The organism is Ruegeria sp. YTSC325 (genome assembly GCF_059609525.1).
Genome location: NZ_JBXWLY010000015.1, coordinates 1 through 57,671 on the forward strand (window position 1 = coordinate 1; position 57,671 = coordinate 57,671).

General features: G+C 55.7%; 48 protein-coding genes, 1 tRNA gene and 1 pseudogene. 21 read left to right on the forward strand and 29 right to left on the reverse strand.

Annotation, left to right across the window (positions count from 1 at the left end; translation table 11 throughout):
- Nucleotides 1-61: 61 nt before the first annotated feature.
- The 4 genes from AC2FF7_RS18080 to AC2FF7_RS18095 form a co-directional block, all read right to left on the reverse strand.
- On the reverse strand, nt 62-466 hold the full coding sequence (locus tag AC2FF7_RS18080; protein WP_496906092.1) for an aspartate-alanine antiporter-like transporter: 405 nt from the start codon (nt 464-466) through the stop codon (nt 62-64).
- A 76-nt stretch (nt 467-542) separates the two neighbouring features.
- Complete coding sequence (locus AC2FF7_RS18085) at nt 543-3,665, reverse strand: efflux RND transporter permease subunit (protein WP_170571351.1); 3,123 nt, start codon at nt 3,663-3,665, stop codon at nt 543-545.
- A gap of 15 nt (nt 3,666-3,680) precedes the next feature.
- Nucleotides 3,681-4,802, reverse strand: coding sequence for an efflux RND transporter periplasmic adaptor subunit (locus AC2FF7_RS18090; RefSeq protein WP_170486623.1), 1,122 nt, complete (start codon nt 4,800-4,802; stop codon nt 3,681-3,683).
- Nucleotides 4,803-5,130: 328 nt separating this feature from the next.
- Nucleotides 5,131-5,949 carry a hypothetical protein gene (locus AC2FF7_RS18095; RefSeq protein WP_496906093.1) on the reverse strand — a complete coding sequence of 273 codons (819 nt, stop codon included), beginning with the start codon at nt 5,947-5,949 and terminating at the stop codon, nt 5,131-5,133.
- Nucleotides 5,950-6,254: 305 nt separating this feature from the next.
- Here AC2FF7_RS18095 and AC2FF7_RS18100 point away from each other — a divergent pair, with 305 nt between their 5' ends.
- Nucleotides 6,255-7,100: a helix-turn-helix domain-containing protein gene (locus tag AC2FF7_RS18100; RefSeq protein ID WP_496906094.1), complete on the forward strand. Its 846-nt coding sequence runs from the start codon at nt 6,255-6,257 to the stop codon at nt 7,098-7,100.
- 82 nt (nt 7,101-7,182) lie between these two features.
- On the opposite strand, the gene AC2FF7_RS18105 is transcribed toward AC2FF7_RS18100, so the two are convergent.
- The 7 genes and pseudogenes from AC2FF7_RS18105 to AC2FF7_RS18135 form a co-directional block, all read right to left on the reverse strand.
- A complete protein-coding gene (locus AC2FF7_RS18105; RefSeq protein ID WP_170486626.1) occupies nt 7,183-8,352 on the reverse strand; it encodes an alpha/beta hydrolase in 1,170 nt (389 codons plus the stop codon).
- A gap of 180 nt (nt 8,353-8,532) precedes the next feature.
- Entirely contained in the window at nt 8,533-9,531 is a 999-nt protein-coding gene (locus tag AC2FF7_RS18110; protein WP_496906095.1) for an Lnb N-terminal periplasmic domain-containing protein, read from the reverse strand.
- A gap of 224 nt (nt 9,532-9,755) precedes the next feature.
- Nucleotides 9,756-10,616 (reverse strand): serine hydrolase domain-containing protein, encoded by an 861-nt coding sequence (locus tag AC2FF7_RS18115; RefSeq protein ID WP_496906096.1) that lies wholly within the window; start codon nt 10,614-10,616, stop codon nt 9,756-9,758.
- A gap of 93 nt (nt 10,617-10,709) precedes the next feature.
- Nucleotides 10,710-11,168 (reverse strand): GFA family protein, encoded by a 459-nt coding sequence (locus AC2FF7_RS18120; RefSeq protein WP_496906097.1) that lies wholly within the window; start codon nt 11,166-11,168, stop codon nt 10,710-10,712.
- A 42-nt stretch (nt 11,169-11,210) separates the two neighbouring features.
- Nucleotides 11,211-11,504: pseudogene (locus AC2FF7_RS18125) on the reverse strand (hypothetical protein).
- 246 nt (nt 11,505-11,750) lie between these two features.
- Nucleotides 11,751-11,827: transfer RNA gene (locus tag AC2FF7_RS18130), tRNA-Pro, on the reverse strand.
- Between the two features lie 92 nt (nt 11,828-11,919).
- On the reverse strand, nt 11,920-13,035 hold the full coding sequence (locus tag AC2FF7_RS18135) for a THUMP domain-containing class I SAM-dependent RNA methyltransferase (protein WP_480868199.1): 1,116 nt from the start codon (nt 13,033-13,035) through the stop codon (nt 11,920-11,922).
- A 278-nt stretch (nt 13,036-13,313) separates the two neighbouring features.
- On the opposite strand from AC2FF7_RS18135, the gene AC2FF7_RS18140 reads away from it, so the two are divergent.
- The 6 genes from AC2FF7_RS18140 to nqrF are packed head-to-tail and all read left to right on the forward strand — an operon-like array spanning nt 13,314 to nt 19,174.
- Nucleotides 13,314-14,657 carry a Na(+)-translocating NADH-quinone reductase subunit A gene (locus tag AC2FF7_RS18140; protein WP_496906098.1) on the forward strand — a complete coding sequence of 448 codons (1,344 nt, stop codon included), beginning with the start codon at nt 13,314-13,316 and terminating at the stop codon, nt 14,655-14,657.
- Between the two features lie 5 nt (nt 14,658-14,662).
- On the forward strand, nt 14,663-15,871 hold the full coding sequence (locus AC2FF7_RS18145) for an NADH:ubiquinone reductase (Na(+)-transporting) subunit B (protein ID WP_170356560.1): 1,209 nt from the start codon (nt 14,663-14,665) through the stop codon (nt 15,869-15,871).
- Entirely contained in the window at nt 15,864-16,679 is an 816-nt protein-coding gene (locus tag AC2FF7_RS18150; RefSeq protein ID WP_480868202.1) for a Na(+)-translocating NADH-quinone reductase subunit C, read from the forward strand. Before AC2FF7_RS18145 ends, AC2FF7_RS18150 begins: the two co-directional genes overlap by 8 nt.
- Nucleotides 16,679-17,332, forward strand: a complete 654-nt coding sequence (locus AC2FF7_RS18155; RefSeq protein ID WP_117873115.1) for an NADH:ubiquinone reductase (Na(+)-transporting) subunit D — start codon at nt 16,679-16,681, stop codon at nt 17,330-17,332. Before AC2FF7_RS18150 ends, AC2FF7_RS18155 begins: the two co-directional genes overlap by 1 nt.
- Complete coding sequence (nqrE, locus tag AC2FF7_RS18160) at nt 17,332-17,940, forward strand: NADH:ubiquinone reductase (Na(+)-transporting) subunit E (protein ID WP_480868203.1); 609 nt, start codon at nt 17,332-17,334, stop codon at nt 17,938-17,940. The genes AC2FF7_RS18155 and nqrE overlap by 1 nt, the downstream gene beginning before the upstream one ends.
- Nucleotides 17,941-17,950: 10 nt before the next feature.
- Nucleotides 17,951-19,174 carry an NADH:ubiquinone reductase (Na(+)-transporting) subunit F gene (nqrF, locus tag AC2FF7_RS18165; protein ID WP_170356557.1) on the forward strand — a complete coding sequence of 408 codons (1,224 nt, stop codon included), beginning with the start codon at nt 17,951-17,953 and terminating at the stop codon, nt 19,172-19,174.
- Nucleotides 19,175-19,210: 36 nt separating this feature from the next.
- Here nqrF and tviB read toward each other — a convergent pair whose 3' ends face one another.
- The 3 genes from tviB to AC2FF7_RS18180 form a co-directional block, all read right to left on the reverse strand.
- A complete protein-coding gene (gene tviB / locus AC2FF7_RS18170) occupies nt 19,211-20,494 on the reverse strand; it encodes a Vi polysaccharide biosynthesis UDP-N-acetylglucosamine C-6 dehydrogenase TviB (RefSeq protein WP_480868272.1) in 1,284 nt (427 codons plus the stop codon).
- Between the two features lie 5 nt (nt 20,495-20,499).
- The gene (locus AC2FF7_RS18175) at nt 20,500-21,513 is read right to left on the reverse strand and encodes a GDP-mannose 4,6-dehydratase (RefSeq protein WP_480868206.1); all 1,014 of its coding nucleotides are present in this window, start codon (nt 21,511-21,513) and stop codon (nt 20,500-20,502) included.
- An 85-nt stretch (nt 21,514-21,598) separates the two neighbouring features.
- Complete coding sequence (locus tag AC2FF7_RS18180; RefSeq protein ID WP_480868207.1) at nt 21,599-22,123, reverse strand: CBS domain-containing protein; 525 nt, start codon at nt 22,121-22,123, stop codon at nt 21,599-21,601.
- Between the two features lie 110 nt (nt 22,124-22,233).
- Between AC2FF7_RS18180 and AC2FF7_RS18185 the strand changes: the two genes are divergently transcribed.
- From AC2FF7_RS18185 to AC2FF7_RS18215, 7 genes are all read left to right on the forward strand, one after another.
- Nucleotides 22,234-22,419, forward strand: coding sequence for a hypothetical protein (locus AC2FF7_RS18185; RefSeq protein WP_170755743.1), 186 nt, complete (start codon nt 22,234-22,236; stop codon nt 22,417-22,419).
- 66 nt (nt 22,420-22,485) lie between these two features.
- Nucleotides 22,486-23,511, forward strand: coding sequence for an FAD:protein FMN transferase (locus tag AC2FF7_RS18190; RefSeq protein ID WP_496906099.1), 1,026 nt, complete (start codon nt 22,486-22,488; stop codon nt 23,509-23,511).
- A 12-nt stretch (nt 23,512-23,523) separates the two neighbouring features.
- Nucleotides 23,524-23,766, forward strand: a complete 243-nt coding sequence (gene nqrM, locus AC2FF7_RS18195) for a (Na+)-NQR maturation NqrM (protein ID WP_480577330.1) — start codon at nt 23,524-23,526, stop codon at nt 23,764-23,766.
- A 65-nt stretch (nt 23,767-23,831) separates the two neighbouring features.
- On the forward strand, nt 23,832-25,505 hold the full coding sequence (locus AC2FF7_RS18200) for a sulfatase-like hydrolase/transferase (protein ID WP_480868210.1): 1,674 nt from the start codon (nt 23,832-23,834) through the stop codon (nt 25,503-25,505).
- Between the two features lie 89 nt (nt 25,506-25,594).
- On the forward strand, nt 25,595-27,112 hold the full coding sequence (gpmI, locus tag AC2FF7_RS18205; RefSeq protein WP_480868212.1) for a 2,3-bisphosphoglycerate-independent phosphoglycerate mutase: 1,518 nt from the start codon (nt 25,595-25,597) through the stop codon (nt 27,110-27,112).
- Nucleotides 27,109-28,239 carry a murein hydrolase activator EnvC family protein gene (locus AC2FF7_RS18210; protein WP_480868214.1) on the forward strand — a complete coding sequence of 377 codons (1,131 nt, stop codon included), beginning with the start codon at nt 27,109-27,111 and terminating at the stop codon, nt 28,237-28,239. Before gpmI ends, AC2FF7_RS18210 begins: the two co-directional genes overlap by 4 nt.
- 6 nt (nt 28,240-28,245) lie before the next feature.
- Nucleotides 28,246-29,586, forward strand: a complete 1,341-nt coding sequence (locus tag AC2FF7_RS18215) for a S41 family peptidase (RefSeq protein WP_480868216.1) — start codon at nt 28,246-28,248, stop codon at nt 29,584-29,586.
- A 32-nt stretch (nt 29,587-29,618) separates the two neighbouring features.
- On the opposite strand, the gene AC2FF7_RS18220 is transcribed toward AC2FF7_RS18215, so the two are convergent.
- From AC2FF7_RS18220 to AC2FF7_RS18235, 4 genes are all read right to left on the reverse strand, one after another.
- Nucleotides 29,619-31,145 (reverse strand): MFS transporter, encoded by a 1,527-nt coding sequence (locus tag AC2FF7_RS18220; RefSeq protein WP_496906100.1) that lies wholly within the window; start codon nt 31,143-31,145, stop codon nt 29,619-29,621.
- An 88-nt stretch (nt 31,146-31,233) separates the two neighbouring features.
- On the reverse strand, nt 31,234-31,593 hold the full coding sequence (locus AC2FF7_RS18225; RefSeq protein ID WP_170755750.1) for a hypothetical protein: 360 nt from the start codon (nt 31,591-31,593) through the stop codon (nt 31,234-31,236).
- A gap of 10 nt (nt 31,594-31,603) precedes the next feature.
- A complete protein-coding gene (locus AC2FF7_RS18230; RefSeq protein ID WP_480868220.1) occupies nt 31,604-32,365 on the reverse strand; it encodes a DUF6478 family protein in 762 nt (253 codons plus the stop codon).
- Nucleotides 32,366-32,458: 93 nt separating this feature from the next.
- The gene (locus AC2FF7_RS18235; RefSeq protein ID WP_480868222.1) at nt 32,459-32,608 is read right to left on the reverse strand and encodes a hypothetical protein; all 150 of its coding nucleotides are present in this window, start codon (nt 32,606-32,608) and stop codon (nt 32,459-32,461) included.
- Between AC2FF7_RS18235 and AC2FF7_RS18240 the strand changes: the two genes are divergently transcribed.
- The 4 genes from AC2FF7_RS18240 to AC2FF7_RS18255 are packed head-to-tail and all read left to right on the forward strand — an operon-like array spanning nt 32,607 to nt 38,846.
- Nucleotides 32,607-35,693 (forward strand): ABC transporter transmembrane domain-containing protein, encoded by a 3,087-nt coding sequence (locus tag AC2FF7_RS18240; protein WP_496906101.1) that lies wholly within the window; start codon nt 32,607-32,609, stop codon nt 35,691-35,693. The genes AC2FF7_RS18235 and AC2FF7_RS18240 overlap by 2 nt on opposite strands.
- A 2-nt stretch (nt 35,694-35,695) precedes the next feature.
- The gene (locus tag AC2FF7_RS18245; protein WP_480868225.1) at nt 35,696-36,592 is read left to right on the forward strand and encodes a CPBP family intramembrane glutamic endopeptidase; all 897 of its coding nucleotides are present in this window, start codon (nt 35,696-35,698) and stop codon (nt 36,590-36,592) included.
- Between the two features lie 59 nt (nt 36,593-36,651).
- The gene (accD, locus tag AC2FF7_RS18250) at nt 36,652-37,575 is read left to right on the forward strand and encodes an acetyl-CoA carboxylase, carboxyltransferase subunit beta (RefSeq protein WP_480868227.1); all 924 of its coding nucleotides are present in this window, start codon (nt 36,652-36,654) and stop codon (nt 37,573-37,575) included.
- Nucleotides 37,572-38,846 (forward strand): bifunctional folylpolyglutamate synthase/dihydrofolate synthase, encoded by a 1,275-nt coding sequence (locus AC2FF7_RS18255; RefSeq protein ID WP_496906102.1) that lies wholly within the window; start codon nt 37,572-37,574, stop codon nt 38,844-38,846. Before accD ends, AC2FF7_RS18255 begins: the two co-directional genes overlap by 4 nt.
- A gap of 74 nt (nt 38,847-38,920) precedes the next feature.
- On the opposite strand, the gene zapE is transcribed toward AC2FF7_RS18255, so the two are convergent.
- On the reverse strand, nt 38,921-39,979 hold the full coding sequence (zapE, locus tag AC2FF7_RS18260; protein ID WP_496906103.1) for a cell division protein ZapE: 1,059 nt from the start codon (nt 39,977-39,979) through the stop codon (nt 38,921-38,923).
- A gap of 148 nt (nt 39,980-40,127) precedes the next feature.
- On the opposite strand from zapE, the gene AC2FF7_RS18265 reads away from it, so the two are divergent.
- Complete coding sequence (locus AC2FF7_RS18265) at nt 40,128-41,363, forward strand: MFS transporter (RefSeq protein ID WP_480868231.1); 1,236 nt, start codon at nt 40,128-40,130, stop codon at nt 41,361-41,363.
- A 1-nt stretch (nt 41,364) separates the two neighbouring features.
- Here AC2FF7_RS18265 and AC2FF7_RS18270 read toward each other — a convergent pair whose 3' ends face one another.
- From AC2FF7_RS18270 to AC2FF7_RS18290, 5 genes are all read right to left on the reverse strand, one after another.
- Nucleotides 41,365-41,985, reverse strand: a complete 621-nt coding sequence (locus AC2FF7_RS18270) for an HAD family hydrolase (RefSeq protein ID WP_170755757.1) — start codon at nt 41,983-41,985, stop codon at nt 41,365-41,367.
- Between the two features lie 146 nt (nt 41,986-42,131).
- Nucleotides 42,132-42,587 carry a YaiI/YqxD family protein gene (locus AC2FF7_RS18275; protein ID WP_480868233.1) on the reverse strand — a complete coding sequence of 152 codons (456 nt, stop codon included), beginning with the start codon at nt 42,585-42,587 and terminating at the stop codon, nt 42,132-42,134.
- Nucleotides 42,584-44,032 carry a Si-specific NAD(P)(+) transhydrogenase gene (gene sthA / locus AC2FF7_RS18280; protein ID WP_480868235.1) on the reverse strand — a complete coding sequence of 483 codons (1,449 nt, stop codon included), beginning with the start codon at nt 44,030-44,032 and terminating at the stop codon, nt 42,584-42,586. The genes AC2FF7_RS18275 and sthA overlap by 4 nt, the downstream gene beginning before the upstream one ends.
- 3 nt (nt 44,033-44,035) lie before the next feature.
- Entirely contained in the window at nt 44,036-44,869 is an 834-nt protein-coding gene (gene fghA / locus AC2FF7_RS18285) for an S-formylglutathione hydrolase (RefSeq protein WP_480868237.1), read from the reverse strand.
- Between the two features lie 104 nt (nt 44,870-44,973).
- Nucleotides 44,974-45,903 carry an AEC family transporter gene (locus AC2FF7_RS18290; protein ID WP_170755761.1) on the reverse strand — a complete coding sequence of 310 codons (930 nt, stop codon included), beginning with the start codon at nt 45,901-45,903 and terminating at the stop codon, nt 44,974-44,976.
- Nucleotides 45,904-46,080: 177 nt separating this feature from the next.
- On the opposite strand from AC2FF7_RS18290, the gene AC2FF7_RS18295 reads away from it, so the two are divergent.
- Both AC2FF7_RS18295 and AC2FF7_RS18300 read left to right on the forward strand, forming a co-directional pair.
- The gene (locus AC2FF7_RS18295) at nt 46,081-46,716 is read left to right on the forward strand and encodes a TetR/AcrR family transcriptional regulator (protein WP_480868239.1); all 636 of its coding nucleotides are present in this window, start codon (nt 46,081-46,083) and stop codon (nt 46,714-46,716) included.
- A gap of 114 nt (nt 46,717-46,830) precedes the next feature.
- Complete coding sequence (locus tag AC2FF7_RS18300; protein ID WP_496906104.1) at nt 46,831-48,576, forward strand: sugar phosphorylase; 1,746 nt, start codon at nt 46,831-46,833, stop codon at nt 48,574-48,576.
- On the opposite strand, the gene AC2FF7_RS18305 is transcribed toward AC2FF7_RS18300, so the two are convergent.
- The 5 genes from AC2FF7_RS18305 to AC2FF7_RS18325 form a co-directional block, all read right to left on the reverse strand.
- Nucleotides 48,560-49,789: a glycosyltransferase family protein gene (locus tag AC2FF7_RS18305; protein WP_496906105.1), complete on the reverse strand. Its 1,230-nt coding sequence runs from the start codon at nt 49,787-49,789 to the stop codon at nt 48,560-48,562. The two genes, AC2FF7_RS18300 and AC2FF7_RS18305, sit on opposite strands and share 17 nt — an antisense overlap.
- 16 nt (nt 49,790-49,805) lie before the next feature.
- Nucleotides 49,806-50,570: an HAD-IIB family hydrolase gene (locus tag AC2FF7_RS18310; protein WP_480868244.1), complete on the reverse strand. Its 765-nt coding sequence runs from the start codon at nt 50,568-50,570 to the stop codon at nt 49,806-49,808.
- Between the two features lie 134 nt (nt 50,571-50,704).
- Nucleotides 50,705-52,075 (reverse strand): HlyD family type I secretion periplasmic adaptor subunit, encoded by a 1,371-nt coding sequence (locus AC2FF7_RS18315; protein WP_496906106.1) that lies wholly within the window; start codon nt 52,073-52,075, stop codon nt 50,705-50,707.
- Complete coding sequence (locus tag AC2FF7_RS18320) at nt 52,072-53,829, reverse strand: type I secretion system permease/ATPase (RefSeq protein ID WP_496906107.1); 1,758 nt, start codon at nt 53,827-53,829, stop codon at nt 52,072-52,074. The genes AC2FF7_RS18315 and AC2FF7_RS18320 overlap by 4 nt, the downstream gene beginning before the upstream one ends.
- Nucleotides 53,830-53,890: 61 nt before the next feature.
- On the reverse strand, nt 53,891-57,544 hold the full coding sequence (locus AC2FF7_RS18325; protein WP_496906108.1) for a beta strand repeat-containing protein: 3,654 nt from the start codon (nt 57,542-57,544) through the stop codon (nt 53,891-53,893).
- Nucleotides 57,545-57,671 lie beyond the last annotated feature (127 nt).

The window sequence follows — 57,671 nt, forward strand, 5'->3', positions numbered from 1 at the left end:
CGACGATGAATTCATCGATGTCACCTATGTCCAAATCCAAGCATGAGCAACCGAACGACGGTTAACGTGACAACACCGTCAATGCCCCTGCCATCAAACCAGCGGCAAGCGCGTTTTCCAAATCAACCACAAGCGCCAGTCCAACCACTAATGCAAAAGAGCCCAGTGACATAAATAGCGCAATGGTCAAATAGCTTAGGCCATCTTGGCGTAACACGTTGATAATTTGAGGACCCGCTTGCCATCCAACTGAGTAGATGAACAAAGTAAATCCGATTGACTGGACGATCGGATCAATTTGAAAACCAAAATGGCCGAAAACCAGAGCGCACAACAATACGCCGCCGGTGATCCCTATCTCGAATTGACCAATTTTGACGTTGCCTATCACGTAACCGATGGCAATGATCGTAAAAACGACCAACACCGAGTTGGCTGAGAAAAGCTGAAAGAAATCGATAGTCATCTTCTGCCCCGCTGTAGAGGGTATTGTTGTTCTCGCCTTTGGTCGCTTTACCGGCTGAAAAGATAACCCCAATTGGTTACGTTGCTGGCTCCTTCACACGATAGTAAATCGAATAGAAGACCGGAATCATTATCATCGTGAACACCGTCCCAAAGGCCAATCCGACGGCCATCGTCGTTGCCATGGCGACCCAGAAGATATCCTGCATCAATGGAAGAACACCAAGAATCGTTGTACCTGCGCCAAGCAAAACGGGACTTAGTCGAGAAACAGCAGCGTTCATTACCGAGTCATACTGTTTCATACCCTGCGATTGATTCAGATTGATTTCGTCCAATAACACAATCGCATTTTTTATCATCAACCCGATGAGGCTCATGGCCCCAAGCAACGCCATAAAAGAAAAGGGTTGCAGGAATGTTAGCAAGCCAACGGTAATGCCGATTATCGCCAGCGGGACGACCGAGAAGATCACAAAAACTGGTCGAATAGCGTTGAAAAGCACCACAATCAAAAACACGATAATTATGATAGCGGGCGCCGCACCGGGCTGAAGCGAAGTTTGACTGTCCACTGTCCCGAAGTATTCCCCCCGCCATTCCAACTGATAACCGGGAGGCAAGGGTATAGCCTCGAACTCCTCACGGACACTTTCGAACAACGTTGGAAATGTAACTTCGTTAGGGCTGGCCTGAATCGTTACAGCGCGCTTGCGATTCCAGCGCACAATGATTGGGTCTTCCAGCTCAACTTTGATATCTTCTGTTACCGCAGAGAGCGGCAAGTTTTTTACAGACAGGGCAGGAACGACCTGCAGAAGCTCAAAGTCTTCGGCAGTTTGTTGCCTTTCATCATCGACACGTCGGACAATAATTGGCAAAAGATCTTCGTTTTGGCGATAGAGACCGACGGGCAAACCGTCAAATGCCGCGCGAGACGCATTCGCGATATCCGCTCTGGAAGTTGCTGTCCAAACACCCGTAACCTGATCAAACTCAGGGACGATCTTTGGGACTCGATTGCGCATGTCGGTCCGGATGTCTTTGGCGTAGGGCGACTTTTGAATTATCTCTACCCCCTGCCGCGCAAGATCCCTCAACACTTCCGGGTCTGCATTTGCCGGGCCCGAGAATCTTGCTTCGAACGGCCAGGTAAAACCGGGACCTGCTGTGAACTTTCGAACTCGGACCATTGCCTCAGGCAGGTTATCCACAACCCAAGGCTCTAGTTCTTCGACAAGGCTATAAACACTGTCTAGATCGGTCGTGTTAATAATGACTTGCGCATAGCTTTCGTAAGGAAACTCTGGATCAACGGGCAGATAGAATCTAGGGCCTCCGGAGCCTACAAACGTGGAAACACCGGAAACACGCTCATCTCCGTCCAGGTGATTTTCCACCCTTTTCGCCAGAGCCGAAGTTTGTTGAATGCGCGTACCTTCGGGTGCCCAGATATCGACCATAAACTGCTGCCGCGTCGCATCAGTGAAGAAGAGTCGATCTACGAATTGGAAGCCGTAAAGCGCGGATCCAAACACTGCCAGCATAACGAGGACGGTAAGCCAGCGCACTCTGATGCACGTAGACAAGACCGCGCGGAACATCGTGAAAACAACGCCTGTATATGGATCTCTTGATGAGTCGCGATCGGCTTCCGAGATCTTGATAAGATCAACACACATCAATGGTGTGATTGTCATGGCAATAAGCCAACTTAGTAGCAGCGAAACCCCTACCACCACAAATAGTGAACCAGCATACTCACCTGCATCTGCGGTTGCTGCGAAGATTGGGTAGAAAGCCATCATTGCGATAACTGTCGCTCCCAGAAGAGCCCAACTCGGTTGGGCAGCGGCTTCAATAGCAGCCGCCTTGCGATCCATTCCCTTCTTCAAACGGACAGCCATACCATCTGCGACCACAATGGCGTTATCGACCATCATTCCCAGAGCAATAACCAGCGCGCCTAGAGAAACCCTTTGAAGATCAATTTGCAGTATAGACATAACAATGAAAGTGCCGAGGATCGTCAGGATAAGCGCACCGCCGATTACCAGCCCCATACGCCAACCCATGGCCAGAGCAACTACGACCAGGACGATAAGGACTGCTTCGCCCAAGTTTATCATGAAGGCGTTTATGGCTTCCGTTACGAGATCGCTCTGCCAAGCGATTTTGTGCATTTCAATTCCCAAGGGAAGGTTGGCTTCGACAACGGCCAAAGCCGCATCCAAATTTTGTCCTGTGTCTACAATATTGCCGCCAGTTACATTGGCGATTGATATCCCAATTGCGGGTTGACCATTGAAACGCATGACATTGATAGGCGGTTCCAGGTAACCTTGTCTGACATCTACAACGTCCTTGATTGCGATTGTTTCAGCACTGCGGTCTCTGGGGCGAGTCGCGTCATCAGCAAAATCTGCGGGAATATCCAGAGCTTTATCCAGCAAGCTTGTACGGACCCGTAAATTCCCGATATCTTCCGGGCTTTTGAATTCTCCAGTCGGCGCAATTCGAAGGCGCATATCGCCAAGCTCTAGTTGCCCCGCATTAACGACCTGGTTTTGCAGTGCCAGCGTTGCAACAAAGTCTTCCGTCGTTACGCCGAGATCCAGAAGCTTTTGTTCCGAAGCGTCAAGGTAAATAACCTTTGGCTGCACTCCCCAAGTTTCGACTCGTGCAACTCCTTGAACAAGCGCCAGTTCTTTGCGGATCGCCTTTACGTATTCTTCCAGTTGCGCGTAGGTAAAACCGTCGCCCGTTATCGCAAGAACAAACCCATACACAAAACTGAAGTCGTCGATAACGCTTGGGGTCATGGCTCCTGGCGGAAGCTGACCATGGACATCCCGGACCTTGCTACGCATCTTGTCCCAAACTTGGGGCAAGCGGTCCGCCCAGTACTCCTGTTTGATTTCGACCTTTACAATTGAAAGTCCGGCTTTTGAGTAGGACGTAAGAAAACGGAGTTCTGGAAGTTCTTGAATTGCAGATTCTATAAGGTCAGTAACCTCTAGCTCTACTTCTTCAGGGCTTGCACCAGGATATTGAGTAATCACGATCGCGGTTTTGACCGTAAAGTCAGGATCTTCGAGTTGGCCAAGGCGGAAATAACTGAAGGTCCCGATAACCAAAATAAGGAACAGCGTAAAATACGTTACAACTCGGTTTTCAATAGATATCTGCGGAAGTGACATGGCTGCCTCCAGAATTTAAGGCGCTTCGACCCGGACCTTTTGGCCCTCGGTTATGACATTGACACCTGCAGTGACGATACGATCCCCCGCATCAAGCCCTTGAACAACTAATCCTCTCCCCCCAATGGAGATTACCTCAACAGGTTTTGGGGAAACTGTGTTTGCAGCTTCATCAATAAGCCAAACGAAAGTGCTTCCCGCGTTTTCCCCGTCAGGTGAAAACACAGCTGTGCTGGGAATCTCAACACCGGTCTTCGCCCAGTTTTCAGGCAGTCGAACACGAGCAGTCGCTTTACCAGCCATCCCAGGTTGGATTTTGGCCTCGTCAGGTTGAACCATAACAATTGTAACTGGGTATGTACGAGTGCTGAGAGACGCCTCAGAACCTATCCTGGAAATCTCCGCAGGAACTTCTAAATTCGGTAGGCTCGAAAAGGTGACGCTGATTTCTTCCACGAAAGGAGCCAGCCCTATAAGAGCTTCTGGAACGCCGATTTCCATTTCAATCTGGGAAGTATCTAGGATGCGCACTATCGGTTGTTTCGCCACAACGTTCTGAAAGTTGTCCGCAAAAACCTCCGACACGATCCCATCGAAAGGTGCTTTCAGTTCCGTATAGTTTAGGTTTAGACGAGCAGCGTCCAGTAAACCCTCAGTCGCTTCAATTTTTGCCTTAGCTGCATCGACTACCATAATTTGGTCGTCGACGTTGGCCTGAGAAACAAAATCATTTTCGAGCAGTTTTTCTCTGCGTTCCAACTCTGTGATAGCGTTGGACAATGCCGCTTGAAGAGAAGCTTGTTCGCCTTCAATCGTGCGAATCCGAGCGATATAAGGCTCAGGGTCCAAAGAACCGAGAATTTCCCCTGATCCGACAATCGATCCCACATCGACTGGTCTGGTAATCATTCGCCCGGATACTTCAAAAGACAGGTTCACTTCCCGTACAGCTTCCGCACGTCCGGGATAGCTGTCAGTCCGAAACCTTTCCGTGTCACCGACGATCATCGACAGAACCGGTCGTGCAGGTTTTTCTGTTGCTTCTGCGCTCTCTTCTTCAAAGCACCCAGCAAGTGCACCTAAAAAACAAATCGTCATCCAAAACTTGGCGTGGTGTTTAAAGCAAGTTTTTTCCATTTGTTTTACTCTCACTGAAATGAACAGGTTGGATAACTGCGCAGTTTAGCTTTCCGCTTGTTACTCTGACTTCATCGTAGGCGTTTCACTTTGCTACTCAAAATACCCATTCAAACCTCTGAATAAAAAGTGCTTTTAGTGAAGGCCCTACCGAATCGGTCATCTAACAGCGAGCTTCGTGGCTAGTGTCGACCATCTCATTTTTAATTCGGCGCAGAAGAACTTTCCTGAACACTCGACGGAACAGGGAGGCGGATTCTAAGGTTTTTCAATTGGGCCCTCTCTTTTTTGCGTTGTATTAAGTCCTTTTTTCAGACGCTCGTTTCAATTATTGGAACTGCATATTTAGTGCAAAAAACACTTGTCGTTTCGGTTGTCCCAGCCCGCTATCGGCAACTGACCATTGAGGTTCAACGAACACATTGAATACAGTTTTTCCGTTTACCCAGACCTTTCCGACACGGAGGCCTAACGGTACAGAATAATCACCGTTTTCCAGATTTGCTGTCCAAATCGGAGCGCCGCCCGTGTACCAGCCGTCGCCAAGTTGGCGGAACAGAATAGGTTGCAATGCGGCGGTGTTTACGCGCTCCCGGTCGTTCGTGCTACCCACGCCGCTTCGCCAAATTAGCAAGTACCCATACTGCCAAAGTGTCGATTTCGCGTTGAAGTAAACATTAGCCAAACCCAACTGCCATTGGTCGCTACCCAAACGGTCATCAGAAGCGGTTGGAGCCACAATAGAAGGGCCAATTGCAAAGCTTATTCCCGGTTTTTGTAAGTCGATCTGATATGCGGCGAAGATGTCAAAATCCCCCACCCCATCTACCGATGACCCACCGTCGCCGACAGGAAAGCTGTTATACGGCAAAGACGCGCGGATCAGCCAGTTTGTTTCCCCCAGCTGAATCGGTTGGGCGTAGCGAAGAATGAACGAATTTGCATCGTTGTCGCCAGGTCCAGTCAGCTCATCAACATAGTAGTTCTGCAAGTTGAAAGCCGTGAAATTTGCCAGAGGGTTATTGGCCTGCGCCGCAGCGTCTGCGCTGTCTTGTGCATAAACTCGGCTACTGAAAAGAGTAACGGTAGTCGCCAATATTGCTAAGACACCAAGCACACGCCGTAATCTCCCCTCGCCAATTTGCATTCGGTCCGCCTACTAAGCTCCGTGTTTAGGAAAACATGCTTGCATAGAAAGGCGATCGTTGGGGAGAATTTCGACATCCCAAAAATGCAAAATGAGTGTCGCAGACCAAAAATTTTGCCTCAATAACTGACTGTTACGTGCCAACGAAATATTATTATGTAAAATTTCTTGAATGTGATACCCCCATATAGATGGGGTGCAAAGAACAATACAGAAACTTGTCGGTTGAAAGGACATTCACAACCACGTCTGACGTCGGGCAGTTGCAGGACGCTTCCGTTGGTTGGGATCAAGAGTACTACCAAATGACTGCTGGTCCTTTGGAGAGCAGTCTTGACTTACTTCAAGTTGGTCAAAAACAGATTGCTCGGGAGAAATGGAATCGAAAAATAGTGTACCGCGGCACAGGTATGCCCGATTGTTTCTCGGCAGCGCTCGTTTTGGAACAAGCTGAACCCGCAGTTCTTTTTGGTGAAAAAATCGAAACAGGTTCGATTGTTGTTCAACCTCCCAGTCGAGAAGCCGAGCTAATTGGCAGTACAAACTGGGATGGTGTAAATCTGGCCGTTCCCTTTTCGGAAGCGCGGTCTCTGGCGCTTAAACTCGCTTGGGATGAGCTCGACTTTGAAGACATACCTCCAGTCAGTAGTCTAACTCAGCAGGCGAGCAAAAGACTGGGACTCGCGGCACTAGATTTGTTGCATCGTTCGAAACAAGAAAATGAATTTGAGACCGAACACCTGCTTGACCAATTTACGAAGTTATTCCTGTGGGAATTGATTAGCTCGCGGGCTTCGAAATCTGCTTCCTTACAATCTTGCCGCTCCGCGGCAATCGTTAGTCGCGCGTGCGATATCGCCTATTCGGACTATGTCGGCTCCGTGGGTCTGGTCGAGTTATGCAGTGAAATCGGAGTAAGCCTTCGGACTTTACACTACGCGTTCCGAGACTGCATCGGTATATCCGCCGCAACCTGGTTGCGACGCATACGCCTGAACAAAGTCCACAAAACACTTAGTGCTTCCAGTGTTGGGGAAGTTCAAATCAAAGGTGTTGCGATTGAAAACGGTTTTTTTCATCAAGGTCATTTTGCTCAACAATACAAACGGGTGTTCGGATGTCTGCCGGAAGAAACACTTGGCCGACACTAACATTTTTCGTGGCGCAAAGCTCGCAGCCCAAGGATAGAGATCGGTGGCTCTAGCCGGCCGAAAGCGCGTCACGGTCCCAAATTCAGTTGGATATCGCCTCGTCAACGACAGCGATGGTACCACTTGCCGTAATAACCACGGCTTCGGCACGACCTGAAACCTTAGCGCCTTTATCGCCTGCTAGTATTCTGTCCCCTATCAGCCGAACAACCTCGGGAGCGTCAGCAAACTTTGAATGGTGTACAGTGGTCGTGTCTTGTACCTGGGACAGGTCGATCACGTTCAAACCAAGCTCGGAAATCAGTGTAGCATCTAGCTGTCCAACTCGCGGGTTTCTTGCAATCAAGCTTGAAACCGCAAGAGCTTGGTCATTTTCGGATGTCAGCACATAGAACCTCCGTTTGTCCTTGGGGATCGCTGATAGCTGAGCAATGAACAGGTCTATGTCGATGTCGGGCGACGCAAGAATAACACTTCTGAGTTTACCGCTGACATTGAAAAGCCCGCGATTTGCGATTCCGCGAGCGGCTTCCATCGCTACAAGGTTTCCCATCGAGTGGGCTACGATATCTATTGTTTCAACGGGACTGTCTTTGAGTATCCCAGGAACCTCCTCAAGCTGATCCCGTGCGATAAGCGCACTGTTGATGTCGTAGACGTAGGCACCCAATCGAGCCTGAGAAGCCCAAGAATATAGAATGGGCACCCCGCTATACCCAGTGTCTTCCAGAAACTGAGCGAACCGCAATACTGCATCAGTCAGATTTGTGTTATAACCGTGTATCCATAGCAGAGATGATCGTTCTCCCTTTGGCAAAGCTAAAACACTGTTTTCTACCGTGCCTACAAACGCGCGATCGTTGTCAAATACCTGCGGGTTCGTGATAACGAAATGCTTGTCGGGATCTGGCGAGCTGCCTCTCGGCCTTTCGATCTTGCCCGTTTTGTGTTTTAGCGGGATTACAACATCTACAGCCGCAAAACTGAGACGATTGGCGCGACGACCCGAAAAAAACTCAATCGCCACCGTCGAGGGTTCGCGAACAGTTGCGATAAAGATTCTATGACCTCTTTCATCGATTTCTGCTTTGGATAAAGCTCTCGTTGGTTCAAGACCGACTAAGTTCCTTTTGGAACTGCACCCAGTCACGACAAAAGCGCTCCCTGATAATACAAAGTGCCGTCGCGACTGATCTATGGTCTTTTTGAAGCTCAACTTCACAAACCCTTTTTCTACGAATATCGCCGTCAAGGGCATCGTAGCCAGAGCACATTACAACATAAGTGGAATATAAACATCGGACAAATAAGCGGGCCACAATTATCGTTATATCTCAAGGCTTCCACCGCAAAAGCCAAAAAGTCATTTCTGCTCTAGCAGCACTATCCACTCACTATCTCAAAGATAAAATGACTTCTCCAAGACAAAGGGCTAAGGAACCGGAACATCTTTGCGGATTGCTGCCGAGTAACCCTCGTCCAGTCCGTTTGCCAGTGCGTTAGCTGTGATATCTCCAAGACTATACAACTGCTGAATATCAATCTCAGTATTAGTTAGTCCTTGCCCATACAGGTAATCAGGAAAATATCCATTAATTACAACGCGGTAGTCGACAGGAATCCTAATACCAACGTGCCGTGCGATTAAAATTGCTGATCGGGAACAATTGGTAAAAACTGAGTTAAACCAGCGGGGTCGCACGGCGATTTCATTTGCAGCTTCTACATAGGCGCTGATCAGTTTGATACGCTCCTCTAGTTCACCACGCAGCCTGAACAGATGTACTTTTTCTTTTCGAACATTAGAGCGAAGCCCGACGACATCACGCTCCTCCGCCGCTATCATTACAATCGGATGTGCTTTGAAAAAGTCGGCCACAGGAGAAAAAGACTCTCCGATCTGTCGACGTACTTCGATCGACCACGTCAAATACCGGCCATCAGAAAAGCCGAAGCTTAGCATAAGGTGCGCCATTTCCGGTCCACTCCAATACGACATGAAGAGGTCCACACTTTCAATTTGAGACAGATCGTATTCTCTAGTAACCCACTTCTCTTCGAAAGTATCAGCCGACTGCCATTCAAATGCACGAACGTCTCTCAGTGTTAGTGTGTCGCCGCTTATTTCACCTGTGACTGTCCGCACAACATCAGGCGACCAATTTCCGTCCGAAGGTGGGGTCAGTGAGTTCCACCATATTAGTATCGCTGCGAAAAATACTGCGAATCCAGACAACCATCGCCATCTACTTCTTAGAAAAATTGAAACTAGTGTTCCGAGGCCAACGACGAAAAAGGAAACGATCGCAGTTAACCGGATCAATTCTGGGCCTGAGAATTTGAACCATAGGGCCAAAGTGCCCCATACTGTTGAGTAAGCGACGACTAACAACAATAAAAGACAGCAAAGAGCATTCAGCACTGTACGCATGGTTGGCCCGATTTGACTGGTCAGGATTGATTGTTATTGCATGACTGGTCTCTGGTCCATCGGAACAATGGTTTCTGATGCCGGCGGGCGTTAACCTACACCTATTTTCAGACCACAAAACCTTTGGAAGGAAGGATAACCGTTTACACTGGTTTTACGTGACAAGACCCCTGCAGTACACCCGGTACGACGGGTAAGTTAGATTTTTGGAGTCCCCCGTACATTTATTCTGGCAGGGCGCCTGCTTTGCGAAGGGCATCTGAAATCAACAACGCACCAAATCCGAGGGCATTACTCGAAGACGTAGCCCAGGCCACAATCGACATGTCTCGGTCCGCGAATGCGGCCACCTCAGACTCAAAACCAAGGGTTTGACCGCCGTGGCCCCAAAGATTGTCCCCTTTCATCGCCAGCCCCAGCCCGTATCCGGCTAGCGCCGGATGTGTGGTTTGAATGGTATTCATCATTTCTGACAGCGTTTCCGGTTGCTGGAAGAGTTCACCTGCGACAAGCGCTTCAATGAAGGTATGCATATCGTCGACGGTTGAAATCAAAGCGCCAGCAGCCCACCCCTGAGTCATGTTCCAGTCGGTCGTTTCGTAGTGGTCGCCTTCAAGGAATGACCGTGGCAATCCAAACTCAGGCCTCGGAATACCGTTCCATATATAGGTCTTGTTCATGCCAAGAGGTCCGAAGATCCGCGTTTCGAACGACTTTCCAATCGGCTTTTTCTCCAGTTTCTCGATGACCATCCCGAGAAGCACGTATCCTGTATTGCTGTAACTCCAGGAACCTTCCGCACCAGGCGGAAAATTCGGCTCCCCATGTTCTATGACAAAATCAACCATCTCTTGTGGTTCAAGCGGACGCACAAGAGCGTCACGGCTTGTGGTGGCGCCCTCCATCAGACCTGGCGTGCTGAGCCTCCCCAACGGTAATTGCCCTTTTCGATTTTGCTTCGGATGCGCAATTTTGGCTGTTCCTTCTGCACGGCAGCCAAAGAATTTGCGCAATTGCGGCGAAATTTGTGCTGTGTGGCGCGCAGCGAGAAAATCAAATTCACAAGTTGGGTTCGGAGCGGCCATTTGAAAGATTTGGTCGAGTTAGTTGGCCTGTCAAACCCACCAACGACGCTCAAACGGGACGGAACTGCCATCTTGCCTTGACGACTAGTCCGGTCAGGCCAGCGCAGTCTCCAGGCGGTCAAGCGATGCCTGCGGCCACACCTCATCGAACTTGTAGAACTCCTCGAAGATGGGAATGTCCTTGCTTAGTGGCACCCAGGCTTGCTTGCTGGTTGTGAATACCTGCACGTCGGGAGGGCAATGATCCGGTTCGTCCAGAGTTCCGACTCGCACGTACCTTAGCTTGCCGAGGCGGATCATATAGCTACTGAACACGGCGACACCGCAATCGCGGCAACGAGTGATAATCTGACCTTTTCCACTCGGAGTAGGAAGCTCATGTTCTGTGGTGGGTCCCTCGAATTTTACCCGATCGGCCTCGATTATTGCGTTCAATACATAGGCTGCTCCGGTCTGTCGCTGGCATTCGTTGCAGTGGCAGCAGTGCACGAACATTGGTGGTGTCGTCATTTGATATGTTACGGCGCCGCAGCCGCATTTCCCCTTAAGCATCTCATCCTCCAAACGGCTGATTCAAACTGCGATCAACGACTTCTATTCGACTAGGTCGTAGTGCTTGATCGACCGTGACTCGACCAACTCTGCCTCTGCAGGATCGATGTGTGGGCTCTGGTAGTCCTCGCCGACAAATGCCTTCAGTGACTCCAGGCTGTCCTACACCATGACAAAGCTGAATTCCCTTGGTGTATCGGTGCGCGGGGCTCCAGGAAGCACATTAACGATGCCCTTGGTGCCCTTCATCAAGGGCATCGCAGTTTCATGAAAGAACTTTCCGAACTCTTCCTCTTTGCCTGGCCTGGTTACGACTTGAAATATGCGCATGATCATTCATCCGTCCTCCGTAAGGTGCGGTTCTTGGATGCATGAGCGCCTCTATTTTTACACTATACCACTTCACGACAAGTTTGTCCGCTTCGGGCTCGCAGCGGTCCTTCGCTGCACCAAAATCGAACGTCTGATAATTGGCGCCAATTTTCGAACTTCTCAATCTGAGCACAAAAGGAAAGAGGCTGAACTCTCAGCCTCTCTCAACATTTATCTATAGGGCCTTGGCCCTAGGGCGCCTTGTTTTATTGGTCGGAGTGAGAGGATTCGAACCTCCGACCCCTGCCTCCCGAAGACAGTGCTCTACCAGGCTGAGCTACACTCCGACCGTGGCGCGTGATCTATACCTCGGCTTTTGGATGTGCAAGAGGTATTCGAACACACGGATCATATAGTACCAGTCCCCGAGCCAAGGCTCTCAGCGCAACGTCTCTGTTCTATATAAACGGATTTTGGTACCGCCATGATCGACAACAGGCCCTGCAGGCAGCAAGGGCAGGCGGGTCGCGCGTGCGAGGGACGGAGAGCTGGTGATGATCCCTGCACGCCACCCCCTGAATCTGGACATCATGACCTTGCCAAATGAACCATAGAGCGACCTGAGACGTTTCTCGTCCCCGATTCGAGCGCCATAGGGCGGATTAACGATCACCAATCCACCTGTTTCGTGACCTGGTTTGATATCGCCCACAGCCCGAGCTTGGAAATCCGTAACGGTCGACACACCGGCACGGTCCGCATTGGTGCTGGCCGCTTGAACCGCGCCGCTGTTGCGGTCCGAGCCTCGGAACACCACTTGGGTCTCTTTGACGGAAGTGACGTTCCGCATCTCGTTCCAGCTATCTTGATCAAAGTTTTTCAAGTCTTCGAAAGCGAACTTTCGCGAGCGACCCGGGTGAAGGCCCAAAGCGATCTCAGCTGCTTCGATGACGAATGTTCCGGAACCGCACATCGGGTCCAAAACAGGCTCGGACCCATCAAATCCACATTCACGCAAGAACATTGCGGCCATCGTTTCCCGCATTGGCGCCTTGGCAACGGCAGGTTTGTGGCCGCGTTTGTGCAAAGGATCACCGGAGGTGTCTACAGACAAAGTGCAGATGTCCTTTTCAATACGCAACAGCACACGCAAACCAGCATCCGCCGAGATCTCGACACCCAAGGTTTCCGCAATCGCGCGTTCGATCCTCTGCCGAGCAGCACCTGCGTGGTAAATCCGGGACTTCCGGCTGGTCGCCTCGACTTTGACGGCAACATCGGGCCGCAGAACTTCGGACCACGGAAATTTTCGCGCACGCTTGTCCAGTTGCGCCAGATGCACAGCTGGGAAACTGCCCAGACGAACCAGAACCTTATTCGCGCCGCGCAAACACAGATTGGCGCGCCAGACTTCGGACCATGACCCAAGGCAGCTCACACCGCCGGGAACGATTTTGGAGTTTTGAAACCGATTTTCAACAGCCTCAGCATGCAGGGGTGCTTCTAGGCCGGGTGTTGCGACCAGAAAAATCTCAAGATCATTTGTGTGTTCCATAAAGCGTGCTTACAACGGTCACGCACAGGGTGCGATATGCATTTTATTAGGCTCTCTCAAACGAAAGTGACATTCTCGGGTCACTTTGGGCGGTAACGGGTTTGCGTTTGATCGTTTCCCCGCGTAAAGGGACCGTGATTATGACATAGTCACGCATCATAGGCAGTCTTAGCTTATGTATTGCCGGGTGCTGGCGTTTATCTCTGCAGTGATTTTTGGCGGACACCCGGCAAAAAGACACGGCAGAACGGGAAAGAGGCTTGGAAGACCGTAGCGACATGCAAACTTTCAAACTGAAAAAAGGGTTCGAGCTGCCGGTGCAGGGTGCGCCGGATCAGACGATTCATCCGGGGCCTGAATTTTCGACCGTCGGGGTTCTGGGCGGCGACTATATTGGCCTGAAACCCAAGATGCTGGTGCAAGAGGGTGACGATGTTCAGCGCGGCACGCCGCTGTTTAGTCACAAGGACGCGCCCGAGGCGATGATGGTCGCACCGATGACCGGCAAGGTCGTCGCGGTCAATCGCGGTGCGCGGCGTGTGCTGCAAAGCGTCGTGATCGAGGTGTCAGACCCTAATAACTCCGGCGTTGATTTCTCGGACACCGGGAATGCCGATAGTGCCGAGGGCGTGACGGCCAAGCTATGTGCTGCGGGTTTTTGGACGGCTTTCCGCACGCGGCCGTATTCCAAAATGCCGACACCCGGCACCACACCAGCCGCGATTTTCGTGACTGCGATGGACAGTGAGCCTCTGGCGGGTGATGCAGCAGTGATCATCGCTGATGCAGGGGATGCGTTCGCTGCGGGTCTGGCGGCGATCGCGTACCTGACCGAAGGTAAGACCTATCTGTGCCACAAAGAGGGTGACTCGATACCGGGTGCCGATGTGCCGGGAGTTGAAGCCGCCGCATTTGCAGGTCCGCACCCGTCGGGGCTGGCGGGGACGCATATCCATTTCCTCGAGCCGCTGGCGGAGGACAAGCAGGTTTGGACCATCGGGTATCAGGACGTCATCGCCATTGGTCGCCTGATGCAGACTGGCCATCTGGACCCCAATATCGTGATCGCTCTGACCGGTCCGGGCGCGCGTCAACCGCGCTTGATCCGCACGGTCATGGGCGCATCGACCGACGATCTAACCCGTGACGAGGTCGATGTGGACGGGACGCCCCGGATTATCTCGGGCTCGATCCTGTCGGGCGCGCAGGCCGAAGGTCCAACCGCCTATCTGGGGCGCTTTGCGCGGCAGATTTCGATCATCCGTGAAGATCACGATCAACACACGATGGGCTGGATTCTTCCAATGCCATCGAAATTCGCCGTACAGCCGGTGTTGGGCTCGGCCTTTGCGAAAAAGCTGTATGCGTTCACTTCAAACCTGAACGGCGGGCGTCGTGCGATGGTGCCGACGGGCGTGTTCGAAGAGCTGATGCCGCAGGACTACCTGCCGACGCAATTGCTGCGCGCTTTGTTGGTTATGGACACGGACACTGCCCAGGCATTGGGCGCGCTGGAGCTGGACGAAGAAGATCTGGGCCTTGTGGGCTTTGCCTGTCCGGCAAAATATGAATACGGGCTGGCGCTGCGCGACTGCCTGACCAAGATTGAAAAGGAGGGCTGATCCACATGGGTTTGCGCAGCTTCTTCGATCGGATTGAGCCGAACTTTACCAAGGGCGGCAAGTACGAGAAGTATTTCCCTATCTACGAGATGGTCGAAAGCTTCATCTACACTCCGAAAACCGTCACCACCGTAGCCCCACACGCACGGTCCTACGTGGATATGAAGCGGATCATGACCTATGTCGTGATCGCCACGATCCCGTGCATCCTGTGGGGGATGTGGAATACGGGTTATCAGGCGAATTCAGCTATTGCGACGCTTGGTCCGGATGCGGCTACCGGCTGGCGGATTGCTTTGCTGCAGATGTTCGGTATCTCGCTGGATCCGTCCAGCCTGTTTGCCAATGTGTTGCACGGGTTGCTTTATTTCCTGCCGATCTACATCACGACGCTGGTCGCGGGTGGTATTTTCGAGGTGATCTTTGCCACCGTGCGCGGGCATGAGGTGAACGAGGGCTTCCTTGTCACATCTATGCTCTACACGCTGATCTTGCCCGCATCGACACCGCTGTGGCAGGTCGCTTTGGGCATAATCTTCGGTGTTGTCATCGGCAAAGAGGTGTTTGGCGGCACCGGTAAGAACTTTCTCAACCCCGCACTGGTCGGGCGGGCGTTCTTGTATTTCGCTTATCCTGCGCAAATGTCGGGGGATTCGGTTTGGACTCCGGTGGATGGTTTCTCGGGCGCGACCGCGTTGGGGATCACCGCAGCCGAGGGCGTTCAGGCGCTGGCAGCTGACGGGATCACCTGGGCCAATGCGTTCTTCGGCACCATTCAGGGCAGTTTCGGTGAGACATCGACGCTGGCCTGTATGATCGGCCTGGCCTTCCTGCTGACAACAAAAATCGCCAACTATCGCCTGATCCTCGGCTGTTTGGCGGGAACCATCGGCTTCTCGCTCTTGCTGAACCTGATCGGGTCAGACACCAACCCGATGTTTGCGATGCCTTGGTACTGGCACATCGTTCTGGGCGGCTACGCCTTTGGTCTGGCTTTCATGGTGACCGAGCCGGTTTCGGCCAGCCACACCAACATGGGCCGCTATATCTACGGTGCGCTGATTGGTGTCATGGTTGTGATGATCCGCGTCATTAACCCTGCTTTCCCCGAAGGCATGATGCTGGCTATCCTCTTCGGAAACGTCTTTGCGCCGCTGATCGACTATTTCGTCGTGCAGGCCAACATTAAACGGAGGGCGCGTCGCCATGTCTGATACGCAGTCCCAAGAACCCAAGGGCGCGATTGCCAAATTTCTGGCCGCCTCGCCGGATTCTGTGAGCAAGACGATCATCGTTGCGGTCGCTGTCTGCCTTGTGGCCTCGATGGTCGTGTCCGCCGCAGCGGTCAGCCTGCGCCCGGTGCAAGAAGCCAACGCGCTGAAGGACAAGCAGGTCAACGTTCTGCAAGTCGCCGGTGTCTATGAGCCGGGCGTCGATGTCTCCGAAGCGTTCGCTGCGTTCGAACCGCATGTACTTGAACTGTCGACGGGCGCTTTCGTCGACGATCAGTTCGACGCTGCCACGTTTGATGACATCGCTGCGGCCAGCGATCCCGACCTGAGCGTTGCGCTGGACAATGACCCAGCAGGTATTGGGCGTCAGTCTAAGTACCGTGTCATCTACCTGTTGCGCGATGATGCGGGCGAGTTAGACAAGGTGATCCTACCGCTGCATGGCTATGGCCTGTGGTCCACGCTCTATGGCTTTATCGCGCTGGAGAACAACGGCAACGATATCTTCGGCCTGCAATTCTATCAGCATGGTGAGACGCCGGGCCTTGGGGCCGAGGTGGACAACCCGCGCTGGAAGGCACTGTGGAATGGCAAACGTCTGCGCGATGACGCGGGTGAGTTGCAGATCACCGTTGCCAAATCGCAGCCCGCCGCTGGCCCCGACTTTTACGTCGACGCGCTGGCCGGGGCGACGCTGACCTCGGTGGGTGTCGATAACCTTGTACGGTTCTGGATGGGGGATGCGGGCTACGCTCCGTTTCTGGCCAAACTGCAAGCAGGAGAATTCTGATGTCTCAGACTAAGAAAGAGATGCTGGTCGACCCGCTTGTCGACAATAACCCGATCACTCTGCAGGTGCTGGGCATCTGTTCGGCGCTGGCGGTGACCTCGTCGCTGCAAGTGTCGATGGTGATGGCGCTGGCGGTGATCTTCGTGACCTCGTTCTCGTCCTTCTTCATCTCATGCCTGCGCAACCAGATTCCCGGCTCGATCCGGATCATCGTGCAGATGGTGATCATCGCCTCGCTAGTGATCCTGGTGGACCAGATCCTTAAGGCCTATGCGTTTGAGATCTCGAAAACCCTGTCGGTTTTTGTCGGCCTGATCATCACCAACTGTATCGTGATGGGCCGGGCTGAGGCGTTTGCGATGAAGAACCCGCCCGTCGCGTCGTTCATCGACGGCATGGGCAACGGTATGGGCTACGGCCTGATCCTGCTGCTGGTGGGCTTCATCCGCGAGCTGTTCGGGGCCGGGTCGCTGTTTGGCATCACCATTCTGGAGACCGTCAACAACGGTGGCTGGTACGTGCCCAACGGGATGCTGCTGCTACCTCCGTCAGCGTTCTTCATCATCGGTCTGATCATCTGGGCCTTCCGCACATGGAAGCCGAACCAGGTGGAAGAGCGTGAATACAAAATTCAGCAGGTAGAGGCCCACTGATGGAAGGTCTGATTTCACTGGCCGTAAAGGCCATCTTTGTCGAAAACCTTGCGCTCAGCTTCTTTCTGGGGATGTGTACCTTCATCGCCGTGTCCAAGAAGATTTCGACCGCGCTGGGACTGGGCATCTCGGTCATGGTGGTGCAGGCCATCACTGTGCCTGCCAACAACCTGTTGCTGAACTATCTTCTGAAACCGGGCGCGCTGACTTGGGCGGGCTTCCCGGATGTGGACCTGACCTTCCTTGGCCTGATCTCATATATTGGTGTGATTGCAGCCATGGTTCAGATCCTCGAGATGGTGTTGGATAAGTATTTCCCGCCGCTTTACAACGCGCTGGGGATATTCCTACCGCTGATCACGGTGAACTGCGCCATTCTGGGTGGCTCGCTGTTCATGGTGGAACGCGACTATAACTTTGTCGAGGCGACGACTTATGGTCTGTCTTCGGGCTTTGGCTGGGCGCTGGCGATCACTGCGATGGCGGGTGTGCGCGAAAAGCTGAAATACTCGGACATTCCCGACGGCCTGCAAGGGCTTGGGATCACCTTCATCACCGCGGGTCTGATGGCGATGGCCTTCATGTCCTTCTCGGGCGTGAAACTGTAAGGAGGGACGCATGGAAACCTTTAGCTTAGGCGTCGTTCTTTTCACCCTGATCGTGTTGGGGCTGGTGGCCATCATCATGGCTGCGCGGTCCAAGCTGGTGTCGACCGGGAACGTGAACATCACCATCAACGGTGAGAAAACCATCTCGGTCCCTGCCGGGGGCAAGCTGCTGCAAACCCTGGCGGCCGAGAAGCTGTTCGTACCTTCTGCCTGTGGCGGCGGTGGCACCTGTGCGCAGTGTCGGGTGCGGGTGCATTCTGGCGGCGGCTCGATCCTGCCGACCGAGGAAAGCCACATCACCAAGCGTGAGGCTTCGTGCGGTGACCGTCTGTCCTGTCAGGTCGCAGTCAAGCAGGACATGGACATCGAAGTCCCCGAAGAGGTCTTTGGCGTCAAGAAATGGGAATGTACCGTTCGCTCGAATGAAAACGTGGCGACCTTCATCAAGGCCCTGACGCTGGACCTGCCGGAAGGCGAGGATGTGAACTTCCGCGCCGGTGGTTACATCCAGATTGAAGCCCCTGCGCACCAGTTGAAATACACCGATTTCGACGTGGAAGAGGAATATCGCGAAGATTGGGACAAGTTCAATCTGTGGCAATACGAATCCGTCGTGGCCGAACCGATTGAGCGGGCTTATTCCATGGCCAACTATCCGGATGAAAAGGGCATGATCATGCTGAACGTCCGCGTGGCCTCGCCGCCTCCGGGGTCGGAAGGTATCCCAGCGGGTCAGATGTCGTCGTATATCTTCAACCTGAAACCAGGTGACAAGGTCACCATCTCGGGTCCGTTTGGTGAATTCTTCGCCCGCGATACCCAAAAAGAGATGGTATTCATCGGCGGTGGCGCAGGCATGGCCCCTATGCGCAGCCATATCTTCGATCAGCTCAAGCGGTTGCAGAACCGCGATCGCAAGATCAGCTTCTGGTATGGTGCCCGGTCGAAGAAAGAGATGTTCTTTGTCGAGGATTTCGACCAACTGGCCGAAGAGTTTGACAATTTCGAATGGCATGTCGCTCTGTCGGATGCGCAGCCCGAGGACGATTGGAAAGGCTATACCGGCTTCATCCACAACGTTCTGTTCGAGGAATACCTCAAGAACCACCCTGCGCCCGAGGATTGCGAGTTCTACATGTGTGGACCGCCCATCATGAACCAGTCGGTCATCAACATGCTGCTGGATCTGGGCGTGGACCGCGAAGACATCATGCTTGACGATTTCGGCGGATAAGACAGGAAAAACCGGCGCAGGACAGCGCCGGTTTTTTTATAGCCGCAGGTCGCTGGCCTCCGGCGGCAGGCAGGATTTGACGTCGAACAACACGTTTTGATCCTTGCCAAGGGCGCGTATCTCGGCTGGGTCGAGCGCCAGAAATTCCTGATGCGCAACTGCCAGAACGATACCGTCATAGGCACCGGTTTCAGGCTGCGAAGTCAATGAAATCCCGTATTCCTTCTGCGCGGCAACTGCATCCGCATGGGGGTCGTGGACATCGACTGTGACGCCATAGTCTTGCAACTCGTCAATGATATCGACAACGCGCGTGTTACGCAGGTCGGGACAGTTTTCCTTGAAGGTCAGCCCCATTACCAGCACGCGGGCGGCGGCCACATTGATCCCCTCGCGCATCATCCGCTTGACCAGTTGCGAGACCACATAGCCTCCCATACTGTCATTCAACCGACGCCCGGCGAGAATGATCTGCGGGTGATGGCCCACGGCTTCAGCCTTATGGGTCAGGTAATAGGGGTCTACGCCGATGCAATGCCCGCCCACCAGACCGGGGCGGAAGGGTAGAAAGTTCCACTTGGTTCCCGCCGCGCGCAAAACCGCGTCGGTGTCGATATCCATCCGGCCAAAGATCATCGCCAGCTCGTTCACCAATGCGATGTTCAGGTCGCGTTGGGTGTTCTCGATCACCTTTGCGGCCTCGGCCACACGGATGCTTTCCGCCTTGTGGGTGCCTACCGTGATGATCCGCGCGTAAAGCGCATCCACCAGATCGGCCACCTCGGGGGTGGAGCCAGACGTAACCTTGCAGATATCCGCGATCCGATGCGTCTTGTCACCGGGGTTGATCCGCTCGGGGCTGTAGCCTGCAAAGAAATCGCGGTTGAACACCAGGCCCGAGGCGCGTTCCAACACTGGCACACAGTCTTCCTCGGTCGCGCCGGGGTAGACGGTGGATTCGTAAATAACCAGATCACCAGGTTTCAGCACGCGTCCAACCGTTTCAGACGCGCTGAGCAGCGGTTTTAAGTCAGGCTGCTTGCCCGCTGTGATCGGGGTGGGGACGGTGACAATATAGGTGTCGCATCCGGCGATATCTGCCGGATCGGAGGTGAAGGACAGGCCGGTTGCGGCGCGCAGATCCTCGGGCTCGACCTCATGGGTTGCGTCCTGACCGGCGCGCAGGGCGGTTATCCGGGCTGTGTTGATGTCAAAGCCGATCACAGGGCCTATTTTGCCGAAGGCAACAGCCAGCGGCAGGCCGACATAGCCCAGTCCGATCACGGCGATCTTGCGCGCGTTGGGGTCTGTTTCAAACATCGTCGTCATTTACCATGATAGTCGCGGAACCACGCGACGAACCGGGCAATGCCCTCTTTGAAATCGGTTTGCGGGCGGTACCCTGTCAGGGATTGGAGCAGATCATTATCGGCCCATGTCGCAGGCACATCGCCCATCTGCATAGGCATGTAGTTTCGGATAGCCTTTTTGCCCAAGGCATCCTCAATGGCCTCGATGAAGTCCATCAGCCGCACCTTGTCGCCATTGCCGATATTCACCACCCGCCAAGGCGCTGCCGGAGACAGGCTGTCGCCCTCGGCAATCTGGTCCGCACTGTCCGGGCGCTCGGGCGGCACGTCGATCAGCAGGCGGATACCCCGCACCAGATCCTCGACATAGGTGAAGTCGCGGTACATGTCGCCGTGGTTGTAGATGTCGATCGGGCGGTCATCCAGAATGGCGTCCACAAATTTATAAAGCGCCAGATCGGGACGGCCCCAACTGCCATAAACAGTGAAAAAACGGAACATCGTCGTCGGCAGGTTCCACAGATGAGCGTAGGAATGTCCCATCGCCTCATTCGCTTTCTTGGTAGCTGCGTAGATGGTCAGGGGGGTGTCGGCTTTTTCGACCTCGGTAAAGGGCATCTCTTCATTGGCACCGTAAACGGATGAGGTCGAGGCCATCAGCAGATGCGCAACTTTGTGTTCGCGGGCGACCTCCATGACGTTGAACGTGCCCACGACGTTCGAGTTGATATAGCTACGCGGGTCTTCCAGGCTGTAGCGAACCCCGGCTTGTGCGGCGAGGTGGACGATGACCTCGGGCTTGAAGTTATCGGCGATCTGTTTCAGGCGGTCGTGATTTTCCAGCAGGTCCTCGGTTGCAGAAAAGCCCGGATTTTGCAGAAGCATCTGGTGGCGGCGCTGTTTGAGTGTGACGTCGTAATAGTCGGTCATCCCGTCATAGCCGTGCACACGAAAGCCTTCGGCCAGCAAGAGCTTGGCCAGATGGAACCCGATGAACCCGGCCGTTCCGGTGACAAGAACCCGTTTCATGCAACCCTCTGTTTCATCGCCGTTTGATGCTGCATCAGGGATACTGTCACGGGGCCGAGGTCAAGGGGATTTTCGCCGCATTCGATCAGCCAACAATCATCTGTTTCATGCGAAGGGCTTCGTATTCTAGCTCTTTCAGGCGGAAATGAACGACGTCGCCAATGGTAATCACGCCGCGCAGGGCACCACCGGCGAGAACCGGCATATGGCGGAACCGCCCCTCGGTCATGGTTTTAAGAACTTGGTTCAGCGGGTCATCAGGTGCGCAGGTTTTGACCTCACGCGTCATCAGGTCCTCGACCGATTGAGGAAGCGTCTGACCGGGGGTGTCGGCCATGCGGCGCACGATATCGCGTTCCGACAGAATGCCTTGTAGTGCGCCGTTTTGGTCTGTCACCAGAACCGCCCCGATCTTCTTTTCCTTCAGCGTGTTCACCACCGAGTGAATCGTATCGTTCGGACGCACCGAGAAGACCGCGTCGCCCTTGCCCTCAAGCAGTTTCGCCACGGTCGTCTGCGAGTGTGACAGGTTCGAGTCGACCGACTGGCTGCGAGTGCTGGTATCGGCTTTATCGCCGCGGGTCGGTGGCTGGTAAGAGCTTGGGGCCATGGGCAATCTCCTTCTGCTTTGTTATTTACCTTAGCGCAGCCGAGCGACCTGTATAGGGTGCAATTGCCCTATCCGGGGAAAACTGCCAAAAACCAAGGATATCTGATCTTTTGTCCGACCTCTATTTGACACCGCCCATCGCGGCATTGATCTTTTTTGCAGTGGTGGTCTGCGGGCACAACTTTCGCATGACATGGAAACAGCAAGCGCCGGGTTGGCAGAAGAAAGCCTGGCTGTTCGGTTTGCCTGCCGGCATTGGCCTTTTGGTTTTAGGCTTCATGCCGCTTAAACTCTGACGTTGGTTTGACTCTGATCAGAGGCGCTGGCATATGCCGGGCACGTTTTCTTAAAAGGGTGCTGTGATGCGTCTTGTCCCCGTTTTGGCTGTTGCTGCGCTGGTGTCTGGCTGTTTGTTCGACAAAGAACCAGAGGTCGTGCGCCTGTCTGGCGAAACCATGGGAACGACCTTCAACATCACCGCCATCGGCGTGGACGTGGACGAAGAAGCCTTGGCAGACGCGGTCGATGAGACTCTGGCCGAGGTCAACGCCAAGATGTCCAACTGGGATCCGACTTCCGAGGTGTCCACCTTTTCTGCGTCGGAAAGCACCGATGCCGTGGCAGTATCTGACGAATTTGCGTTGGTGATTGATGCGGCAAATGACGTGCACGAGAAATCGGGCGGCACGTTTGACGTCACCCTTGGCCCGCTGATCGAGCTGTGGGGCTTTGGCCCGCGCAAACCCGAAGATCCAGTGCCATCGGATGTCGAAATTCAGGCCGCGTTAGACAGCGTCGGTCAGTCCCGCCTGTTGACGCTGGACCGCGAGGCTGGGACGCTGGCCAAATCGGATGCGGGTGTAGGCATCAACTTGTCGGCCATCGCCAAAGGCTATGGCATTGATGCGGTGGCCGAAACGCTGCGCGACGCCGGGATCGAGAATTACATGGTCGAGATCGGCGGCGATCTGGTTACTATGGGTCAGAATGACAAGAACGAGGCCTGGCGGATCGGGATCGAAAAACCTGAAACCAGCGTGCAGGCCATTCAGTTGATCGTTCAGCTTGACGATCTGGGGATGGCGACCTCGGGCGATTACAAGAACTTCTTCGAACAGGACGGCGTGCGCTATTCGCATATCATCGATCCAGTGACAGGCCGCCCGATCACGCACCGGACCACCTCGGTCACGGTGCTGGCGCAAAACGCGATGATGGCCGATGCCTGGGCCACGGCCATGTTGGCGCTGGGGCAGGAAAAAGGGCTGGAACTGGCCGAAAAGCATAAACTTGCCGTGTATTTCATCTCGCGGGATGTGACAGGGGGCGAAGATGCCTATATCACGGTCCATAGCAGCGCGTTCAAAGACGCGTTGGGCAGCAACTGACGGATACGGATCATGAGCACCTTTATTCTGGCTTTCATACTGTTGGCTCTTGTGATGGTCGGCATGTCGCTGGGTGTGATGCTGATGGGCAAGACCATCAAGGGCAGCTGCGGCGGTCTGAACGCGATCTCGGGTGCGGATAAATGCGTGGTCTGTCAGAAAGATGTCGACCCAAACAGCCCGCTGCGTGATCAGTTGCAGTGCAAGCGCGCCAAGAAGATGCTGGAACAGATGGAACGCGAAGCGCAGGCGTAAATTCCGCTTCGCCGCTGACGCGGAATTGGTTAGCCTCAGCCCCGGACGATCAAAGGGGCGCATCCGTGGCCAAAGCCAAAAACATCCTGTTCATCATGTTCGACCAGCTGCGCTGGGATTACCTGAGCTGCTACGGCCACCCGCACCTGCATACTCCGAATATCGACCGGTTGGCCGCGAAGGGTGTGCGATTTGACGGGGCTTATATCCAATCACCCATTTGCGGCAGCTCACGCATGTCGACCTATACCGGGCGCTATGTGCATTCGCACGGTGCCTCGTGGAACGGCATCCCGCTAAAGGTCGGCGAAATGACGATGGGCGATCATCTGCGCAAGGCCGGAATGGAGTGCTGGCTGGTCGGCAAAACCCATATGCGCGCGGATGCCGAGGGGATGGCCCGGCTGGGTCTGGAGCCTGACAGCCTGATCGGGGCCCGTGTGGCGGAATGCGGTTTTGACGTGTTCGAACGCGATGACGGGATGTTGCCCGAGGGGCCGGATGGCTATTATGATCCGGACGGCGCGAAAGAGTACAACAAGTACCTCACTGCCAAAGGGTATGAGAGTGACAACCCGTGGCACGACTTTGCCAATTCCGGTCTGGACGCAGATGGCAACGTACTGTCTGGCTGGTTCCTGAAGCACTCGACCGAGGCGGCAAATATCGCCGAGGAAGACAGCGAAACCCCATACCTGACCGGGCGCGGGATCGAGTTCATGGATACTCATGACGGCCCCTGGTGTTGCCATCTGAGCTTCATCAAGCCCCATTGGCCTTATATCGTGCCCGAACCCTATGCCTCGATATACGGCCCCGATGACGTGCTGCCGGTGAACCGGTCCAAGGCTGAGCGTGACAACGCACATCCCGTTCTGCGCGCTTTCATGGACACAAAGATTGGCCAGACATTCTCGCGGCAGGATGTGCGCGAGGCGGTGATCCCCGCCTACATGGGTCTGATCAAACAGGCCGACGATCAGATGGGCCGCCTGTTCGACTGGATGGAAAAAACCGGCCAGATGGAGGACACGATGATCGTGCTGACCTCGGATCACGGCGATTTTCTGGGCGATCACTGGATGGGGGAGAAGACATTCTTCCACGACGCTTCGACCAAAGTGCCGCTGATCATCTATGATCCATCGTCCGCCGCTGACGCCACGCGCGGCACGGCCAGCGATGCGCTGGTGGAATCCATCGATCTGGCCCCGACCTTTCTGGATGTGGCCGGTGGCGCAGATGCCTCGCATATCCTCGAAGGACATTCCCTGTTGCCGATCCTGCATGGGACACAGGCGGAAACTCCGCGGGATGTGGTGATTTGCGAATATGATTATTCGGCCTCGCCACTGGCGGAGAAACTGAATGCCTCGGTCCGCGATGCGGTGATGTTCATGGTCGCCGACAGGAAGTGGAAGCTGATCCATTGCGAGGGTGGCCATCGTCCTTTGCTGTTTGATCTGGAAAACGATCCACAGGAATTGACCGATCTGGGCGACAGCGCCGACCACGCCGACATCATCGCGCAAATGTATGAGCATCTGTTTGCGTGGACCCGCAGGCAGTCTCAGCGCACCACGCGGTCCGAGGCGCAATTGATCGAGATGCGGACCAAAAGCCGGGGCCGGGGGGTTGTTGTCGGCATCTATGATGAAAACGACATGCCGTTGGAGTTGACGGTGAAATACCGAGGCCGCAAAGCGCGCCCGTATCGGGAGATTGTCGGCAAGGATTAAATTCACCGCGTCTACGCCAAAAGGCGGTTCACCCGGCGTCGGCCAAGGGGTAAAAGGTCAGGCAAGAGCAGCAATCCCGGAGAGTCCGAATGACCGCCCCCAAACCTGTCGTCCTGTGCATTCTTGATGGTTGGGGTCTGTCCGAGGACACCAAGGCCAACGCCCCCTATCTGGCGCACACTCCAACATTTGATGCGATCATGGCGCGGGGGCCGCACGCGCGGCTGATTACACACGGCCCTGACGTGGGTCTTCCCAGCGGTCAGATGGGCAATTCCGAGGTTGGCCATACCAATATTGGCGCAGGCCGCGTGGTGGCGATGGATCTGGGCCAGATTGATCTGGCAATCGAGGATGGGTCATTTTTTGAAAACGCGGCCCTTCAGGATTTCATCGCCAACGTTAAGGCGGTGGGCGGCACGGCGCATCTGATGGGTCTGGTCTCGGACGGGGGGGTGCATGGGCACCTAAACCACATCGTCGCGGCGGCCAAGGCGATCACAGATGCGGGCGTGCCCGTGGCGCTTCACGCGGTGACCGATGGCAGGGACGTGGCGCCCAAATCGGCTTTCACATATATCGCCGAGCTGGAAGAGCGTCTACCCAAAGGCGCACGCATCGTCACCGTCAGCGGGCGCTATTTTGCGATGGACCGCGACAATCGATGGGAGCGTGTCAGCGAAGCCTATGCTGCCATGATCAACGGGCAGGGGCGGGCGGCGAGCACGGCGCATGGGGCCATCGACCACGCCTACAATCAGTCGGAAACCGATGAATTCATCGTTCCCACGGTGCTGGACGGGTTCGACAGGGTGAGGGATGGCGACGGTTTCTTCTGCCTGAACTTCCGCGCCGACCGCGCCCGCGAAATTCTGCGCGCGATTGGCGAGCCGGGTTTTGCCGATTTCGACACCGGGCCGCGTCCGCATCTGTCGGCCTTGCTGGGGATGGTGGAATATTCAGACGGCCACAACGCCTATATGACCACTGTATTCCCCAAGCGAGACATCGTGAACACCCTCGGTGAATGGGTGGCCAAACAAGGTCTGCGTCAGTTCCGTTTGGCCGAGACCGAGAAATACCCCCATGTCACCTTCTTCCTGAACGGCGGCAAAGAAACCCCTGAAGTGGGCGAGGACCGCTTCATGCCTAAATCGCCCAAAGTCGCTACTTATGATTTGCAGCCCGAGATGTCCTCGGCCGAGGTGACAGCGAAATTTGTTGAGGCGATTGAGGCCGGGTATGACCTGATCGTCACCAACTATGCCAACCCGGATATGGTCGGCCATACCGGCGATCTGCAGGCGGCGATCAAGGCGTGTGAGGCGGTGGATCAGGGGCTGGCACAGGTGATTGAGGCGCTGAACAAGGCAGGGGGTGCGATGATCGTGACCGCCGACCACGGCAACTGTGAAATGATGTTCGACCCCGAAACCGGCGGACCGCACACGGCGCATACGCTGAATCCGGTGCCAGTGGCCCTGGTTGGCGGCCCTGAGGCCGCAACTTTGCGCGACGGACGCCTGTCCGATTTGGCCCCCACTTTACTAGACCTGATGGGGTTGGACCAACCGCCGGAAATGACTGGGCAGAGCCTGCTGTCATGAGGCTACGTGCGGCTCTTGCTTTTGTTATTCTTGGATCACCCGTTTACGCGCAGACAGATCCTGCTACGGCGGCATTGAATGCAGCCCGGCAACTGGAGCAAGCGTCAATCACCCTGACCGAGGCAGACAGCGCCCGCGACAGGGTTCGCGCCCTGACAGCAACTATTCAGGCCTATGAGGCTGGATTGACGGCCATGCGCGACGGGCTTCGACAAGCGGCCACACGCGAAGCGCAACTGTCCGCCGAGCTGCGGGCACGCGAAAAGGACGTCGCGCAGCTGCTTGGTGTTTTACAAACCATAGAAACAACAAGCCCGCCTGTTTTGATGCTGCACCCGTCCGGCCCGCTCGGGTCGGCGCGCGCCGGGATGATGCTGTCCGAGGTCACACCCGGCCTGAACGCCCGCGCGCAGTCGCTTGCGAGAGACCTGCAAGAAGTACAAACACTACGTTTGCTGCAGCAAAATGCATCCGAGACACTGGTCGAGGGGTTGGCTGGAGTACAAACCGCGCGCACCCGTTTAAGCGAAGCCATCGCCGACCGCACCGACTTGCCTCGCCGCTTTGTCGAAGATCCGATCCGCACAGCGATCCTGATCTCGTCCACCGAAACTCTGGACGGGTTCGCCAGCGGGTTGTCTCAGATTTCCGAGGGTGAGATTGCAGCCACAAACGCGGATGTCTCTGGTAAGAAAGGGCAGATACAGCTGCCAACTCAGGGTGTCATTCTGCATCACGCGGACGAAACAGATGCTGCGGGCGTAACACGTCCCGGTATTGTGCTTGCAACGCGGCCTCGGGCAATTGTTACATCCCCGACTGCGGCAACGATCCGATACCGCGGACCACTGCTGGATTTAGGGAATCTGGTAATTCTCGAACCTCAACCTGGGCTTTTGTTCGTGTTTTCGGGCCTGCAGGAGGTTTACGGTGAGACCGGACAGGTCATCCCCGAAGGCTCTCCGGTTGGCTTGATGCCCGGTGAGACACCCGAAATAGGCGCTATTTTGTCAACAAGCGGTGATGGCACTGGAACTGACCGGTCAGAAACGCTCTATATAGAGGTAAGACAGGATAATAGCCCCGTGGACCCGGAATCTTGGTTTCGGACCGACAAGGATGGATAAACGAGTATGAAGAAATTTGTGATGGCCGGTCTGGCCGGAACCCTGGCAGGCGTAATTGCAACAACTCAGATTGCTGGGCCGTTGCTGGCGCAAGAGGCCGAAAGCAAGGCCAGTGTCTACGAACAGCTCGATCTGTTTGGCGACATTTTTGAACGCATTCGCGCACAGTACGTGGAAGAGGTCGACTCGGAAGATTTGATCGAAGCTGCAATTGACGGGATGCTGACATCGTTGGACCCGCATTCCAGTTACCTGTCCCCGAATGACGCGGAACAGATGCGCGTGCAGACCCGAGGCGAATTTGGCGGGTTGGGAATCGAAGTCACACAAGAAGAAGGGTTTGTGAAAGTCGTCTCGCCTATAGATGGCACTCCGGCGGACGAAGCTGGAATCGAAGCGGGCGATTTCATCACGCATGTCGATGGTGAAAGCATTCTGGGTCTAACGCTAGACAAGGCCGTTGATCTGATGCGTGGCCCGGTTGGGTCCGAGATCGTGATCACCGTGGTGCGCGAAGGCGAGCAGGAACCATTCGACGTTACAATTGTTCGCGATACTATCAAACTGACCGCCGTACGCGCGCGGACTGAGGGCACCAGCGTTGTATTGCGAGTGACCACGTTTAATGATCAGACCTTCCCGAACCTGCAGGCCGGTCTGGACGAACAGATCAAAGAAATCGGTGGAATCGACAAAGTTAACGGCGTCGTACTGGACCTTCGAAACAACCCTGGTGGATTGCTGACACAAGCCATCAAGGTTTCGGACGCCTTCCTGAACGAAGGCGAAATCGTCTCGACCCGTGGTCGCGATCCGGGTGAGGGCGAACGGTTCAACGCTACCGCCGGCGATCTGGCTGAAGGCAAGCCGATCGTGGTTCTGATCAACGGCGGTTCTGCCTCGGCCTCCGAGATTGTGGCCGGCGCACTGCAGGATCACCGCCGCGCTATCGTTGTCGGCACCAAGAGCTTTGGCAAAGGCTCGGTCCAAACGGTCATGCCGTTGCGTGGCGATGGAGCGATGCGTCTGACCACATCGCGCTACTACACTCCTTCAGGACGTTCGATTCAGGCACTTGGGGTCAGCCCGGATATCATCGTGGAACAGCCACGCCCTGCGCCAGCGACCGAAGAAGAGGAAGACAACCGTCCCTCACGCTCCGAAGCTGACCTGCGTGGAAGCCTCAACAATGACAGCCTCAGCGAAGATGAAATCCGGCAAATCGAAGAAGATCGCGCGAAAGCCGAAGCAACAGCGGAGTTGCGCGAAGAGGATTATCAGTTGGCTTACGCAATAGATATCCTCAAGGGTTTGTCAGCCTTCAACCCGAACGGCCCATCCCAATAACAAGAAAGGGCCGCTCAAAAGGCGGCCCTTTTCTACTCCTCGATCTTTCGTAATTTTTCTTCGTTCAACCGTAGGGCAAGGATTACTCCGACCGAGACGGAGAGAGCGGCAAAAACAAACGCCATATTCATTCCAGCATCAAACGCCGAAGCGATCGCGGCTTCAACCTTTTCACCTTCGGCCGAGCTGAGTTTAGCCATGACAGCTTTTGCAGAGTCCGTGGTGAGCGTGCCACCGTTTATGGCCCTCTGATCGGTCTCAGACATCTGAATTCCGTCCGCGCCGAGCTGTCTGGCAAGGCTGGACAAGCTAGTGACGTACATAATGGCCGTGGCAATCGCGACCGAGATCGCCCCGTACACGAGATGGGTCATAAAGCTCAACCCGCCTACAAGTCCGGCGCGTTCAGGCTTGACTGCGCTGACGGCGGCTGTACCCGAAGGCCCGACCGTTAATGTTGCACCAAGCCCGATCATGGCCATGCCTGGCAATATCTGGAAATATCCAAGCCCAGTTGGCATCGCCACGATGCTGATTGCTCCAAACGTGGCGAACAGATACCCCCATAGCAACAGGCGTTTGGGACCGAAGTCGTTGTACAGAGTACCGGAAACAATGGATCCGACTGCCAGCAACATGGTGAGGGGCGCCAATCCCAGCGCCGAGTGAAAGACGGACCAGCCCAGAACCTTTTGCATGTATTGAGGGAAATAAAGTAACCCTACAAAAACCGCCGACACATTGAACATATTCAGGCCCAACGTGATCCGAAACTCGCGATTTTGCATCATTTGAGGCAACAGCAACGGTTCTTTCACGCGCTTTTCGACCTTTGGAAAGGCAACGAACAAAGCAGCGCTAACGAAGAACAGCATCAGAAGCGGCGGCGACACCCATCCCCAATCCGCACCAACGTCCAGCCCGTAAAGTAAAAGCAAAACGGCAAAAGACACAACGGCCATCCCGGCAAAATCCAAATGTTCGCCCTGTTTGTGTTGGGTTTCCCGCTCCATCAGCACCAGCGCGGTGACCATTGAAATGGTTGAGAACACCACGTTAGCCAGGAAAAACAAACGCCAGTCACCAAAACTGACCGCCGCGCCACTGATCAGCGGTCCGATGACGTTCCCGGTCGTGACGCCAGCGAGGATCATCCCCATAATCATCGCGCGATGTTCAGGCTTCGATATTTTGGTCGCACCAAAGGCCAATGTACACGGCCAGACACAGCCCGCACCGATGCCCTGTAACGCCCGAGACACGATCAGAAAATCCAAACTGGGCGCAAAAAAGCACATAAGGGACGCGAACAGAAAAATAACAAGGCCGTTCAGCATCATACGACGATGGCCAAACATATCTCCCATCCGCCCGCCGGCGACCATCGTCATCGCAAAGAACAGAGCATAGATGTTCAAAACCCATTGAGTACTGGTGATATCCGCGTCAAAGCTGTTTTCGATCGCCGGTACCAGGATCAATGCACCGGTAAAATCTATTCCGATGCCAAACCCAGTCACCATCAACGCGATGACTTTGATTATGCTGGTGCGATCCATGTAAACATCCTGAGTCTAAAAAATGGAACCAGTGATGCATGAAATTGGTTTTTAAGATAGAAAAAAGAGGGAACGTATTCGCAGAAGGTTAGTCCGAAGCGCTGTGTGACCTGCGGAACGCTTGCTTCAACATATCCAACTCGGCACGCAACAGCTCAACCTCGACCCGCAGATCATTTTCAACCGGTGAGCCTGCAATGATCGAGAAATCGCCTAGCTTTTCCGAGGTCGCTTCATCGACAACTAAAAATGTGTGCACCCCATCCGATAAAGCTGAATTGGGGACCGGCACAGTTAAACGCCATCCGTCATCCATCTCTGTCAGTTCGGTGTCCACGATTTCCTGATCACGGTATCTGACCTTGACGCAAGGTTCTTCGTCTGCGGTCAGATGAGCTTGCCAAATGCCGTTTTCAAGAAATAGAGGCGTGAGAGAAAGCTGTTTCATTGACGGGGCCTCACAAATCGGCTCGGTGGTGTCGGCAGAAAGTCAGATCGTGCAGCACAACGCTGTTCATAGAAGGACGGTCAAAAATCACGTCCAACCAGACCTTCTGAATCCGCTGTTCATTCAAAGGCAGATGCGCCAGGTCAAAATCGATCACGTGGGACATATCACATCGCTCTAACCCGCGCAGCACCTGATCTGTGTTCGGTCCGTGCTGTATGTTCAGCCGGGCCATGGCGCTTATCTCGCGTTCCGTCTGCAAACCGAGATCGACCCGGAAAAAATGCTCTTTGGTCAGATTCCGGGTCGCTTCAGATGGAAGTTCCACTGATACCGATAGGAACGACCCGCTGAACGCAAATACCTCTGTGCTTAGGCCGAACGGAGCGAGGTCTTTATCCCTGGTATTCCTGATTTGTCGCGCGGCTATCTCACACAGGGCGCAGTCATGGAACAATGTCACCTGGCCGTCCAACTCTGCTTTGCGCGGGGCCGACGCAACACCTCGGCGGGGCAAGGGCCGACGCCACAAATCCGGACGCCAGGACCAATCCGTTCCAAGAGGTTTGGGAAACTGCTCGGACCCGACCGACGGCCACCTTAACCTACTGTCGGCTTGAGAAATCAAACTGTCCAGATGAGAGCGCAGTTTGCGGGCTTCATCACGTTGTTTTCTCAACTCCAGCGTTTTTGTAGCCGACGCATCCTGCGCAGCTTGGCGCCAACGGGCAAGAACCCGTTGGTGTATATAGCGATCCAGAAGTTTGCCCATGGTCCCATCGCCTGAAATTGCCCTTCTTTAATCAAAGACCGGGTCAAAGATAAGGCTCAAACGGTGTAACGGGGATTAAATTTTGATTTTTAGCTAACGCTTTCTAGTGGGCAGGCGGTTTGTTGTCTGATAGGCGGTCCACCGTTCTTGCAATCGGTCGGGCCAATGCGTACCGTCCGGCACCTGATTGCCGTGGATCATCCGAACACTACGTACCACAACCTTGAGGCAGGGCCGGGGCATGGAACCCACTCTTTTTTCATTCATTTGGAAATATTCCAAGAAACAGCAGCTAATTCTGTTGGTTCTCACCGTCTTGTCTTTTCCGTTTCTCTACGCCTCATTGGAGTTGCCGAAACAGATCATCAATGACGCGATTGGCGCGCCGGCAGATACCGTCACAGTGTTCGGAATAACGGTCACACAAGTTCAGTACCTGCTGATCTTGTGTGTGGCATTTCTGGCCACGGTCATCGCCAGCGGGTTGATGAAGATGCGCATCAACACCATGAAGGGCGTGCTGGCCGAGCGGATGCTGCGGCGTCTGCGGTTCACCTTGATCCACCGCACCATGCGGTTCCCCAAATCGTACTTTGCCACCACCAGTCAGGGTGAGTTGGTGTCGATGATCACGTCTGAGGCCGAACCGATGGGCGGGCTGATGGGTGACGCCATCGCACAGCCAGTGTTCCAATTCGGCCAGATGATGACCATCGTGACCTTTTTGTTCATGCAAAGTGTGTGGTTCGGCCTTGCCAGTATCGCCCTGATCCCATTGCAGGCGTGGCTGATCCCAAAACTGCAGCGCCAGATTAACCTGTTGAACAAGGATCGTATTCAGCAGGTGCGACAGCTGAGCTCGGAGATTGGCGAAAGTGCAGCTGGCATCAGTGATCTGCGCGCGAACGGTGGATGGCGTTATCGCCTGGCGCAGTTCAGTTACCGACTTGGGACTTTGTTCGAGATTCGCTTCAAGATTTACAACAAAAAGTTCTTCATGAAGTTCCTCAACAATCTAATCACTCAGATGACGCCCTTTCTGTTTTATTCGGTCGGCGGTTATCTTGCGATCACCGGAGAGGTCACGGTCGGCGCGCTTGTTGCGGCTCTGGGCGCGTATAAAGATCTGAGTGGCCCTTGGAAGGATCTTCTGACCTACTACAATCAGGTTCAGGACATGTCATTGCGCTGGGAAATCGTGACCGAGCGTTTTGCGCCGGACAACATGATCCCGGAAGAGCTGTTCGTAGGTGAGCCTGAAACGATCCCGCGCCTTACAGGCGACATCGAGTTGCACAATGTGACTGTCCGCGACGATGACGGCAAAACGATCCTCGAAGACATCGACCTGACGATACCAAGTGGCGCTCGGGTCGCCATCAAGTCGTCGAGCGCAGCAGAACGAAGTGCTCTGGCACAGGTGCTGACACGCGAGTTGTTACCAGTTCAGGGCGATATCAAGATCGCAGGCCATAACCTTGCGAGCCTGCATCAAGCCGTCATTGCCGCCCGTATCGGATACGCCTATTCGCGCCCGTACTTGTTTGACGGGACATTGGGCGACAACCTCTTAATGCCGCTGCGCACCCATCCGCAACAATCAGATGAAGAAGCGAATACCCCAACACGGTGGAAGATAGAAGCCGAGCGATCCGGGAACCCAACCGACTCACTTTCCGCGGAATGGATTGATCCGGGCCTTGCGGGGCTGGAAAACGCTGACCAGATTCGCGACTGGTGGTTCGAGCTGGTCGAAGCGATGGGGATCGACGAGTTCATGTTCCGCCGCACTTTGCGTACACAGTTTGATCCAGCGCAACATCCGGCGCTGGCGCGCGACGTTGTAGCGCTTCGCGAGAGCGTCGCGCAGCGGCTGCGCGAAAAGAACCTGGACCGATATGTGTACCGGTTCGATCCCGACCGGTTTAACCCGGCTGTGCCGTTGGGCGGCAACCTGCTGTACGCAGCCCCGTCCCGCGATATTTCTCCGGACATTCTGGCCGGTGACGGGCGGTTTCTGGCAATGCTGCGGGCACATGATCTGGATGACGAAGCAATGGCTATAGCCCGGGCCGTTCTGCACACGCTGAACCAGACTTTCGGGCGCGATGGAACAGATCACCCTCTGTTTCTGCGGCTGGGCATGACAAAGGACATGTACTACCGTCTGCTGGACATCGAAGATCGCCGTAAGGCCAAAGGCGACGATACCATCAACGAACGTGAGCGTGCATTGCTGCTAACCGTTCCGTTTTTGTTGACTGCCGAGCAAATTGGCCCCGACTTTCCCGATGAATATAAGGAAAAGATTCTTTCCATCCGCAGCGGTCAGGCCGAAAGGTTGCGCGCCTCAATGAATGGCATGTTCATTCCTGTCGCCCCAGACACCTATATCGACCGCATGACCGTTATGGAAAACGCACTGTTCGGACGGATTTCTCTTACAGCGGGTGCCCACGCCGAAGACATCGAAGATGTAGTCGCCGAAGCGATGAACGAAGCGGGTTTGCGCCGCCGCGCAGCGGCCATCATCTATGACCTACCATCGGGTCTGGGCGGGAACAATCTCCCGACAGTATTCCAGGAACGTGCGGCCTTTTCCCGTGCAGGGATCAAGCGGCCCGACGTTCTGATTCTGGACACAGCGTTGGCAAGCCACGATTCGGAAAGCCGTTTGCGTACACGTCTTAAGCTGCGTGAATTGCTGCCCGACTCAATCATGATTTTCATGGAAAACCGGTTTGACCATCCCGAAGCCTATGACCTTTTTGTGGAAATCAAGGACGGTCGGATTGACGGCGTATCTAAAGCTCGCGTTGAAGACGAGCCGGATGCCACGGCCGATTTGAGCCGCAAGCTCAAGATCATTTCCTCGACCGAGCTGTTTTCGGGCGTCGATGGACGCAACCAAAGACTGCTGGCCTTTTCTGCCCAATGGTATGACGCAACCGCCGGTCAGGTGATCTTTTCACGCGGACAGGCTCCAGATGCCGCCTATTTGTGTATTTCTGGTCAAGCGAGGCTGGAATGGCCCGAAGAAGGCGGAGAAGCGCGGCCGATCTCAGATGTCGAACCTGGTCGACTGATTGGGGATCTGTCCGTCATCACAGGCGATCCGCGCCAATTGGACCTCGTGGCTGTTAGCGATTGTTCTTTTTTACGGATAGGAGCCGAAGAACTACGCGCTGTTGTTGATAGCGACGCAAAAGTCGCAACGCAGCTGTTGCAAACAGTGGCCGGGTACCTGACATCACTCGCCGTCCGTGTAAACGAAAAGGACTCGACCATCTTCTTTGAAGGCACCGACGCTGCAGGTCCGGAAACTTGAACATGGGCAAGCGAACACGTCCGACTTATGCGGCCCATGAAGTGCTGGTGGCACAGGCCAGATCAAACCCTGAATTGTGGAGGCTTTTTGCGGGTCTAGGATTGATCGTCGCGGTCGTTATCGCATTGAACCTTGCGATTTTCGCTTTCGCGGCTTGGGTGGGATCCTCCGCTTGGGCCGCTGGGCTTTTGACCGGATCGACACCATTCGCGCTGCTTGTGTTGCTGGCCAGCTTTGCATTCGTGACTGTCGGAGTAAGATTGGCCGTACGGCAAGTACACCACAGAAACTTGCGATCGGTCTTGGGCCCGTTTCCGGAAACCCTTGTCCAATTCTGGCGCGTTTTCAGAACATTGCTCTTGCTTGGAGCGGTCGTTGCCGTTTTGCCACCTTACGACATGGGCACCGAGTTGATCTCCAATACACCACTTGCGACATGGCTGATGTTTTTACCTTTGTCGCTTGCAGCTGTCCTGATTCAAACAAGCGCCGAAGAGATCCTGTTCCGCGGCTATATACAACAGTCTTTGGCGGCGCGATTCCGGTCGCCATTTATTTGGATCGGTGTGCCGTCCATTTTATTTGCAGCTGGTCACTACGCACCCGGAACCGCCGGTTCCAATGCTGGTCTTATTGCGCTGTGGTCCTGCATGTTTGGCGTTTTGGCTGCGGACCTAACGGCCCGAGCAGGCACATTGGGACCCGCAATCGCGCTACACTTCTTTAATAACATCATTGCGTTATTGTTTATCTCGCTGCCTGATAGCCTCAGCAGCCTTGCGCTTTACGTGCTACCATACGACATGTCGGATACCGATGTTCTGCGGCAGTGGCTACTTGTCGATTTCGCTGTGATGATTGTCGGATGGCTCGCTGCACGACTTGCACTCAGGCGTTGATTGCATTTCTTTCCGTAGCGTCTTATTTGACGTCAAAGCCGCATCAGCAAGGTTCCGATATGAACTGGATCACAAACTACGTCCGCCCCCGGATCAACTCGATTTTCTCTCGCCGGGAAGTGCCAGAAAATCTCTGGCACAAGTGCGACGAATGCGGAACCATGTTGTTTCACCGCGAATTGGCAGAAAACCAGAATGTCTGCACCCAGTGCGACCATCACATGGCAATCACCCCGCGCGACCGCTTTGCGCATCTCTTTGATGGCGGCATTTTCACCGAAGTCGACGTACCCGCCCCCCAGGATGATCCGCTGCAGTTCCGCGATCAGAAAAAATACCCCGACCGCATGAAGGCGGCGCAGAAAAAGACCGGCGAAAAAGAGGCGATGCTGGTCGCCGCTGGCGAAATTGGCCGCACCCCGATCATTGCCGCTGCTCAGGACTTCTCGTTCATGGGCGGTTCCATGGGCATGTACGTAGGCAATGCCATCATCGCTGCCGCGCAAGAGGCGGTAAAGCTGAAACGCCCGCTAATCCTGTTTTCTGCTGCCGGTGGAGCGCGGATGCAGGAAGGCATCCTGAGCCTGATGCAGATGCCCCGCACCACGGTCGCGGTTGAGATGCTAAAAGAAGCGAACCTGCCTTATATCGTCGTCCTTACCCACCCGACTACCGGGGGTGTGACCGCGTCTTATGCGATGCTGGGCGACGTGCATATTTCCGAGCCCAACGCACTGATCTGTTTCGCCGGCCCCCGCGTGATCGAGCAGACTATTCGTGAAAAACTGCCCGAAGGGTTCCAGCGGGCCGAATACCTTCTGGATCACGGAATGCTGGACCGTGTGACCAAACGGACCGAAATGCGCGACGAACTGATCACCATCACCCGTATGCTGATGAACCAGCCGCCCGCGGTCAAAGGCGATCTGCCTGCACCCACACCCCAAGAGGCCGAAGCGGCCGCACCCTCGGCTGAAAAATGATATCCTCCTCTTCTGACGTCATCCTTGACCGGATGATGGCGCTGCACCCCAAGATCATAGACCTGACCTTGGACCGCGTCTGGCGTTTGCTGGCCGCACTGGACAATCCGCAGACCAAACTGCCACCGGTGATCCATGTCGCGGGCACCAATGGCAAGGGCTCGACACAGGCCATGATCCGAGCCGGTCTTGAAGGGGCAGGGCTATCGGCTCATGCCTATACCTCACCGCATTTGGCTCGTTTTCATGAACGCATCCGTCTTGCCGGACAGTTGATTTCGGAACCCGCTCTGACCGAGGTACTGGACGAATGCTACGCCTCAAATAATGGCGAAAACATCACCTATTTCGAAATCACGACCTGCGCTGCCCTGCTGGCTTTTGCCAGAACGCAAGCGGACTACACATTGCTCGAGGTGGGCTTGGGTGGCCGTCTGGACGCCACCAACGTGATACATGAGCCCGCTGTGACGGTGATCACGCCCGTGTCCATTGACCACGAACAGTTCCTTGGCAACACGCTTGGCAAGATTGCCGCAGAAAAGGCAGGCATCATCAAACCCGGCGTGCCCTGTATCGTCGGGCCGCAGCAGGATGAGGCGCTCGAGGTTATCGAATACACCGCCGCTCGTCTGGGCGCTCCGCTGTTGATCCACGGCCAACACTGGCATGTCCATGAGGAAAACGGACGCCTGATCTATCAGGACGAAACCGGGTTGCGCGACTTGCCGCTGCCGAACCTGTTGGGCGCACACCAGATTCAGAATGCAGGCGCTGCAGTCGCAGTTCTGCGCCACCTGAATATGGGCGATGACGCCTATGAGGCTGCCGTGACCCGTGCCGAATGGCCCGCACGAATGCAGCGCCTGAAAACAGGTCCGCTGGTCGAGGCCGCCGCCCAGGCCGAACTGTGGTTGGACGGAGGGCACAACGCCGCCGCCGGGATTGCTCTGGCCGATGTGCTGGCGAAACTGCCGCAACGCCCCACGCATATGATCTGCGGGATGCTCAACACCAAAGACGTCACCGGCTATCTGGCCCCGCTGGCGAAACAGGCCCAAAGCCTAACCGCCGTGTCTATTCCCGGCGAGGCCGCAACGCTCAGCGCCGAAGACACCGCAGCCGCGGCCGCCAAAGTCAACCTGCCGGCCAGCACGGCACACAGCGTCGCTGACGCCCTCAACGCCATCACCACCAAAGACCCGCAGGCCCGCGTCCTGATCTGTGGCTCACTCTATCTGGCCGGTCACATCCTGCGCGAAAACGGATGAAACAAATCCGCGTAGCTTCATCTGGCTAAAAATACCTCGGGGGAGGCGCGCAACGCGACGGGGGCAGAGCCCCCTTATTTCCCCCAGTCCCGATCTTGCATCTCCCGCAGGCGTGACGCGGTGCGTTCAAATTCAAACGTCCCTTCGCCTTCGACATACAGCATCTCGGGCTCTGCGGCAGCCGAGCAAATCAACCGGACCTTTGCCTCGTACAGCGCGTCGATCAACGTCACAAACCGCTTGGCCTCGTTGAAATTGTTGCGCGACAGGCGGGGGATATCCTCCAGCACCAACACCTTCAACTCTTCGGCAATGGCCAGATAATCCGCTGGACCCAGCATCCGCCCGCACAGATCATAAAACGAAGCCCGCGCCACGCCGTTGCGGAAGGCCGGTAACTCAACCGCACGCCCTTTGACCTGCAGCACAAGCGGTTCTGCCGTCCCACCCGACAGGTCATTCCACACGCTGCGCACGCTCTGCCGCGCCTCGGGGCCAATCGGTGTGAAATAGACCGGAACGCCCTCCAGCCGGTTCTGGCGATAATCGGTGGGCGAGACCAGCTCCCACACCTGCAACTGCTCTTTGATATGCGCGATGAAGGGCAGAAACAGCTGCCGGTTCAAGCCGTTCTTATATAGTTCATCCGGGTGCCGGTTCGACGTGGTGACGACCACAACGCCTCCAGCATGCAGCAGGTCGAACAACCGCCCCACGATCATCGCATCGGTGATATCGGTGATCTGCATCTCATCAAAAGCCAGCAGGCGCACCGATTTGATCACCTCCTGCGCGACCGGAGCCAGCGCATCCTCGACGCCCTCCTGCCGCGCCCTATGCATCCCGGCGTGGATTTCCTGCATGAAGGCGTGAAAATGCACCCGCCGCGCCGGGATATCGTCCAGCGCGTCCACGAACATATCCATCAGCATCGACTTACCGCGCCCGACACCACCCCACAGATAAAGCCCCTGCGGCGCGGGCGGGGCCTTGCGGAAAAACCCCCGCTTGACCGGCACGGACAGGGCCGCGCGGATGCGTTCGAAATGGGGCAGCACAGCCTCTTGCGCGTCATCTCGCGTCAAAGTGCCATCGGCGACGCGGGCCTCGTACAGCGAAATCAAATCCGTCATAGGCCCGAGCCTTACCCGCCGGGTTGCCGCTTGAAAAGCGGGCATTTTCCTGACGCATCAAATTTCCTTAACTGAAGCGGCAAATCTGCTGATTTGACCAATAGCCAAAAACCTCTAGCGTTCTGGCAAATGGAAATTCGAGGTCTGAATGCCCCACTCTGCGCGTCTTTTTAATCCGATCCTGATCGTGGGCTGCATCATCATCACAGTCAGCTTTGCCGTGCGCGCCTCTTTCGGCGTGTTTCAGATCCCCATTGCCGAGGAGTTCGGCTGGTTACGTACCGATTTCTCGATGGCCATTGCCATCCAGAACCTGGCCTGGGGTATCGGCCAACCGATTTTTGGTGCGATTGCCGAAAAAGTGGGTGACAGACGCGCGATCATACTGGGTGCGCTGACTTATGCGGCTGGGATGGTCTTGTCTGCCTGGTCCGTGACCCCGTTTGAACATCAGACCTATGCGTGGCTGGTGGGGTTTGGCATCGCAGGCACCGGATTTGGCGTGGTTCTGGCCGTCGTAGGCAGGGCCTCGTCAGACGAAAACCGTTCGATGTCGCTGGCCATCGTCACGGCAGCGGGCAGTTTCGGACAGGTACTGGGCGCGCCCGCTGCCGAGTGGATGCTGAGCTTTCTGCCCTGGCAACAGGTATTCATCGTTTTTGCCGTGGCGATTCTGGCGCTTGTGCTGACCCTGCCTTTCATGCGTGCGCCGCATCCCGCCACACGCGCGCAGCTGGAAGAGAGCATGGGCCAGATCGTCGGTCGCGCCTTCCGTGATCCGTCTTATGCGCTGATATTTCTGGGTTTTTTCAGCTGCGGTTATCAATTGGGCTTTGTCACTGCCCATTTCCCCGCCTTTGTGACCGAGATGTGTGGCCCCATTCAGCCTGGCGGCGTCCTCCATTCGGTCGGCATCACCTCGACATCCGCACTGGGGGCCATCTCGATCTCATTGATCGGTCTGGCCAATATCGGCGGCACCTTGCTGGCCGGTTGGGCGGGCAACCACTTTCCCAAGAAATACCTGCTGGCAGGGGTCTACACCGCGCGCACACTTGCGGCGGCAGCGTTTATCGTCTTTCCGATCACGCCAATCTCGGTCATCGTCTTTTCGCTGGTGATGGGATCGCTGTGGCTGGCAACGGTGCCCCTGACCTCGGGGTTGGTCGCGCATCTTTATGGGCTGCGTTACATGGGCACGCTTTATGGCATCATCTTCTTCAGCCATCAGCTTGGTAGCTTTCTGGGTGTCTGGCTGGGCGGGCGCATGTACGACGTTTACGGAGATTACACGATGGTGTGGTGGATCGGCGTCGCCATCGGCGCGTTCAGCGCCATCGTCCACCTACCGATCCGCGAAAACCGCAGTGCAGTCGCCGCCTGAGCTAGAGCGCCTCTTCCGAGTCAAGTAATCCTTCAGCCACCAGCCGGTCGGCCCAACCCTGCGGACCATCGAAATGATGCGTCTGCCAGCCGCGCGCGCGTGCTGTTTCGAGATTTTCCAGCCGGTCATCAGCGAACAGCAGCGATGCAGGCGATAACCCGCAATCATCCTCGACCATTTCATAGATCGGCGCATGAGGTTTGACCGCCTTCATCCGCCCTGAGACATACTGCCGGTCAAATTCATTCAGAAACGGATAAACCGTGGTGGCATAGTCAAAATTCTGCACCCCAAAATTGGTCAGCGCAAAGACCGGAACACCTTTGGTCCGCAACGCCCGCTGCAGCCGGACCGAGTGCGGAATTTCAGGGGCCGCCAGTTCGATCCATTTGTCATGCCACATACGGATCTCATCGCGCCATTCCGGGTATTTCTCGGCCCAGTCATAGATGGTGTCGGTAAAATGATGCCCCTGATCGACCAGATCGTTCATGCCGTGCAGGTCCACTTCGGCAAACATGGCGCGACGGCGATCCTCGCCGATGGTCTTGTCGTAATATCGCTCGGGTTGCCATTCGATCAGCACATTCCCGATGTCAAAAATCACCGCTTCAATCGGCATGCTGCGCCCCTGTCAAATCAATCTGTGATTGCGCCAACTGAACCAATCCCCAACGCAATTTACAAGGCGAAACCGCAGCGCGGAACGCGCTGCCTGGCCCAACGGGAGGACGCGCATCTTTGAAGCGCAGACAACCGGCGGGAGGGTTACGCCCGCAGCGCCGCCCTCAGTTCCCGCTCCAGCGCATCCAGAAACCGCGACCGGTCAGCCTTGCCAAAGGGTTTACCGCCGCCGCCCGCACCCAAGGGGTTGGCTGCGCGCAGATCAGCCATCAGATCGCGCATCGCCAGTTGCTGCCCTATATTGGCCGCCGTGAATGCCTCGCCATTTGGGCGTAGCACCCGCGCGCCTGCCTCGACGCATTTCGCGGCCAAGGGGATGTCGGACGTCACCACCACATCCCCAACCCCACAGCGTTCGGCGATCCATTTATCCGCCTCATCCGCGCCCTCAGAGACGATCACGACCTGCACCAACGGGTTGGCTGACGGCCGCAGCCCGCCATTGGAAACCAGCGCCATAGGTACTTTGTGGCGGGTGGCGACCCGCTCTGCCTCTGTTTTCACCGGGCAGGCGTCGCCGTCGATATAGAGCGTCGTCACGACTTCTTAGCCTGTTTCTCAGCGGGCTTTTTCTTAACCTTGAACTCCTCGGGGATCGGCATCCGGTTGAATGCATCCAATCCGGCGATCTTGTAGGCTTCGGCCAGCGTCGGATAGTTGAACGTGTTCTGCACGAAATAGTCCACGGTGCCCTTCAGGTTCAGCACGGCCTGCGCAATGTGGATCAACTCGGTCGCGCCTTCGCCAACGATCTGCACCCCAAGAACACGGCGGGTTTTCAGCGAGAACAGCATCTTTAGCATCCCGTGTTCCAGCCCCATGATATGCCCGCGCGAGGTTTCGCGGAACCGCGCCACGCCGACCTCATATGGGATGCCGCGTTCCTGCAATTCTTCCTCGGACATGCCGCAAGTGGAAATCTCGGGCACCGAATAGATACCATAAGGATACCACGGGCTTTCCGGCAGGGTCGGGGTCTCCAACGCGTGGCACGCGGCGACGCGACCTTGTTGCAAAGACGTTGACGCCAGCGAGGGGTGCCCAATCACATCTCCTGTGGCATAGATATGCGGCACGGCGGTTTGATAGGTCTTGCGATCTACGTTGATCCGGTTGCGGTGGTCGGTCTCCAGCCCCACAGCCGACAGGTTCAGGGCCGAGGTCGCGCCCATGCGACCGGCGGCGAACAACAGCATCTCTGCCCGCACGTGGCGTCCGTTGTCCAGCGTGACTTCCACATGACCTCCGGCATCCTCAATCTTTTCGACGGCCGAGCCCAGACGTAAATCCACACCGTTTTCGCGGATTTGATGGGTGAAATCATGGATCAACCGGCTGTCGATAAAGTCCAGAAAAGTCTCGCGCGGTTCGATCAGCGTGACCCGCACGTCCAGCGCCGAGAACATGGTGGCGTATTCCACACCAATCACCCCGGCCCCGATCACAACCAGCGAGCGGGGAATTTCGGCCATCTCAAGGAAATCGTCGCCATCGACCACGGTCTTGCCATTGAAGGGCACGTAATCGGGCCGATAGGTCTTGGTTCCGGTGGCAATCAGGAATTTCGCGGCGGTCAGGCGGGTAGTCTCGCCCGCGTCCGTCGCAACTTCAACTTCATGCGGGCCGATGAATTTGGCCAGACCGTTCAGCGTTTCCACGTGGTTGCGGTTGAACTGATGTTCCAGCACGTCCACCTCATGATCCAGCGTCATATGCAGACGCGCCTTGAGGTCTTCGGCCCGGATCTGATCTTTTACCCTGTAGGAACGGCCGTAAAAGCTGCGCTCGCGCCAGCCTGACAGGTTCAGAACTGTTTCCCGCAGGGTCTTTGACGGGATGGTGCCAGTATGTACCGATACTCCGCCCAGCCTATCCTTGCGGTCGATCACCAAGACGCGTCTTTGCAGTTTGCCTGCCTGAATCGCGGCCGCCCGCCCCGAGGGGCCAGACCCGATGATGATCAGGTCGTAATCGTAATCGCTCATGCGTTAGTCCCCGTACAGCGCCTCGGCGTGGAAGGTGATGTGGTCTTCCATGAAGGTCGACACAAAGAAATACGAATGGTCATAGCCCGGCTGTAGGCGATAGGTTGCCTGTTGGCGACGCTCTGCAATCGCCTGCGCCAGCGCCTCGGGGCGCAACAGGTCGATGAACTGATCGCTAGCGCCGGTGTCAATCAGGACGGGACCGTCAAAGCCCTTTTCCTTCATCATAAGCGAGGCGTCATGTTTGGCCCATGCGGCCTCATCCTCACCCAGATAGGCGCTCAGCTGCTTACGGCCCCAATCGGCCCCCGTTGGGTTCGAGATCGGCGCAAAGGCCGAGACCGAGCGATAGCGCCCCGGCAGGTTCATTGCCAGCGTCAGCGCACCGTGGCCGCCCATCGAATGGCCGGTGATGGCCTGACGGTCCATGTCGATGGCAAAGTTTTCGGCCAGCAGGGCAGGTAACTCCTCGGCCACGTAATCCCACATGTTGAAATGTGGTGCCCAGGGGGTCTGGATCGCGTTCACGTAAAAGCCCGCACCTTGACCCAGATCGTAGTCGTCGTGATCAGCCACGCCTGCACCACGGGGCGAGGTATCAGGGAACACCACCGCGATGCCTTGTTCCGCCGCCCAGGCTTGCGCGCCCGCTTTGGTCATGGCGTTTTCATGGGTGCAGGTCAGGCCCGAAAGATACCAGAGGACCGGGACGGGGCCGTCCTTGGCCTCGGCCGGCAGAAACAGGCCAAAGGTCATGTCACATTGGCAGGCAGTCGAGGCATGGCGGTAGACGCCCTGAACGCCTCCGAAGCAGGTGTTTTCCGAAACGGTTTCCATCTGACTTTTGTCCTTACGTTAGGGTTGCGCCATGGCTAACGTTCCCAACACGGCTCGTAAAGTGCGGTGGTCAATACTGCTGGCATTTTTAAAAAAGGTGAAGATCAGGGCGTTCCGACCCAAGCGATCACCAATGGCACAGTCAAGATGCTGGCTGCAGTTGACAGCAAGATCGCGGCCGACGCCCGATGTGGCGCAACGTTGTAATGCGCCGCAAGCATATAGACGTTCCCAGCGACCGGCAGCGCGGCCGCCGCAATCGCGACAGCAGCGGGGAAGGGCGCGATGGGAAAGATCCAAAGCAACGCAATGGCCACACATGCCGGATGGATGACAAGTTTGCAGAAACTCAGCCAACCGGCCACATGCACGCGCTCAGCCGACTTGCTGGCCAGCGAGGCTCCGATAGCGAACAGAGCGCCGGGCGTAGCAGCCCCCCCAAGGATCGTGAGAAAATCATTAAGCGGCGCGGGAACAGGCATCTGAAACGCGGACCAAAGCATCCCCGCCGAAATCGAGACGATCATCGGGTTTTTTACCAGACCCAACCCAATCAGTTTGAAAGTGGCTGGGGTGAGCCGTCCGTCTCTGCCCCCGTTGATCAGGATCACGATCAATGACGAAAACACCACCAGATCAACCGTCAGAACCAGCATCACGGGGCCAATTGCAGCTTCTGTGAAAAGAAGGGCCAGCATAGGCAAACCGAGGAAGCCGACATTGCCGATGGCTGCGCACTGTGCTTCTACCGCTGCGGTCGGCACGTCCAGCCCTCGGAACCAGGCGACAAGCGTTGCCAGCAGATAAACCACTACTGTTCCCGCTAGATACCCGATAACAAGCCTGGGGTTGAAGATCTCGGCAAAGGGCAGGGTCGCGGCAAAGCGGAACAACATGGCCGACAAGGCAAAATAGAACACGAATTTGGTCAGATAAGCCGTCGCTTCCTCGGTGAAGAACCGGGTACGACCCGCCCAATATCCAAGGCCGATGATCGCAAAGAAAGGAAGCGTGCGCAGAAAGATATCGACCATGCCGGAAGTGTTAGCACAGATTGATCGCGCGGCAAGCTCCATCGCAAGGTCCGATATTCGACAGCCTGACTTGCGAAATTACAATATTTGATTGCGCGTTCAGAATTGCTTTGGTGCGAATCGTTGTATCTGAACTGACCGGTTTATAAACTCCTACATATACTGTTGGGAGAGAGCATGTCTGAAACCGCAGCCATTCTGCGCACAGGTCGCAAATTCGATCAGGTTCTGAAAGGCGCGCGAGAAGTCTTCATGGCCGATGGTTTCGAAGGTGCAAGCGTTGATGACATCGCCCGCGTTGCCGGCGTCTCGAAGGCAACACTTTATAGTTACTTCCCCGACAAACGCCTTTTGTTCATGGAAGTTGCCCAAACCGAATGCACACGTATGGCCGAGCATGTGGTGTCCCTGGTCGATGACTCACTTCCGGCACGCGAAGTCATGATGATCACGGCCAAACAACTGACGGCCTTCTTGGTCTCAGATTTTGCGCAGCAGGTTTTTCGCATTTGCGTGGCCGAACGCGACAGGTTCCCAGAACTGGGCGAAGCATTCTACGAGGCCGGACCAAAACACGGCACCGGCCACATCGCCGAGTATCTGCAAAAAGCGGTAAACAAAGGGGAACTGCTTATTGACGATGTTCAACTTGCTGCTGAACAATTCTCGGAATTGTGCAAGGTGCGGATTTGGACATTGTCGGCCTTTGGTATTCAGACAAGCTTCTCACAAAACGAAATTGATGAAATAGCTTCGCAAGCAGTCGACATGTTCATGGCGCGGTACGGTGCATTACGACCGGGCACAACCTGAACTGACCAAAATTTAAGCACTTGTTTCAACATCCTGCACAGCGCCGTCCTTAGATTTGACAGGTTGCGCGTTCTGAAGAACCCTTGATCACAGCAAGCTAAGGGTATTCGACCATTGACCAGTGACTCCAACAGTTTTTCGCGCCGGTTGGGCGAGTTGCTCGACCGGATTTATCCGGATCACGATCAGGTCGCACTCGCCGAGCAGATCACACACGCATTTTGGCCGCCGCAAACGCACAGACGCAGACAAGGTCGCAAGCCAGGAAACAAGTTGTGGTCGGAAAAAGACAGCGTCTTGATAACTTATGGCAACTCGATCGAAGATCAGGTCCACAAGCCCCTTGACCTGCTGCACGACTTTTTGGTGCGACACCTAAGTGGGGTAGTCAACGGTGTGCATATCCTGCCGTTTTTTCCATTCACCTCCGATGACGGTTTTGCAGTCTCAGACTACTACAGCGTCAGCACTCAGCTTGGGGATTGGCCTGATATCACCCGGATCGCTACTGATTTTCATCTGATGTCCGATCTGGTCCTGAACCATGTGTCCAGTCAGGGCAGCTGGTTCACAAACTACTTGCAGGGCAAAGCGCCACACGATCGGTTTTTCTTTGAAGCCTCTCCCGAAGACGACCTGTCGCAAGTTGTCAGGCCGCGCACCACGCCCTTGCTGCGGCAAGTCGAGACCAGCGCAGGTGAGAAATACGTCTGGTGCACATTTTCCCACGATCAGGTTGACCTGGATTTCTCAAATCCCGCAGTTCTGATCGAAATGCTGCGGATCATACGACTGCACATCGACAAAGGCGTTCGTATTCTGCGCCTTGATGCAGTTGCTTTTGTTTGGAAGGAAATTGGAACAAACTGTATTCACCTGCCGCAAACCCATGCCATCGTACAGCTGCTGCGGCTGCTGTGCGACTATGCGACCGAAACGCTGGTTCTGTTGACGGAAACCAATGTACCCCGGACCGAGAACCTTAGTTATTTTGGCAACCGGAACGAGGCGCACGCGGTTTACAACTTCCCTCTGCCACCGTTGATCCTGCACGCGCTGCAATCAGGCACAGCGCAATTTCTACGCGAATGGCAGGCCGCCATGCCCCCGGCGCAATTAGGTTGCGCATATCTGAACTTCACCGCATCTCATGACGGTATCGGGATGCGCCCTGCTGAGGGATTGCTGCCGCCGGACGAAAAAGACCGCATGATCGACACGGTCCGTAGGATCGGAGGTCTGGTCTCGATGCGCGCACTGCCGGACGGGCGGGAAGAACCCTACGAGCTGAACTGCGGTTATTTTGAAGCCATGACCGAAACATTTCACGGCCCCGATCAATACCATCTGGCGCGTTTCATCTGCTCGCAGACCATCGTAATGTCACTTGAGGGGATACCGGCGTTCTACATCCATTCCCTGTTGGCCACACCGAATGATCACGAGGCTGTCGAACGGCGCGGCATGAACCGGGCGATCAACAGGCATCGCTGGCACTATCCCGATTTGTTGGCACGTCTGGCTGATCCGGGGTCAAATCAGGCGCTGGTGTTGTCGGAGCTGTCCAAACGTCTGCGCCTGCGGTCGCAGCAACCGGCGTTTCACCCTAACGCCACGCAGTTTACTCTGCGGCTGGATGATCGCGTCTTTGGCATCTGGCGGCAGAGTCTGGATCGCAGCCAGTCGATCTTTGCGCTGCACAATGTCTCGACCGAGCAGGTCCATGTCAGCCCCGCCGAGATCAACATGATCGCCGAAGAGATCTGGACTGACGCATTGACGGGCGAAATCCTTGCCACCAACGGCCCGGATATTGTTCTGGCGCCATATCAGTGCCGCTGGATCACGAACGCGGGCTGAATTCGTCCAGATCGTCGGAAACGGCGGCTTTCAGACGAAGCAGAAACTCGGGGTCGGCCGAATGCACGCGGTTCCACGTGGGGATGAACGGTGTCTCATGCGGGTTGTCTAGAAATATTTGCCCGGCACGGATGATGTTCTCGGCGAACAGCTCGATGGATTTCTCTTCCTTGTGACGATCCAGTTCCAGCCCGTTCATCTTGGCGTCAGTATAGTAACCCTCGAGCAGATCCAGCGCCGAACGGTAATAGGTCGCCTTGAGTGTGCGGAAGGTGTTAGGCGTGAACACCGTGCCGTCAGCGGCCAATTTGCGGAAGATCGCCTTGCAGATATCCGTGGACATACGCGACAACCCCCGATTTGCGTCCTCGGGTGATAAGTCCTGATGCTTGTGGTCATAGTTATCGGCAATTTCGACTTGGCAGACGGATTTCGGAGCCAGATTACGCCACGCCTCGGACAACACGCCGATCTCAAGCCCCCAATCCGAGGGGATACGCAAGTCGGGCAGCGTAGGGGTGCGGATGGCGAATTCGCCCGACAGCGGATAACGGAAACTGCGCAGGTAATCGAGGTAATCCCGGTCGCCAATGACCTTTTTCAGCGCGATCAGCAGCGGACTTACCAACAGGCGCGTGACGCGGCCGTTCAGCTTGCCGTTGCCGACGCGGGGGTAGAACCCCTTGGCCATCTGAAAGGGAAAAGTCGGGTTGACCACCGGATAGACCAGCCGGTCCAACATCTCGCGGTTATAGGTGACGATATCACAATCATGGATCGCCATCACCGAACTGTCGGCGCAGGCCAGAAGATAGCCGATGCAGGACCAAACGTTTTTGCCTTTGCCCGGCTCTTGCGGGGCCAGACCCATCTCACGCAGTTGGGATTCCAGCGCGGTCAGGCGGGGGCTGTCATTCCAGATGACCGCATGGTTTTGCGGCAGATCGGCAAAGAAGGTTCGGGCACGGCGGTATTGATCCTCATCCGCCTGATCCAGTCCAATGATGATCCGGTGGAGGTAAGGCACCTGTGCTAGCTCATTTAGAATTCCGGTCAGCGCAGGGCCTTCCAGTTCGGAATAAAGGCAAGGCAGAATGAGAGTGATTTTTCGGGTCTCGGCAAAAACCGAGATCTCATGCGTCAGATGCCCGGCCGGTCGGCTGCGCAAATTATGCAGCGTCGTGATGTTTCCGTTCTGATGGAAATCTGCCATATGAAATGCCCCGTTCTTATCGAAGGTCCGCCGTCAGGGTCAGGATCGCATCCGACCACCCTTGCGGTCCACTCTGTTGTGTTCTGAGAACCCGCGCTTCTACCGGCGCAGGGAAAGGTGGTATGTTGGGGCCGTGCGGATTGGCGACCACGACGCCCTGATCTGCGGCCTGTATCATCTCGATATCATTGGGCGCATCACCCAGCGCAATCGTGCGGACAGGACGCATATGCCTCACGACTTCACGCATCGCATCCGCTTTGGTCTGACCAAAGGAAATAGTCAGAAACCGCCCGCCTTTTCGTGCGTAAAGCCCATGAGCGCGAGCCGCCTCCAGAAATTCTGCGAGGTCTACATCGGAACCGGTCCAAACTCCGGGCTCGCTAAACTTTCGTTGACGCGCCAAGTTTGCTTGCTGGGAGCTCAACCCAGTTTTCTGCGCAACCTCATCGATCGTCATGTCGCCGAAGCCGACAAATCCCTGAGGCAGCTTTTTCAGCAAGGCGCGCAAGCGTGGATAGTCATCTTCACCCTCATCGGCATCGCCCGGCCAAAGTATTCCAGCGCCGTTTTCCACAATCGCAGGCATATCTGCCTGTCCCATAGCGTCCCGTAGGGGGATGATTTCCTGCGCTGTTTTACTGCTGGCAAGAACCACACCGGTGCCTATCTCAGCAAGGCGTTTCAATCCCGGCTTGGCGGCAGACCAACTATAGTTGTTGTGGTCCAGTAACGTGCCATCCAAATCAGAAAACACCAGTATAGGCAGCGGGCGTTTCATCTCGGGCTTAAGTCAATTCGTTGTATCATCCGCTGAAACGGTAAAATCCCGCTTTGTGGGATGTAAATCCATTCTGTCGAAATTCCGGTCAATTGAGTTGCCCGCGCCCAAAAATTAGGCGCGGGCGATCTGGCTTACTCGATAAATGTCTTAGCAAGACGGTCACTGATAGGTTGAGCCAGATAGGTGAACACTGCTCGTTCGCCTGTGTTCACAAACAGATCGGCGGGCATTCCCGGCACAAGGTCCAGCGCCGTTACAGCGATGGGCTGCCGGGCGTCGAGTTTGACGCGCGCCTTGTAGTATGCCTCGCCAGTGCGGTCGTCTTCCAGCGCGTCAGCCGAGATATCAAAGATCTCGCCACTGGCCTCCGGCACATCGGCTTGGGCAAAGGCGGACAGACGGATACGAGTGGTCTGACCGATATAGAGCTTGTCGATATCACCCGTTTTTATCCGCGCTTCTACGATCAGGTTCTGATCCGCCGGAACGATGTCCATGATGGGTTCACCCGGACGGATTACGCCGCCATTGGTGGACACCGCAAGGTTTACGACCCGACCACTGGTTGGGGCCAGAACTTGAGTACGTTGCATCCGCGCCAGCGTTCCCGCGAACTGAGGCCGAACCAGATCAAGCTGCGCCTCAACCACAGCCAGCTCTCCGGCGATCACCTCATCACGCAGCTTCTTTTGACTCAGCAGGGACAATTCCAGTTCCTGCATTTGGTCTTCGGCCTGCGCGATCTGAGTGCGCAACGATGCATCTGCGCCGTTTAGACGCTCAAGCTCGATCTGGCGTGCGCTGACGCGCGTGACCGCGACCAAACCCTTGTCCAACAGCTTTTGAAGGTTCGCCAACTCGACATTGGTAATGTCGATCTGATTTTTTGTACTGCGACGTTGTTCCTCAAGGCCAGCAACTTGGTTACGCAGAGCCGAGATACGCTGAGCATTGATCTGCGCCTCGGTCCGCCTTGCGCGCGCTTCGGCGTCGAATAATTGTTTTTGTGTCAGATAAGGCGAGACCCAGTGCAAGCGATCCATACCGTCCCGATAACCTGACATCGCAGTGGTTTCGTCGAATTGCTCCTGCCCGCTCATTTGCGCCAGTAGGCGCGCGCGGCGAACAGACAGCTCACCCAACTGGCTACCTTGCACGCTCAGTTCAACGTCGATCTCGGTGCTGTCTAACTGAACCAAAGGTTGGCCTTGCCGCACGAATTCCCCGTCTGCCACAAGGATCGAGCGGATGATGCCGCCGTCTAGATGCTCGACCGTTTTGCGATCGCCTTCGACCACGAATGAGGCAGGGGCAACCACAGCGCCATCCAGCTTGGACACGACCGCCCAATAGGCGCTGCCGCCGACGAAAACCGCCAGCGTGAACAGGCCGAAAAGAACATAGCGTCCGATGCCCGCCGAGGTTTCATTGATCTCTTTCAGCTGTGCCTCGTGAAAGGACACGGCGGTGTTGGATTTGGAATACTTCACCAGGTCGGTCATTGGGCTGCTCCGCTGATCTGAGTTTCATTTGCTGGGTGGGCAACCGGCTTAACCGCGCCCGATTGCGTCGGGGTGTTCAAAACGTTGCGGCGGTTGACCTTCATGACATCGTCTTTTTCGCCAAACTGGGTCTGGTTCCCATTGCGCAGCACCATGACCTTATTTGCCGCCTGCAATGTCGCCGGACGGTGGGTCATGACGATCGCGATGGCACCTCGAGCTTGAGCCGCCAACAGCGCATCGCGCAGAGCCTGCTCACCATCGGCATCAAGGTCCGAGTTGGGCTCATCCAGCACAAGAACGAACGGATCACCGTATAAGGCGCGGGCCAGAGCAAGACGCTGACGTTGCCCACCTGACAGGAAAAACCCTTGACCGATGCGTGTTTCATAACCTTCCGGCAAGCTGCTGATCATCTCGTGGACCCCGGCCTCGCGCGCCGAGCGCAGCACTTCGGCATCGTCTATCGCGGTGGAAAAACGCCCGATATTTTCACGGATGGTCCCGTCGAACAGCTCAACATCCTGCGGCAAGTAACCGATCTGTTTGCCCAAATCCTCGCCGTTCCATTTCGACACCGGACTTCCATCCAGCAAGACCTCTCCGCGTTGAGGAAACCAGATACCGGCAAGCATTTTACCCAAGGTGGTTTTGCCAGATCCGCTGTGGCCGATAATGGCCAGAACATCCCCGGCTTTAAGGCTGAAATCGATACTGCGGATGTTGGCAGTGATAGCACGCGGCGGGCCAGCCTGCGCGATCTTGACGTCTAGGGTCTTGAAGGCTCGGGGCAGGTTCAGGTTCGGCGGTGCATCCGCGTAATCTTCGGTCAACTGCTTAAGCTTGGAATACGACCCGCGCGCAGCCAGGAAGGTGCGCCATTGGCCGATCAGTTGGTCAATGGGCGACAGCGCTCGGGCCAGAACAATAGTTGCGGCGATCATGACACCTGCGGTCGACTCGCCCGAAATAGCCAACGCAGCACCCAAACCCAAAATGGCCGATTGCAGACCCATCCGAACGGTCTTGGACACCACCGAAAAGCTTGCTACACGATCCGCTGCGCTTGTTTTGTAGCGGTGCGCGTCCGATTGCAAAGCAGTCCAGCGACGAACCAAATCACCTTTCATTCCCAGCGCATGAACCAGTTCTGCGTTCCGGTCGCTTGTGTCGAACAGCGCGTCCGAACGACCTCGGGCCTGTGAAGCTTGCTCCATCGGACCACGCGCACGGGCGTTGTTGATCAGCGCCATGATTGACAGGGTAACTGCTCCGACCAGACCCAGCAGGCCCAGAAGCGGATGCAAGACGTACAAGACCATCAAGTAGATCGGGATCCATGGTGCATCGAAAAAGGCCGTTAAGGTGGTGCCCGAAATAAACTCACGAAATCCGTTGACGTCTTCGACCAGGTTTTCCCCACTGGAGGTTTCGCCTTGAACCCGACGAAGCATGGCTGCGTTCAGAACCGGTGCGCCAACGCTTAATTCAAAACGGGCCGCCAAATGTCCCAGAATGCGCATCCGCATCAGATCAAGGCACGCAATCACGACGAATACACCCGCCAGCAGCACGGAGAGTGCGATCAGGGTGTCGGCATTTTGGCTTGTCAGAACGCGGTCATAGACCTGAAGCATGTAAAGTGGCCCGGCCAGCATTAGCAAGTTCAGGAACAGGCTGAAGAAGGCGACAGCGACAAAGCCCTTGCGCAGTGACCCCCAGGCAGTTTTGACGGGATTGGCTTGCTTGAACATTTCCTTGACCCTTTCCGGTTTGAAAAACGGGGCAGCACGTAGCCGCCCCGCTGTTGGTCAGTTACGCGACAAAGTCGTCGTCGTTCAGGTCGGTGCTGTTGACACCGGCGAGGCGGACAGACCCTTCACTGCCGAAGGTGATGACCGCGTCGTCGCCATCTTGTGCAACGCTGACACTGCCGTCGAAGTCGGGTCCGAATTCGCCGAACTGGAGCTGGTCCAGACCGACTTCGAAGTCCTGAATAACGTCGTTGCCGAAGTTGCCTTCGAAGACGAAGGTGTCGTTGCCTGCGCCACCGATCAGGATGTCATTGCCACCCTCACCGTTCAGCACATCGTCACCGGCCTGACCGTTCAGGGTGTTGGACCCCGAGTTGCCCGACAGGATGTCGTCGCCACTATTCGGGCTGCCAGCGTTGTTCGAGCCGTTGATGTTTTCGAACCCAAACACCTGATCCAGGATTGCACCATCGGGTGCATTGACCTGTGCAACGCCGTTGCCTTCTTCATCCAGATCCAGAACAACGCCCGGCCCTGCAGTGAACAGCGCGGTGTCGATCCCTTCGCCACCGATGATCACGTCGGCACCTCCGAAGGAATGGATCGCGTCATTGCCGGCACCACCGTCGAGGATGTTGAACTCGTTGTTGCCAAGGATCAGGTCATCCCCGTTCGAGCCTACAACGTTTTCGAAGTCATCAACTTCGGCGACGATCTGGCCATTCTGGATGATGGCACCGTCCTGCGGACCTTCATCACCGCTGCCAGCAGGGTTCGGCGAAGGACCGCTGAGGTCCAGATCAACGGTTACACCGTCAAAGCTGGAGACGTCGATCGTGTCGCTGTCATCCGAGCCGACAACCCGCTCGATCGAGCGCAGGATGTCCACTTCGATCTGGTTGTCGATGACGTCCTCGCCGATGACACCTGTGCCACCAGTGGCTTCGGTATCCAGCGTCGCACCGGCATCTACCAGCGTGTCCTGCACGACCGGGCCGTTCTGACCAGCAGGTGCATTGTGCAAGTGCACAGCCGAGACAACACCCGGGATCGGCGTCAACAGATCAGCTTCGTTCAGGCCCGTCACGCTCAACTCGCTGGAATAGGTGACTTCACCGGTTTCCAAGTTTTGAGTGACGACGAGGGTCGCCTGACCGGTCGCTTCGCTGTCGGATGTAGGACCAGGCTCCTGCGAGGCGTCCAGACCACCGCTCAGGGTGATAGTACGGATGCCATTCTCGGTCACGTCGCTATCAACCAGCAGTTGCCCGCGAATTTCACCAGCCGGGAAGTCCGACGTGTGGATGTTATAGTACAGGTTGCCCTGGACTGCCTGCTCCACGAACTCGGCGCCGTTGGTGATGGACGATCCGAACTGATCCGGCGCTGCAACAACCGCGTCGGTGACGGTGACGTTAAAGCCGGTGTCACGTGTGGCAGTGCCATTGCCGTTTGCATCCAGGCTGACTTCGACCGCGACATCCAGATCCGAGAAATCGGCTGTGTCGATGCCTTCGCCACCGTCGATGAAGTCATTGCCCAGACCGCCGGTGATGACGTTGTCTGCGTCGCCTGCGATCAGAACGTCATCTCCTGCGCCGCCCGAGATATCACCGTTGGTGGTGCCCAGGTCGACAAAGATGTCGTCGCCGTCGCTCAGCAGAACGTTGCCGTTGATCACGCCTTCGTCGTCGTTGACGATGGTCACGAAGCCTGCATCCGATGCGTCGATCGCATTGACCGTGCCGCGGATTTCGCCTTCGTTCAGGATCGCGCCAACCAGGTTCAGGCCGCCATCAACGCGGATACCTGCTGCGGCGTCCGAGTCCTCGGAACCGGCGATCAGACCTTCGTTGACCACAACACCCGCGAAAGAGGCGTCGTCCTGGCTGGTGAACAGGCGCAGACCGTCACCGACCTGGTTGCCTTCCAGCGCATCTCCACGACCTTGCAGCGTACCTTCGTTGATGACTGCAGCGGACACGATGTCCCCCGACTCGTCGCCGGTTTGCAACGAAACGGCGGAACCGTTATTGCCTTCGCCTGCATCGACCAGACCCGAGTTGGTGAAGCTGTAGTTGTCAGCAGTGCCATCGGCATAGACGGTGCCGTTGCGCTGATCGCCAGTGCCAAGGATTTCGCCTTCGTTGACAACATCCAGACCGATCCCGTCGATATTCACCGCACGGCTGTCCGAAGTCACAGTGCCGCGGTTGACGAACGAGCCGCCTGTGTGATCACCGGTGCCAAAGTACACACCGTTCTGGCCGCCTGCGAAAACGCCGGTTTCTTCGTTGATCAGCTGGCCACGGAAGTTGACGTTGTTCACGGCGCGGAATGCACCGACCGTTCCGTTTGCACCTTCGGACGACACCGTACCGGTGTTTGTGATGGTACCTTCAAAGAGGGCCGGGCCAAAGCCGCCGCCCTCCTGGCGGACACCCTCCAGACGGATACCGTCGCCAGCTGTGCCCAAAGCTGCACCTGCATTGCCCCGACCCGCGATCGTGCCGTCGTTGGTGATCGAAACGTCGCCATTACCTTCGACGGCAAGTGACAACGAAACGCCCGCGCCATCATTGTGTTCGCCCGCGTCAATAGTACCCGATGCAAGGTTTTGGATCGAATAGTCGCGTGCAGTGTCATCAGCGTAGACTGTACCATTGCGCTGATCTCCGGTGCCCAGAATGTCGCCACCATTGATCAGATCAACACCGGAACCATCGATGTTCACAGCGCGGCTGCCGGACTGGATGGTTCCAAAGTTCAGAACGTCCAGATCATGTTCGCCATCTCCGATGTACAGACCGTTGCGCGGCCCTTCGATCACACCGGTCGAGGTGTTTAGGATCTCACCTTCGGTATTGGCGCCATCAGCGATGCGCAGACCTGCTGCCGTACCCTGATCGCTTTCGGTCGAGATGACCCCGCTGTTAACGATCTCGGTTTCCAGGATGGCTCCCTCGGCACCGTCATCGATGCGCACGCCGTCGCCGGCCAGCGACGTGTTTGAAGCCGCCTGACCGCGACCTTGGATTGTTGCACCAAAACCATTCAAGATATCGGTTTCGACACGGTCACCAATTTCATCTCCGACCTGCAGAGAAACCCCTGCACCTTGGTTGCCTTCGCCTGCGTCAATCGTACCGCCCGAAAAGTTCGAGATCGAAATGTCTTCCGCAGTCGAATTGGTGTAAATCGTTCCGTTGCGCTGATCACCTGTACCGATGATGTCACCAAAGTTACGAACATCGATACCTTGACCCTGAATGTCGACAGCACGACTGTCAGAACTGATCACACCGCCGCGGAAGTTATCCAGACTGCCCGAGCTTTCAGCCCCCGCAAACTGAACGCCGTTGAACTCGCCTACAATCTCGCCAATGTTTCTGATCGATGCGCTTCCAGTGACCTGAACGCCTGTTGCAAGCGCATCTGGACCGTTATTGGCTTCGATCCGACCGGACCGAAAGTTAAAGATGTCGACGTCCTGACCTTGCGCCTGCACTGCAGCAACAGCGTTGTTTGTGATGATTTCGCCAAAGTTCAACAGGCGCGAAAAATCATTCGCCAGCACAAAAGCCGGGGTGTCATCCACCACAGTGCTCTGGAAAAAGTTGTTTATAAAGGTTTGACCATCGCGAGTGGTCTCTTGCGCCAGCGTGGACGATGTCAAGAGACGGGCGCGAAGACTGCTAAGAAGTTGGGACAGCATGGGATACTCCGTCAAGAATTGTTGCATTCTGCGGGCCGCCCGCTGCTTTGGGCGTTCCACGTATCCAATGGGTAGTCAGCCGCTTCGGCCAGCTAAAATTCATCCTTCGAATTAGGGGTATAACCAA

Coding starts and splice junctions, on each gene's coding strand:
- AC2FF7_RS18110 (WP_496906095.1), bottom strand. CDS start 9,531: ATGCGTACAGTGCTGAATGCTCTTTGCTGTCTTTTATTGTTGTTAGTC.
- AC2FF7_RS18320 (WP_496906107.1), bottom strand. CDS start 53,829: ATGTTCAAGCAAGCCAATCCCGTCAAAACTGCCTGGGGGTCACTGCGC.
- AC2FF7_RS18120 (WP_496906097.1), bottom strand. CDS start 11,168: ATGCTTAAGGGGAAATGCGGCTGCGGCGCCGTAACATATCAAATGACG.
- sthA (WP_480868235.1), bottom strand. CDS start 44,032: ATGAGCGATTACGATTACGACCTGATCATCATCGGGTCTGGCCCCTCG.
- AC2FF7_RS18080 (WP_496906092.1), bottom strand. CDS start 466: ATGACTATCGATTTCTTTCAGCTTTTCTCAGCCAACTCGGTGTTGGTC.
- AC2FF7_RS18145 (WP_170356560.1), top strand. CDS start 14,663: ATGGGTTTGCGCAGCTTCTTCGATCGGATTGAGCCGAACTTTACCAAG.
- AC2FF7_RS18085 (WP_170571351.1), bottom strand. CDS start 3,665: ATGTCACTTCCGCAGATATCTATTGAAAACCGAGTTGTAACGTATTTT.
- AC2FF7_RS18210 (WP_480868214.1), top strand. CDS start 27,109: ATGAGGCTACGTGCGGCTCTTGCTTTTGTTATTCTTGGATCACCCGTT.
- zapE (WP_496906103.1), bottom strand. CDS start 39,979: ATGACGGATTTGATTTCGCTGTACGAGGCCCGCGTCGCCGATGGCACT.
- AC2FF7_RS18270 (WP_170755757.1), bottom strand. CDS start 41,985: ATGCCGATTGAAGCGGTGATTTTTGACATCGGGAATGTGCTGATCGAA.
- nqrM (WP_480577330.1), top strand. CDS start 23,524: ATGAGCACCTTTATTCTGGCTTTCATACTGTTGGCTCTTGTGATGGTC.
- AC2FF7_RS18175 (WP_480868206.1), bottom strand. CDS start 21,513: ATGAAACGGGTTCTTGTCACCGGAACGGCCGGGTTCATCGGGTTCCAT.
- AC2FF7_RS18310 (WP_480868244.1), bottom strand. CDS start 50,570: ATGAAACGCCCGCTGCCTATACTGGTGTTTTCTGATTTGGATGGCACG.
- AC2FF7_RS18100 (WP_496906094.1), top strand. CDS start 6,255: ATGACTGCTGGTCCTTTGGAGAGCAGTCTTGACTTACTTCAAGTTGGT.
- AC2FF7_RS18235 (WP_480868222.1), bottom strand. CDS start 32,608: ATGCCCCGGCCCTGCCTCAAGGTTGTGGTACGTAGTGTTCGGATGATC.
- AC2FF7_RS18225 (WP_170755750.1), bottom strand. CDS start 31,593: ATGAAACAGCTTTCTCTCACGCCTCTATTTCTTGAAAACGGCATTTGG.
- AC2FF7_RS18290 (WP_170755761.1), bottom strand. CDS start 45,903: ATGGTCGATATCTTTCTGCGCACGCTTCCTTTCTTTGCGATCATCGGC.
- AC2FF7_RS18305 (WP_496906105.1), bottom strand. CDS start 49,789: ATGGCAGATTTCCATCAGAACGGAAACATCACGACGCTGCATAATTTG.
- AC2FF7_RS18240 (WP_496906101.1), top strand. CDS start 32,607: ATGGAACCCACTCTTTTTTCATTCATTTGGAAATATTCCAAGAAACAG.
- AC2FF7_RS18315 (WP_496906106.1), bottom strand. CDS start 52,075: ATGACCGACCTGGTGAAGTATTCCAAATCCAACACCGCCGTGTCCTTT.
- tviB (WP_480868272.1), bottom strand. CDS start 20,494: ATGTTTGAAACAGACCCCAACGCGCGCAAGATCGCCGTGATCGGACTG.
- fghA (WP_480868237.1), bottom strand. CDS start 44,869: ATGGAAACCGTTTCGGAAAACACCTGCTTCGGAGGCGTTCAGGGCGTC.
- AC2FF7_RS18150 (WP_480868202.1), top strand. CDS start 15,864: ATGTCTGATACGCAGTCCCAAGAACCCAAGGGCGCGATTGCCAAATTT.
- AC2FF7_RS18295 (WP_480868239.1), top strand. CDS start 46,081: ATGTCTGAAACCGCAGCCATTCTGCGCACAGGTCGCAAATTCGATCAG.
- AC2FF7_RS18325 (WP_496906108.1), bottom strand. CDS start 57,544: ATGCTGTCCCAACTTCTTAGCAGTCTTCGCGCCCGTCTCTTGACATCG.
- nqrE (WP_480868203.1), top strand. CDS start 17,332: ATGGAAGGTCTGATTTCACTGGCCGTAAAGGCCATCTTTGTCGAAAAC.
- AC2FF7_RS18155 (WP_117873115.1), top strand. CDS start 16,679: ATGTCTCAGACTAAGAAAGAGATGCTGGTCGACCCGCTTGTCGACAAT.
- AC2FF7_RS18255 (WP_496906102.1), top strand. CDS start 37,572: ATGATATCCTCCTCTTCTGACGTCATCCTTGACCGGATGATGGCGCTG.
- nqrF (WP_170356557.1), top strand. CDS start 17,951: ATGGAAACCTTTAGCTTAGGCGTCGTTCTTTTCACCCTGATCGTGTTG.
- AC2FF7_RS18140 (WP_496906098.1), top strand. CDS start 13,314: ATGCAAACTTTCAAACTGAAAAAAGGGTTCGAGCTGCCGGTGCAGGGT.
- AC2FF7_RS18115 (WP_496906096.1), bottom strand. CDS start 10,616: ATGGCCGCTCCGAACCCAACTTGTGAATTTGATTTTCTCGCTGCGCGC.
- AC2FF7_RS18265 (WP_480868231.1), top strand. CDS start 40,128: ATGCCCCACTCTGCGCGTCTTTTTAATCCGATCCTGATCGTGGGCTGC.
- AC2FF7_RS18215 (WP_480868216.1), top strand. CDS start 28,246: ATGAAGAAATTTGTGATGGCCGGTCTGGCCGGAACCCTGGCAGGCGTA.
- AC2FF7_RS18190 (WP_496906099.1), top strand. CDS start 22,486: ATGCGTCTTGTCCCCGTTTTGGCTGTTGCTGCGCTGGTGTCTGGCTGT.
- AC2FF7_RS18245 (WP_480868225.1), top strand. CDS start 35,696: ATGGGCAAGCGAACACGTCCGACTTATGCGGCCCATGAAGTGCTGGTG.
- accD (WP_480868227.1), top strand. CDS start 36,652: ATGAACTGGATCACAAACTACGTCCGCCCCCGGATCAACTCGATTTTC.
- AC2FF7_RS18180 (WP_480868207.1), bottom strand. CDS start 22,123: ATGGCCCCAAGCTCTTACCAGCCACCGACCCGCGGCGATAAAGCCGAT.
- AC2FF7_RS18090 (WP_170486623.1), bottom strand. CDS start 4,802: ATGGAAAAAACTTGCTTTAAACACCACGCCAAGTTTTGGATGACGATT.
- gpmI (WP_480868212.1), top strand. CDS start 25,595: ATGACCGCCCCCAAACCTGTCGTCCTGTGCATTCTTGATGGTTGGGGT.
- AC2FF7_RS18230 (WP_480868220.1), bottom strand. CDS start 32,365: ATGGGCAAACTTCTGGATCGCTATATACACCAACGGGTTCTTGCCCGT.
- AC2FF7_RS18095 (WP_496906093.1), bottom strand. CDS start 5,949: ATGCAAATTGGCGAGGGGAGATTACGGCGTGTGCTTGGTGTCTTAGCA.
- AC2FF7_RS18135 (WP_480868199.1), bottom strand. CDS start 13,035: ATGGAACACACAAATGATCTTGAGATTTTTCTGGTCGCAACACCCGGC.
- AC2FF7_RS18220 (WP_496906100.1), bottom strand. CDS start 31,145: ATGGATCGCACCAGCATAATCAAAGTCATCGCGTTGATGGTGACTGGG.